This window comes from Aeromonas popoffii, assembly GCF_000820025.1.
In the GTDB taxonomy this organism is placed as follows: domain Bacteria; phylum Pseudomonadota; class Gammaproteobacteria; order Enterobacterales; family Aeromonadaceae; genus Aeromonas; species Aeromonas popoffii.
On the sequence record NZ_CDBI01000020.1, the window covers coordinates 1 to 57,671 of the forward strand.

Sequence of the window (57,671 nt, forward strand, 5' to 3'; positions counted from 1 at the left end):
ACCGCGCACTACCGAGCAGAAGTAGTTCGCTGTCTTTACGTTCACCGCTTGGCATCAGCCTCGCCATGAGCACAAATAGTTGGTTGCGGGGGCCAGATTTGAACTGACGACCTTCGGGTTATGAGCCCGACGAGCTACCGAGCTGCTCCACCCCGCGTCCGAATTTTTCCGACCTGGCTGAGCAGTAGCCAGTTCGAATTCTCTTTATCTTCAATGCGTTAATCGGCGTTGTTGACTCAGATATTCAGATGGTTGCGGGGGCCGGATTTGAACCGACGACCTTCGGGTTATGAGCCCGACGAGCTACCGAGCTGCTCCACCCCGCGTCTGAGGTCGCCAATAATAGGCGCCAGCGCTCAGATTGCAAGTAAATATCCTAAAAAAACTTCATTCGTAGGTTAAAGCAGCACAAATTGAAGGATTTTGCAACAGAGCGCTGTTATTTCAGACAAGCAGGTTTGGGGCCAGCATGGCGTACTACACTGCATTGGATTGTGACTCCTCCTTTTGGGCAGGTTTATCATGCGTATATCCGCCGGTCATTGCCGTCAATTGGGGGCCACGCCCGAGCACGACGGCGTCAATTTTGCTATCTGGGCCCGCCTGGCCAGTCGGGTCGAACTGCTGCTGTTCGCCAGTGCCGACGATACCACCCCAGAGGTGATCCCCTTGTCACCCCGTCTCAACCGTACCGCTTACTACTGGCACATCCATATAGAAGGCATACCACTGGGTCAACGTTACGCCTATCGCATTCAGGGTCCGTGGCGTCCCTACTACGGCACCCGCTTCGATGCGGACAAGGTGCTGCTGGACCCCTATGGTCGCAGCATTGAGCTGGGGCCGACTTACGACCGCAGGGCTGCGGCCCGCCCCGGCAGCAACCTGGCGGAATGTGCCAAGAACCGGGTGGTGGATACCCGTGACTACGACTGGGAGGGTGACAAGCTACCCGCTCACTCCCTCTCCCGTTCGGTGATCTACGAACTGCATCTGGGGGGATTTACCAAGTCGCCGAGCTCCGGCGTGGCCCCTGCGCTGCGCGGCACCTATCTTGGCCTCATCGACAAGATCCCCTACCTGCAATCCCTCGGCATCACCGCCGTCGAGCTGCTGCCGGTGTTCCAGTTCGATCCCCAGGATGCCCCCAAGGGGCTCTCCAACTACTGGGGTTACAGCCCGATGTCGTTTTTTGCCCCCCACGCCCAATATGCCAGCGGCCCTGATCCGCTCACCGAGTTTCGTGACATGGTCAAGGCGCTGCACAGGGCCAATATCGAGGTGATCCTGGACGTGGTTTACAACCACACGGCCGAGGGTGGGGGCGATGGCCCCACCTTCTCGTTTCGCGGCATAGACAACGAGGTCTACTACATCCTCGACAGCAATCAGCAGGACACCAACTATTCGGGCTGCGGCAACACGTTCAACGGCGCCCATCCTGTGGTGCTGCGTATGATCATGGACAGCCTCCACTTCTGGCGTCAGGAGATGCACGTGGACGGCTTTCGATTCGATCTGGCCGCCATCTTGTCGCGAGATGAGTCCGGCATGCCCCAAGCCAATGCGCCGACCCTGCGCACCATAGACACGGATCCCCGCATCGCCGATATCAAGCTCATCGCCGAGGCCTGGGATGCTGGGGGACTCTATCAGGTGGGCAGCCTGGCTGGCGCCCGCTGGCGTGAGTGGAACGGCCAGTTCAGGGACGATGTGCGCCACTTCCTGCGCGGGGATGACAACGCCATCGCCACCTTCGTGGATCGACTGTGCGGCAGCCCGGACATCTACCACTATCACCACGCCGATCCGGAGAAGAGCATCAACTTCGTCACCTGCCATGACGGCTTCACCCTGTGGGACTGGGCCAGCCATGACCACAAGCACAACGAGGCCAACGGTGAAGAGAACCGGGACGGCTGCGATCACAACTTCAGCTGGAACCATGGCCAGGAGGGGCCGACCGAGGATCCCCAGATCAATGCCCTGCGGGTGCGTCAGGCCAAGAACATGATGGTGGCGACCCTGCTGTCGGTAGGCTCCCCCATGCTGCTGATGGGAGACGAGGTGCTGCGTACCCAGCACGGCAACAACAACGGCTACTGCCAGGACAACGAAACCTGCTGGATGAACTGGCAGCCCAGCGTCATGGGACAGGAGATGTTCCGCTTCATGAAGGAGCTGATCCAGTATCGCAAGCACCTGTTCCAACGACCCGAGCAGGAGAGCATGCCACTGTCGCTGACCGAGATCCTGCGGCACAGTGAGATCTGCTGGCACGGGGTCAATGCCGCCCAGCCAGACTTCAGCCCCCACTCCCACGCCATCGCCATGTCGGCGCTCTCCAGCGAAGCCAAGCTGGCGCTCTATGTGCTGTTTAACGCCTACTGGGAGCCACTCACCTTTAACCTGCCAAGCCCACCCAAGGGGGTGGGTGGCTACTGGCGCCGGATCCTGGATACCGCCCTGCCCTCACCCCATGACATCTGTACTTTCGGTATGCCGCTGGAGGGGCTGACCCGGGAATACCTGGCCCAACCGCGCAGCAGCTGCCTCTTTATCTGCGGGGCCGACGACTTCTACTAGGCCCGGGTTACAGCCAACAAAAAGCCCCCCTGACAGACTCAGCGGGGCTTTTTTCATTCATGCGGCGACGGCTCAGGCCAGCTGGTGCAGCACGCTGGTCGCCGCTATCTGGGCTATGATGAGGCCGCACAGGGCGGTGGAGACCACCACGGGCGCCGTCTCCCGCTGTAGATAGATGGGGCTGAACCAGAGCAGCAGGGCCGCAATCAGCAAGATGGTCTGGGTCAGCACACCGGGGATCAAGGCATCCAGCTCAGCACCACTGCCCTGCCATCCCACCAACACCGCCAGCCAGAGCAGGCTCAGAATGGCAGCCACCAGCCCGGCCAAGGGCAGCAGCAAGTTGAAGGCCTGCAAGCGGTGACGCGCCCGCAGCAGCATCAGGTGCGCAAAGGCCGCCCCCAGCACAGTCATCTGCAGCAGGCCGCTCAGCCAGCCCTGTATTTGCAGCAAGCCAACGCCATAGACCAGCAGCGGCATGGCAGGCAACCAGAGCAGGGTGGACGGGATGGCACGCTTGCCCTCCAGCCGGGATTGGGCAAGCGACAGCACTATCCCCAGGATCAGGGCAGCACCACCACTCCAGATCAACCAGCTCGCCATCCGGGCCTCCACCGCCAGCATCAGGGAGAGGCCGGTGATCACCCAGATGGAGAAGAGCTGAGCCGTGATCCGCGAGCGCTGGCCCGGGCAGAGGTCACCGCGCCACAGCACTATGCCAAGGGCGATGAGTGCCCCCAGCGCCATCAGACCGGTCAGGGGAAAGAGCCAAAAAGGGAGTTGGACGAACATGACGCCTCCAGCAACAAGGATTCAGGATGCGCCTGTGGGGCGCCCGGGAAGGGGGCGAGTATACCCAAACCCACGCCCATCCCCAATCCCTGCAACAGAGCTGGCCAGGGATTTTGTGGCGGCGCCTTGTCAGACTGCCGGGGCAACAGGGCCATTCCCCTGTTCTGCGGCTTCATACTCCCGGGGGCAGACGAGCGGATCAGCCCTGACCGCGCGCCAGCGCCACCACCTTGGCAAACATCTGGCGGATCACCGGCGGGATGTGCTCGCCACCGAGTCGCTCCGCCTCCTCCACCACCGCCAACGCCATGCCCGGTTTGCTGCGGTGGTGAATGGCCTTGTTGATGATGCGCCCGGCATTGAGGGTCGAGCGGCCGCCGACGCCGGCCTCGCGCCTGAACACCGCCTCGAAACCGTTGTGATAGAGGTAATGTTCTATGTCCGCCGCCGGCAGCTGGGTCAACCGATCCCGCTCCCGCTCTCCCTTGAGCAGTGCCCTGGCCGAGGTGGCGTATTTGAGCCCCGCTTCGTCGCCATCGGTGAGCAGGTGCCACTCTATGCCAAAGTCGCGCGCCACCTTGATGAGCGGCGACTGGCCGCATTGGGCGAACTCTATGATGCGCACCCCTTCCGCCCGCAGACTGTAACCGCAGATCTGGGCCAGCTCGGAGAGCAGCCAGATCTCTGTCTCCCCCTCCACCAGCAGCCAGCAGCGGGCAAACATCGACATGGGTCGGTTGATGCGCACGTGAAAGGCAATCTTGCGCAGATCATCGCTGCTGTAATGTTCGCCACCGAGCTGATGGCAGACGATATCCTGCTGGCGACGCACCAGCCGGCGCACCTGATTCAGGGGCAGGGAGGAGAGCAAGTCGCCCGAGTTGGTGGTGAGCAATTTCTGACCAGGCAGCTGCTCCAGCAGGCCCCAGGCCAGGGCCAGCATGGTGGGGTGCAGGCGACTTTCGGGATCTTCCAGGATCATGATGGGGCGCGCGCCCTGTTCCAGCTCGCGGTTGCCACGGGCGTTGAGCAGGGTGGCCGCCATGCCCGCCATCGCCAGCTGCAGCGCCCGATTGTCGGCATTGCGCAGCAACGCCTGCAGATTGCCGGGGTTGCGCAACGTCATGGGGCGGTTGACGATGTCCCGCTGACTGCGGGGCTTGTTCTTGATGGGGGCAAGGGCATTGAAGTAGTGATCCATCAGCTGGCGCACCGCCTGCAACGCTTCTTTGAGCTCGGGCTCGCCGATGCGCTGAGGCTCGTCGATCAGCTTGTTGGCCAACTGACTCAGCCGGTTCTGCGACAGGTCGTTCCACTTCAGCACTTCCACCCCACTGCGGGCAGTGCGGGCATCCCGCAGCCGGAACACCGGGTTCATGGTGATCAGCAGGCAGACCAGTTCATGGGCATTGTCGATGGGCAGGCTCTTGCCGATGCCGTCGAGAAAGTCATGGGTGGTGGTCACGGATCCGTCAGCCTCCAGCTCGGCGCTGGCGCGATAGTGGATACGATGGAATTTGTCTTTGTGCTTGACCCAGGAGGCACCCAGTCGGGCCAGACGATGGGAGTGCAGGCACATCTGGGGTCTGTGCTCACTGAAGGTAAGCACCAGTTGCAGATTGCGGGCGGGGGCGAGTTCGGGATCTTCCGGTTGGTGAAAATCGTCGGCCTCGAACTGATAGGGTTCGGCATCCTGCCCCAGCAAGCACCAGAGGGCGCGCAGCAGGCTGGACTTGCCCCAAGCGTTCTCACCGATGAGAACCGTGGTGTTATCCAGCCCGAGCGAGAGGCGATTTATCCCGCGAAAACCTTTGACTTCAATGCGTTCCAGAAACATGCGGCCATATCCAGTCCATCCTGATGGCGCAATAGTGGCAAAGTTGCCGGAAAAATCCTATCGGGTCGTGTCGATTTTCAGCGGGAACTGTGAGGCACTACGGGTTCGGGAGGGGTGGGAACACAGGTGCGATCTTGGGGGGCATTCCAGTGGCTGAACCAAAGGTGGCGGGTACGGATCTGACGTTTGCGATAATTCAATGGGCATTCCTTTCAATGGGTAAGCGGTCAATAGTACACCTGTTTTACCCAGAGTCTCAGCGTTATCTGTGACGATAAGATGACAATTGTGCGCGCCACTGACCCGGCGTGAGGCCAAATGCCTCGCGAAAACGGTTGCCAAAGTGGGCCTGGGAGGAGAATCCGCACAGGATGACGATGCTGGCCAGGGGCTTGGGCCCATTCCCATCGAGTATCGCTGCCTGCTGCCCTGCTCACCGTCAGCGGCGTGTTCCGCGCCTGCCCTGGGCGGGTCAGCGCTACGCAGCCCTGCTCGGCGCCTTGCCCTTTTCCACCAACTTCCTCTGTTTCTATCACGTCACCCTCTATATCCCGAGTGGCATGTCGGCAGTGATTTTCGCCAGCGCCACTATCTTCAACGGCCTCAATCTCTGGCTGTACGAGGGATTTGTCTGGCAGACGGTCTCTGTGGTGGGAGTGGTGTTCAGTTTGCTCGGCAATCTGGTGATCTTCGCCCCGCCCGTGCGGGAGTGGCGCTGGCGGCCAGCCAAGGCGGTGAACGACACTTGCTCCTGAGACCATCAGCCTCTAAGGTAGCGCCATTCGATCTGCGTGATGGCACCACTAGGGGGCAAGATGTTACTGGAAGGGCTGGAGACGCTCAGCCTGCTGGCAAGCGAGGGCACCATGGCCAAGGTGGCCAGCCGCCTCTACATCAGTCAGTCGGCGGTGAGCAAGCGCATTGCCCAGCTGGAACAGCGCCTTGGCAAGAAGCTGATCGAGCCGGATGGCCGCCAGATCCGGCTCACCCCGCAGGCGCGGGAGCTGCTCGACCGGGTGGCCCCGAGTCTCGCCGAGATGAAGGGAGTGCTGGCCGACAGCCAGACGCTCACCGATCTGACTCCCCTGCCCGTCGCCTGCTCCGAAACCCTGCTGGCGGGCTACCTCGCCCGCTTCATGCACGACTACCTTGGCCGCGATCCTCACATTGCCCTCTCCACCCATCACACCCCCGTGATCCTGGCGCGGGTGCGCAGTGGCGACGCCCTGCTCGGCATCTGTGCCGGACGCCTGCCGCCCGGCCATGGCCTGGGAGCCGAGCTATTGCTGGAGGAGCCCTTCTATCTGGTGGGCAACGATCAGGCTGAGGGGATAGCGACAGATCAGCGGCCATTCGTGCAGGGTCAGGGGCACAGACGCAAGATCCTGACCATGGATCTGGATAACCCCTCCAACCGCTACCTGCGTGAACCCTTGGCACAATTGGGCTTGGTGCCGGCCATGGAGCTGGACTCCTATCTGGCCTTGATCGAGCTGGCCAAGGCGGGTATAGGGCCTGTGCTCTTGCCGGCCGGCTTGCTGGCACTGGTGGGGGAGCCGGGAGAGAAGGCGCGCCCCTTGCCCGGTCTGGGGCGCCCACTGCACCTGGTCTACCGCCAGAGCAGCCTGAAGCGGGAGCGCATTGCCCGGCTGGTGAGTGCGCTGCGCGCGCAGTTTCGCCACCTCGGCGACGCGGCGCAATAACCCCACACCCGCGCGTGGGGGCTGGCGGTCAATCTGCCGCCTCACGGGATCCAGACAAACAGCTCGGGATACTGGCTCCACACCAGCTTGGCAGACATCAGCAAGGAGACGGTCACCAGTAGCGGCTTGATCAGCTTCACACCTTTTTTCAGCACCATCTTGGAGCCGAAACGGGCGCCGATAAACTGCCCCAGTGCCATGCAGAAACCGACACTCCACACCACCTTGCCCCCGAGGGTGAAAAACAGCAGGGAGGCGATGTTGGAGGTGAAGTTGAGCAACTTGGTGTGAGCCGTGGCCCGCGCCATGCCAAACCCCGCCAGCGCCACGAAGCCGATGGCAAAAAACGACCCCGTGCCCGGCCCGAAGAAGCCGTCATAAAAGCCCACCCCGCCCCCCACCAGCAGCGCAAACAGCATGGGGGTGAGACGGCGGGAGCTCTCGGCATCGCTCACCCTGGGGGAGAAGAAGAAGTAACAGGCAAATGCCATCAGCAGAAAGGGCAGCAAGCGCTCCAAAATGGCGGCATCTATGGTCTGCACCGCCAGGGTGCCGATGGCGGCGCCGATGAAGGTGCAGATCACCGCAGGCCAGATCATGGTCCACTCCAGCAGCCCCTTGCGGGCAAAAAACCAGGTGGCAGAGAAGGAGCCAAAACTGCTCTGCAGCTTGTTGGTGCCCAGTACCAGCGCCGGCGGCATGCCGGTGGCCAGCAGGGCCGGTACGGTCAAGAGGCCACCACCGCCGGCGATGGCATCGATAAAGCCGGCGATAAGGGCCACCCCGAACAGGGCAAGCAGGGTTAACAGTTCCAATTCCATCCATAGGCCTCGCGAGATTGGGGTGCCCGACACGGGGGCAACCCGGGTTTAACTGACTGAGTGAACGCGCCGGACAAGCAGGCGTGAACGCTATCCTAAAGGGCACGCGTCCATGAGGCTAACGAAACAGTGGCAGCCAATTGATTCCTGATTTTCATCATTCTTGTTGGCCTCACCTTGTTTGTCCCTTCGCCGCCATCAGGCGACACTATCTACCAGCACCTCAGTGAGAACGCCGCCCCTTATCGCGGCCAACGCCTGTTGCAGCTGCACTTCATCCTCACCCGGTGCCCGGCTTACGCGACCGGCCATGTAGCGGCGGCTGAACAGATTGAACCAGAGCTGCAACGCCTGCCCTGCCTGCAGCTGACCGGCCACCTCCAGCACGCAGGCCGCCACTTCGGCGGTGCAGAGGTGCTCGTCGCAGTTGGCGACCCGCATGCCATAGGTGGAGAGCGCATCCGGCCTGACCGCCAACACCGGGAAGCCATCCAGATAAGGGCTCATGTTGAACATCTTGCGTGCCTCGGGCCAGGTACCATCCAACAGGATGAAGAGCGGCTTCTTGCCAGGGGCGAGCGTGACCTGTTCGGTCACTCGCGCCGGGTTTTTCTCACACGCGGGGAACACCACATAGGGCTGCCAGGCGGGATCGGCCAGCAGGGCCAACAGATCGGGATGGGGCTTGGTACGCGACCAGAGGAAGGCCCAGGTGGTATCCGGCAACACATCGGCGATGAGGCGGCCCGTGTTGGAGGGTTTCATGGGCTCGCTGTCATACATCAGCAGGCAGAAGCCGGCCTCGGCCTTGAGCTCGGGGCGCCATTCGCAGGCGCACCAGTCGCGACGCAGCTGACAGGCATCGCAGCGTGGCACTGTGCCGCCACGGGCGAGAAAAGGGCGGGTGGAGATGCTCTTGCGCCATGCGCGCAGGCGATTGACGGCGTGATCTGGGATTGGCTTCATGGGGCGCGGCTCGGGCGGTGCACTTTTGCGGAAAAAAAGGGGGCAGATTGTAACGAGCCGCCCGCCGCGCAGCAAGGCCCCCCATCCGGGACAAGCCGGGGTGTCGGCACATGGCCCTGCTCACTGATCTCACAAGGGGTACATATCTGGTTGTTCACCCTGCAAGCCATGTGATATCGCCAACCGCGATAACGACAGAGGGGCCCGTGGGCCCCTCTGTCGTTATCGGCAAGCCTGTCAGGCGGCCTTGCGCAGGATCTGCTCAAGGTAGTGGGCGAAGTTGTGACCGTGATGCTCCAGCAGTTTCGGGAACATGGAGATGGAGGTCATGCCCGGGAAGGTGTTGATTTCATTGAGCAGGATCTCCCCTTCGTCGGTCAGGAAGAAGTCGATGCGCGACAGATGGGTCAGTTTCAGCTGACGAAACGCCTTGAGGGCATACTCGTGGATCGCATCGGCCTGCGCCTGGGTCAGGCCTTCAGCCGTGAGGCTGGTCGCCGTGTGGCTGGCGCTGCTGTACTTCTCTTCATAGGTGTAGAACTTGTCCTGCGGGACACAGATCTCGCCAGGATAGGTGGCAATGAGCTCGTCACCGAACTGGTAGACAGCCACTTCCAGCTCCCGTGGCTTGACCGCTTTTTCGATCAACACCTGCTCGGAGTAACCGAAGGCATCCTTGATGCCCTGCACAAGGTCAGCTTCGTTGCTGGCGGAGTAGCAGCCCACGGAAGAACCCTGGGAGGCGGCCTTGATAAAGACCTTGCCCCACTTGGCCAGCGCAGCTTTCGCCTCGGCAAGCGCCGCTTCATTTTGCTCGGTCAGGAACAGGTACGGGGTGTTGGGGATGCCGATGGCGGAGAGCCACAGCTTGGTGCTGATCTTGTTGAAGCAGATCTTGCTCGCCTCGGCATCGCAACCGAGATAAGGCAGGCCCGCCAGTTCGAGGAAAGATTGCAGATCGCCGGTCTCACCCGGGTAGCCGTGGATGCAGGGCACCACGTAGTCCACCGGACGGGCCACGCTGTCAAACGAGAGCAGCTTGTCCAGCCCCAGCTTGCACTCGCGGCCGTCGGCACAGAGCCAGCGGTCAGCGAACATCTCGACCCGGGTCACCTCGACGCCGGGCAGGAAACCGAGTTGTTGCTCGAGGAAATTGGCGCTGCGCAGAGAGACTTCGTGCTCTGAACCACCGCCGCCGCACAGCAGCAAGACATGCATGTTCTTCATTAGATGTGATCCCTTGGGAAAAGCGGCCTCGTCATGACCATTTGATAATCCAACCGTACTGAAAAACCGGACGAAGCCAAGTGCGGGCCAGTGTAGCAAGGGAAATAAAGCCTTGTCAGCTGATGGGCCCCCCATCCCTCGGCTCTTGGCCGTAAAAATTCCCCCGTGTGTCAAAAATTGGACGAAAAGGCGTCAGCGGGGCGGATCCAGGCGTCCCACGCCGTTGCCATTGACCCGAAACCAGCCGGCGATGCTGTAACGCTCCCGATTGGCGGGCAACACCTCGTGGGGAAACTCCTCCGACAGGAACAATACCAGCCGCCCACCCTTGGGAGAGACATCCATCAGCAACTGCTCGTCGTTGTCGTAGACCCTGAGGACACCACCCGCCTCCGGTTGCCAGTCGTTGTTGAGATAGAAGACCGACGTAAGGCGGCGGTTGGAGCGACCGGCGAAGGCATCGCGGTGGGTGGCATAGAAATCCCCGCTGCGATAGCGGGCGAAGTGGGCTTCGTAATCGAACAGCCCCAGCATCAGCTGGCGGTTGGCGGCGAGGCGCAGGGATTCCATGCGCGCAAGATAGGCCGCCACCGGCGCACCAAGGTCGGGATCCAGCCAGTGGATCTGATCACGGCGAATGTCGGGGTTACCCTGATGCAGCGCGGCGCGGCCAATCCCGGCCGGTTGCCACTCGCACGGCAAACAGGCTTTGAGGGCATCCACGTCAGCGGCGGTTAAAAAATCATCCACTATCACCCATCCCCGGGTGTAAATGGCATCCATGACGGCTTGATCGTCCAAGGGTGACTCACAATAAGTGGAGAGAGGGCGCTTTTTAGCGACTTCCCGGTCAAGACACAAACCAGATTGCTTCTCCTGAGAAGTCCCACCATCAATACGCTATCCCACCACAGAAGGCGCTCTTTATCGTACCGGCCTGGTAGCCCTGTGATCCGGATCCACAAAAAGATGAAGACATGCCGCGCGAGAGCCATGGCGCAAACGGGGCACATGCCCCTTGCCCCCGCCGCCCTGGCCAGTTAACGTGCATGACAACCGCCCTGAATGGGCCCTATTCCCCCAGGAGTGCACCATGTCTTTGCCCGACTTCACCCTGCAACACCTCGACGGCTCCGAGCTCTCACTTACCGCCCTGCAAGGCCAGGTCATCCTGGTGGTCAACGTGGCCAGCCGCTGCGGGTTTACCCCCCAATACACAGGGTTGGAGGCGCTCTACCAGCAGCTGGGACCCAAAGGGCTGGTGATCTTGGGCTTCCCCTGCGATCAGTTCGGCCATCAGGAACCGGGGGATGCGGACGACATCGCCCGCTTCTGCTCGCTGGATTACCCGGTGAGCTTCCCCATCATGGCCAAGTGCGAGGTCAACGGCGAGCACGCCCACCCCTTTTACCGCTGGCTGAAACAGCAAAAACCCGGGCTACTGGGGCTGGAAAACGTCAAATGGAACTTCACCAAGTTCCTCATCAACCGCGAGGGCAAGGTGGTCGCGCGCTTCGCCCCCCAGACCAAACCAGAGAGCCTGCTGGACGAGATAAGCGAACTGCTCTGAGACTCGTCACGGAACCAGACTCACACTGCGGCCCGGGCAAGTAATACGGCTACTGCGTGCAGGCCGCATATCTGCTATATTGCGCCCCCATTATCTTTTCTATGTTGTGGCTGGCTGCCAAGGTGGCCGCTGCATCTTATGTTGTGGCAGACCAGGCGTTAGCGCATGTCTGTCACGCGTTGAGCCCAAGGCTCACCTCAGGAGTCTCTCTCGAACATGTCATTTAACGAACTGGGTCTGTCACCGCACATTCTGCGGGCCGTCAAGGAATTGGGTTACGAACAGCCAACCCCCATCCAGCAGCAAGCCATTCCGGCTGTGCTGGCAGGTCAGGATGTGCTGGGCGGCGCCCAGACAGGCACAGGCAAAACGGCCGGTTTCACCCTGCCCATGTTGCACCGTCTGCTGGCCAACCATGGCCGCGGTGGCCGTCGTCAGGTACGTGCCCTGGTGCTGACCCCGACCCGTGAACTGGCCGCCCAGGTGGGCGAAAGCATCATCAAGTACGCCCATCACCTGCCGTTTCGCACCCTGATCGCCTACGGTGGCGTCAGCATCAAGCCCAACCTGGAGGCCATCAAGCTTGGCGTCGACATCCTGGTCGCGACCCCGGGTCGCCTGCTGGATCTGCTGACCCAGCGCGCCCTCACCCTGACCGAGCTGGAAGTGCTGGTGCTCGATGAGGCGGATCGCATGCTCGACATGGGCTTCATCACCGACATTCGCCGCATCATGAAGGCGCTGCCGGAAGAGCGGCAGACGCTGCTGTTCTCCGCCACCTTCTCAAACGAGATCAAGGAGCTGGCCGACGATCTGCTAAAGAGCCCAACCCTGATCGAGGTGAGCCCGAGCAACACCACAGCCGAGCAGGTCAACCAGCGCATCATCAAGGTCGACCGCGAGCGCAAGCGCGAGCTGCTCTCCCACATGATCGGCCGCAATAACTGGCAACGGGTACTGGTGTTCGTGCGCACCAAACAGATCGCCGACCGCCTCGCCCACCAGATGGAAAAAGACGGCCTCAATACCGTCGCCATCCACGGTGACAAGAGCCAGGGTGCCCGCAACCGGGCGCTGGCAGATTTTCGGGAAGGCAAGGTGCGGGTGCTGGTCGCCACCGACATCGCCGCCCGCGGTCTCGATATCGATCAGCTGCCCCATGTGATCAACTTCGAGCTGCCTCAGGTGGCCGAGGATTATATCCACCGCATCGGTCGTACCGGCCGTGCCGGTCGGGGCGGCGAAGCCATCTCCCTGGTCAGCCAGGATGAACAGGATCAGCTCAAGGCCATCGAGTCCCTGATCGGCCTCACCATACCGAGCGAGATCCAGGCAGGTTATGAGCCGAGCGGCAAACCGACTCGCCAGACCCTGCCAGGCAGCAAGCCGGTACAAAACCCGCCGCGGGATCGCGGTCATGCCAACGCCAAGCACAATGCCAAGGCGTCCACCAAGGGCAAAGGCAAGCCGGGAGCCGGCAAACCCAAAGCCGATGGCAGCAAGCAACCGGCACCGGCGCGCCAGAAGGATCGCGGTGGCGTAGACGCAGGGCACACCCCGATGCGCCGCCTTCCCCGGGCCCAGCGCGACAGCTATCAGGACAACTCCAACGAGGAGTAATGCCAGCCGTGAGCGGTCCGCACTGAAAAACAAAAAAACCGCCTTTCGGCGGTTTTTTTGTTGGCGGGATAGTGCATGCGGAAAGACCCTTTCGAAGCGCTCTAACATCCCCTCTTTGACTCGATGACTGTCCAACAAACAACTGAGTGAGACGATAACTGATATAGCAAACATCTGTTTCTATAGAACTTTATTATATTTTTCATCTAAAAAAGCTATGGTACTGCTTGTATACAAACCAATATTTATGTTGACAACATGAATAAATCGTATACTGTGCTTTTTCAAATGAAAAATGAAAATTTTGGCTAATGGTTGATCGACAGCGGATTGCGAAATGGTTTTTATATCTAACTTGCTTAGTTGTGCTAACTTGCATGACACAGCGGGTCGCAGTGTATCATCAGTCAGAAATTGCTATAGAGTTGCCTAATGCAAGCGTAAATCAATCTTCGATTAGCAGTGATGAAGATCCGATTTCCTCTGTTCCATGTAAGCCAAAATTGCTGACGACCTCCTCCCTGGTGATGTTTGAGACAGTATTACTTTCCATGGGAATGCTGTTCCTGATTCAGTCCCTGTTCATTGTTCCTTGCCGACGTCTCCCCCCTTCAAGAGTTATATCTCCAACTACCCTCCGACTACATCTTCAACTATGCGTGTTCCGAGAATAAGTTAATCGTCTCGCTATACAAGACGCTTTGTTTTTTTAAAAAAGCATTGACTTTACTTGAAACCATATCAATCACCTATACATAAGGTGTAAAAATATCGGTTCGAGTGAGGCGCATATTTTATATTTTAAATATATGCCAATGACTTTAAAAAATAATAAATGTGCTTGCATTACATCTCACATTAAAGATAGCCTCGTATAGCTTGGTAAACATAAAGCTCACCAAGTGTTGTGTTAAATATATACTCAACTTCATTCAAGATGCAGGTGGGCGATAATATAAATAAACACCTTAAGCATAGCGTTCGATGTGACTGAGTAGATAAGGCTCCGCCAACTATCTGGCACCTTGAATAACGACAGACATCATCTAACCAATGAACTTAAGATGGATTTACACTCTCAACCTTTGTTGGGCTAAATGAGATGCCTTCGTGAATTAAGACAATAAGTTCAACGTTCTGTCATGATGGTAAGGTGGGCGTTAGCTGCTGATAAGCCACCCCTCTTTCTGCGAAAAAATATGGGAGGGTCGTCATGAACTACCGGCAGCAAACAGAGGGGAAACGATACCAGATTACTCTACTGTATGAAGATAATGTTACCCCGACAGAGTTAAGAAAACACCTTGGTGTTTACAAGTCTACTGTATCGCGCAATTGAGCGCCTGAGGGCTATGAGCCCAATCCTTGGTGACTGGGAGGCTGACCGCCATCGTGCCACTCGCAGAGTATAAGAGCCATATTTATCTGACGAAAAAGTTTTTATAAAGCAGATAACGAGGTCAGTAATGCCATTATCTCGCTACTGAATGATAACTCAGACGTCTGCCATAGCATCACGTTAGATAATAGTGGTAATAGCCAAAGCATTGGACGCTGAGATGTACTCCGCTCATTCCTGCGCCTCCTATGAGCGAGGGCGGAATGAGAACACAAACAGGCTTCTTCACCAGCTTATCCCGAAGGGGGCTGACCTGAGACCCTGTCAGAAGAAGATTTACAACGCTATCAGGGGATGCTGAGCAGCCAGCCACGCAAGTGGTTTGGGTTCAGACAACCTTCGGTGGTGTTTGCAGAGCTAAGAAAGGCGGCTTGGCGTTGCACTTAGGACTTAAATCCGCCGTTACCTCAAAAAAGGTTAATTTTATGTTTTTAAAAAAACTTACAAGCTTGAGATTTACTCTGCTTACTATTATTACAACTGTCATGTTACTTAATGCGCCTTCTGTCTTTGCAGAAAGCAAACCTTCTATAAAAGTCACGTTGCTTGGTACAGGAAATCCAGAACCATCTATTCAACGCTTTGGCCCTAGTGTACTAGTAGAGGCAGGGTCGGAAAAAATGGTTTTCGATGCTGGGGCTGGTACGGCAAAACGGTTATGGCAGCTAGGTATTCCTCTCGGTAACGCCGGTCCCTTTTTCCTGACACATCTTCATTCCGACCATACAGTTGATATCCCTGATATTTGGTTGAATGGTTATGTTGCAACTCCCTACGGCGGTCGTAAAACTCCGTTGGAAATTTATGGGCCTGAAGGGACTAAAAATATGATGATGTACTTAAGGAAAGCGTTTGATTGGGATATCCATGGTAGGGAACGTGGCCCAGGAAAGCCTGTTGTTGCTTTTGCCGCAACAGAAATTAAAGAAGGTGTTGTTTTTAATAGAAATGGAGTAGTGGTGACTGCATTTCTTGTCGACCATGGACATCCTGATCTTACCCCTGCATTCGGTTATCGAGTAGACTATGCTGGGAAATCTGTTGTTATCTCTGGCGATACTCGCTTTAACAAAAACCTGATAAAATTCGCAAAGGATACGGATGTTATTATTCATGAAGTAATCGCAGCAAATCCAAAATTATTAGCCCAATCAGAAGCGGTTAGAGGTATCGTGGGATTGCATACCCCCCCTGATGATGCCGGAAGAGTATTTAATGCTGTCAAGCCAAAGCTTGCTGTTTATACTCATATTGTTCTGTTAGGTAATAGTTCTTTTCCGGCACCTAGCGTCGATGAACTGGTCCCTCTTACCAGAGAGACATATATGGGGCCGGTAGTAGTTGGCGAGGACTTAATGAGAATTAACATTGGTGATGCAGTTAGCATTGAAAAACTGACACTTCCAGCCCATTAACATGATTCTTTTTCATTAAAATGTCGTCGGGTAACAGGGTTTTGTCGCATTAATTCGTTGTCAGGTAACATACTGTCGTGATGCTACTCACAGATGTCTCTGATCCGCAAAGCGTTCAAACCTCGGTATTATCCCGTAGATATGATGGCTCAGTGTATATGCGGATACCTCGCCTATTCACTGAGCCAGCGAAACGTCGAAGAGATGACAGGCCAACCGCATCAATGATTAACATTCATTTTGCTGTCCAAATCCTTCGCTCAGTATCTGGGGCAAGAGCATGAGTGGGTTATTGTTAATCAACCCACGAATTCAGATAATAAGAGCCGCGAATAAAACCGAATTGATTCTAATGATGCCAATCCCCACATAGGCGGGATGACTGCTGGCGTCGCCTGCCTGATTGGCAGGCTCAAGGTATCTGGCAACGACGTCACGTAGCTATGCTGACCCAGCGACACCAAGATGGCGCATAGTGTTGGAACGTCAGGGCATCGCACTCGCAGTGCTTGTCTCAAGTGCCCATCGCCATGACTCAATGATGTTCGAGCCACTGCTAGATGTTCTCCCCGTGTTAGCAGGCAAGAGAGGACGGCCAAGGCGCCGCCCAGACAAGTTGCACGCAGACAAGGGATATGACTTTCGCCGTGACTGTGATTATCTGAGGCAACGGGGAGTCAATGCTCGCATTGCTCGGCGGGGCATCGTCGATAGCAATGAGCGATTGGATCGTCATCGCTGGGCCGTAGAGCGAACTCATGGGTGGTTAGCCGGCTTTGGCGAGCTGCGTATTGGTTTCGAACGACGGCTGGATATCCCTTTTGCATTGCTAATGCTGGCGTGTGCAGTGATCTGTTTGCGCTTTGTGGAGAGGTTTTGTTAGCAGGATGCCAGCACCATATGCAACAGCGGATAGGGTTTGCCCTGACCATCCAGTGGCGAGCGTCACGTCATGACGAAGCCCATACGTTGGTAGAAGCCGAGTGCCTGCCCATTCTGTTCGTTGACGTCCACCCGGGTCGCCCCTTGGCAGCTGATGGCATGGGCCAGCAGCTGGCGCCCGATACCACAGCCTCTTGCCTCGGGTGCGATAAACAGCATCTCGATATTGCCATCGAGCACACCGCAAAAGCCGACGATACCAGCGGCCTCATCCCAGGCACAGACCAGATCGACGGCGGCGAAATAGTGCTCCAGGAGCAGCGGCTTGAGGGCATCAATCTCAGCCTCTGGCAGAAAATGGTGAGTGGCACGCACCGAGGCTTCCCAGAGGGCGATCAGGGTCAGGTGATCCCGCGTATTTGCTTGTTCAATCTGCATGATATGACTCTTGTTATGTGGGGTGGACAACCTTACCAAGAAGTCTCGACTGTATCACCACCATCTGCTTGCTGGATGACAAATCCCTGCTCGATAACGACCAGGAAAACCAGCTGTTCATACCGTCGGTGGACCGCCTCCCGCCCTTCCCCCGACAGCCGCATCACCTGATAGCAATCCTGTTGTCAGACGATAGCCACCGTGGGGAGCGGGATGGCAGGAGGGCGAGTCTTCCCCCGCAGACACGGGGGAAGGGGGTGGCATCAGCGGGTCTTGACCGCCTGCAGCAGGACTGACACGTCAGGCCCGAACTGGCGGCTGCGAATGGCGTCGCGGATGTCACTTTCGCCGTAGCGGCTGGCCGGATAGACCAGCACGCAGGCGGTGTCGCCCGGTTTGAGGAAGTGGGTCTCGCCAAAGGGGGTATAACGGGTGGCCCCTATGCTGATGAGCGCATGGGACGGGTAGCCAGCCTGAGCCAGCAGCCCCTGGATATGCTCCGCCGGGCCCTCATCCTGCTGATGGTTGAACTTGTCGATGGCCCAGTCCAGCAGCTGTTGATGAAAATAGCTGTAATCGACGGCAGCGCTGTCTACCCCATAAGCGTGCAGCTCGCCGTCACGCTCAAGGTAACAGGCGATGCGATAGTCATCGAGCTCGCAACCGGCTGAGAAATGGGAAAGTGGCAGCAGATTGGCCGCCAGCCCCTTGCTCTCTTCCCCCCAGTTCTTCTTCTCGCTGATTTTTTTGGCATTGGGACGACGGATGGAGCAGTCGTTGTAGGCACCAAAGGCACGGGGATGGATGGCCGCCACCTGAGTACCCGCATATTCCAGCTCGCACCAGAGCACCACTTCCGGCTCGATCTGCACCTTCTCGTCACCGCTGACCGCCGCCTCTGGCAAGAAGATCGCCTTCTCGCTCAGGGGAAAGACACCGAGCTGGCCCGGATGACCCGGCACATAAAAGGGGAACAGCGCCTTGGGTGCGCTGGTGTCACGTACCACCACAGCCACGAAATCCGAGGCTTCTCCTGCCTGCTCCAGATGACCGGCGAAATTACCCGCCACCCCGAGTCCGATAAACTTGCTCTCTGTTGTCACTTGCATCTGATCACCTGCATCTTGCCAAAGGACCCACCCAACGGGATCCGCTACCACGAAAGTGGCAAGGATTAAACCACAGTGGCTGGCCCTCGCCCAGCCCGGACGCCCCATCCTGTGCGCCAGCCCGAACTTTTCGGCATCCGCTGGCGCGTCGCTGAGCAGAGGCATGCAGCCAGTTGACAGCAGTCATGGATCAAGCGTGCAGACTCCCGGCAGATCAACCTTCAACCCTGCAAGCGTTCGCAGGGAAACGCGTGCGACAAGAAACAGATCGTTTCCACAGACGGCATGGCTGCCCCTTGGGCCTGCCGAACAATTTTGCTAGGCTGGCCGCCATCCATACCCTGCAACAGAAAGGATGAGCGTCCATGTCACCCGGGATCATCACGAGGGGATCGGCGATGTTGCCGAACTGGCCATCATGACCGACGACAAGGCCTTGTTGCCCGACTATCGCCAACCGTTGTTGATACTGGCCACACGGCTCGACCTCTGCTCCGGGCAACGCGAAACCCGCTCCTATCGCACCCTGTGCGAGCAGAGCCTCACCCTTGACTCAAAGAGACTGCCCTTATGATCGACAAACTCGCTTGGCTGACCTTCCAGGATCAGCAACTGCTCTGCGCCCGCTCCCATGGCAAGGCCATCTACTACATTCCCGGCGGCAAACGCGAGACGGGAGAGAGCGATGAAACTGCGCTGGTGCGGGAAATAGAGGAAGAGCTGAGCGTGACCCTGCAAGCCGACAGCCTGCGCCTTGTCTGCGAGTTCCGAGCCCAGGCCGATGGCAAGCCTGAAGGCGTACAAGTCCGATTACGCTGTTACACCGGCGAGGCCAGTGGTATGCCTGTTGCATCGGCCGAGATCGCCGAGCTGCGCTGGCTCGACAGCCGCCATCTGGCCGAGATCTCCCCCGTCTCACGCCTGCTGTTTGCCTGGCTGGCAGAGCAGGGGCTCATTCGCTGAGGCATAGCGCAGGCAGGCAAGCGTGATCCGGCGCAACCAACTGGGGCCTTCGGCTTGAAATCGGCGTCAGAAACGGTGAGGCTAACCAGTCATGCGGTAAAACACGGATACCTTATCTCTGTTTGCCGCACAGCGGCGCATGCCCGCTGTCGTGACCACGTTTGACAAGGACTCCCGATGGACATAGTTGAGGTTGATTCCACCCTGGGCATCAAGCCTGCGCTCATCACCCTGCTGCAAGACAGCGTGGCAAGCGGCGCCTCTGTGGGATTTTTACCGCCGCTGACGGAAGAGCAGGGGCTGGGATACTGGCAAGGGATCGAAACGGAGCTGGCGGCAGGCCGCCGTCGACTCTGGGTCGCCTTCGAGCAGCATCAGCTGGTCGGCGCCGTGCAACTGGCGCTCTGTACCAAGGCCAACGGCCGCCACCGGGCAGAGGTGGAGAAACTGATGGTACACAGTCACGCCCGTGGCAAGGGGTTCGGCCGCGCCCTGATGGCAGCCCTGGAGCAAGGGGCTCGTGACACCGGGCGTACCCTGCTGGTGCTCGATACCCGGGTCGGCGATGTGGCTTCCCGCCTCTATCGCCAGCTGGGCTATCAGGAGGCTGGCCAGATCCCGGACTTTGCCCGCAGTGCCGACGGCACCTTGGCGGCCACCCTCTTCTTCTACAAGCCGCTCTGAGTTTCCCCTGCAAAGATGGCCTTGCGCCCTGCTCCCAGAGAGGGTGCATGCTTGCCATCGGCATCTCGTTGGCCCAAGCAAACCATCAAACAGGCGCCTTGATTAATTTAATCGAGAGATGAGTCCCACTCTCCCTTCACCTGATGGCGGACGAGGCGTATGGTGTGCAAGAAAGACCCGTTTGCATACCAATCGGGTACCACTCACAGCCTTGAGGAATCCTGCATGCCTATTCTGCCTCGTACCGTCACCTCCCCAAAAAAATTCATCATCGGTCATGACCTTCTGCCCCAACTCCATGATCATGTGAAAGATTTTGGCGACAACGCCCTGCTCGTCAGCGACGAGTTCATCCTGGAACGGGTGCGTGAAGAGGCGCTGGCCGGCCTGCTGCAAGCAGGCTTGACGGGTGCGGTCGAGAAGTTCAACTACGAATGTACCGACATCGAAATCCGCCGCCTCTGCGATCTCGCCGAACAGCAGGGCGCTAACGTGATCGTCGGGATCGGCGGCGGCAAGACCCTGGACGTGGCCAAGGCCGTCGCCTTTTATCTGCGCCGTCCCGTGGTGCTGTTCCCCACCATTGCCTCCACCGATGCCCCCTGTACCGCGCTGGCGGTCATTTACAATCAGGCGGGCGAGTTCGAGCGCTATCTGTTCCTGCCCCAGAACCCGGACGTGGTGATCGCCGACACCGCCATCATAGCGGCGGCCCCTGTCCGCTTCTTCGCCGCCGGCGTGGGGGATGCGCTGGCCACCTATTTCGAAGCCCGCGCCTGTTATCGGGCCGATGGTATCAACCTGGTGGGCAAGCGCCCCTCCCGTACCGGGCTTGGTCTGGCCCGACTCTGCTATGAACTGCTGGGGGAAAATATCGAGATGGCGATGGACGCGGTGCGCCATCATGCCACCACACCGGCGCTGGAGCAGATCATCGAGGCCACCATCTACCTGAGCGGGGTCGGCGCCGAGGCCGGTGGTCTGGCGGCGGCCCATGCGGTCAACAACGGCATGTCGGTGGTGCCCGAGCTGCACCGTGCCCAGCACGGAGAGAAGGTGGTCTTCGGTCTGCTGACCCAGCTGGTGCTGGAGCGCGCCCCCCAGACCGAACTCGACGAGGTGATGCGCATCATCCATGTCGCCGGTCTGCCCATGACACTGCAGGAGATGGGGCTGACCCGCTTTGTCGAGAGCGAGTGGCGCAAGGTGGCAGCGCTTGCCTGCGATCCCCTCGACACCATGGGCAACATGCCCATGGCCGTGAACGAGCAGGATGTCTACGGCGCCATGATCGCGGCCAACGCCATGGCAGAGCGCTATCGGGCCCGCCATCCCAACCATTGATCAATGGATAAAACGCATCCCTGATCAACAATGACAAGGCCAGCCGTGCGGCTGGCCTTGTCTATTGCGTTCGGACCTGCTGGGATGCCCTTCCCCACGGTGGAGCACTATCAGGTAGTGGCACAGTGCCAGCGGACCGGACCAGGCCAGAGCACCGGGAGCTCATAGCAAACAGTCAGGGCCCGCTGGTCACGCATCCATCCCCCGCAGGGCCTGGCACTGACATAGCCATCTAACCCATGCGGAATCACCAGCTGGACTATCCGGATGATCACGCCACCCGGTTCGTACAGGGAACCCGTATCAGGCCAGCCGCTCGGCCCGTGACGTGATCACGGGCTCGGCAAATGCCGCCTGCGCCGTGATCAGCTGCAACTCATAAGCCTGTGCCTGCCAGGTGTGCAACAGCACAGTGTCCACAGCCGCATTGGTGCGTTCAAACGCCGTCACGGCATCAAAGCCCGCCTGCAGATTGGCCAGCATCAGGGCACTGATGAGATCCCCCACCCCCACCGGCTGACGGGCAAATTCATAGAGCGGACGGGCGATCAGGTAATCCCCATCCGGGGTAGCCAAGAGCATCTCGAAGCGACCCGGCTCGCGAGCGGCGCGACCCAGATGCTTGACCAGCACCATCTTCACCCCGCGGGCCAGCAGCTGATGCGCCGCCGCGCGCGTCTGGACCAGATCCGCCAGGTGCGTGTCACACAGTGTCTCCAGCTCCAGCAAGTTGGGGGCCATGATGTCGGCCACCGGCAGCGCCTGCTCGGTGAGAAAACGGGTGACGCCGGGGGCGACTATGCACCCTTTCTCCGGGTGTCCCATGACGGGATCGCAGAAATAGATGGCATCAGGATTGGCGGCCTTGACCGCAGCCACCACAGTCAGGATCTCGTCCCCCTGCTCGGCAGAGCCCAGATAGCCGCTCAGCACGGCGTCGCACTGGCCCAGCACCTCGATATCCCCCAGCCCCTTGCACAGGGCACTGATGTGACCGGCAGGCATCGCCATCCCCTGCCAGCCTGCCGCGTATTGGGTGTGGTTGGAGAACTGCACCGTGTTGACGGGCCACACCTCCATGCCGAGACGGCGCATGGGAAACACGGCGGCGCTGTTACCGGCACAGCCAAACACCACGTGGGACTGGATTGAGAGAATGCGTTTCATCGACATCACCGCAGAGAAGAGTCAGGGGAAAGGCGCAATATATCGGATGAAGATATTGAACTTCCACTTTTGTGCAGCACAAAGCCGTATTTGGCCTTAAAAACTGCCCACGGAAGGTTCATTTGCCCAACCAGCCTCTCCAGCCACAGTCGCCGCGGCTTTCTGCCTTGCCAGATGTGAATCGGATAAGGGGTCACGGTTTATGCTTTGTGAGGTGGTTTCAGCCTCTTGTTTGATGGCATATGAGCATGATAAAGCAGCGCAGCACGTGGCCAGTGCTGAAGGGGAAGAGAATAAGATCCCGGTGGGCAATCAGCTGATATCAGCACCTGCCTGCCAGCCAGGCGCGGCGGGCGCAGAGTGGGAAGAGGGAAAAATCCGCTGTCACCATCAGGCCCACCTTCTGCTCAAGGGCGCGCGAAGTGATAAACCCAGCCTTCATCCAGTGCCATGTCAGCGGGGGGCTGTATCAGGGTCGGCAACAGAGACACGCTCCCCTTGGCGGCATATTGCAGCGCCATCAGGGCGCAGATCGCAGCATCGTAGCGATCCGTACCCGTCACCAACTCTGCAGGCAGATGGGGTTGCAGCTCGGCCCTGACCGCAGACGCCTTGCCACCCACTTTAGCCAGGGCGGGATAGACCTCCAGCACGGCGCGATCGGCCTCTGGTTGCTGCCTGGGAACCAGTTGCAAGTCCGCCAGCCTGGGCAGTATGGCGAGCGCCAGGGTGGCGTTGTTACCAAGCCGGTCGAAGGTGGCAGAAAGGGGCTTCTTGCCATATTGCTGGTGCAACCAGCGCTCACAGTCGCGATAGGCATAAGGGTTGTCTATCTCCCGCTGCGGCACGGCGCACCCGGTCGCCCTCCCTGCCAGCAGATCGCCCAGAGCGCGTGGAAACGCAAGCGGCGCATCGATCCCCAACGCCAGCTGCGGGCAAGCCAACACCTGCATCAGGTTCATCTCATCTTGCAGCGCCGGGCGCAGCAAGGCATCCAGATCCGGCGCCACCCGCGAGCTAAGCCGGAACAGGGGCGACACCCCAAACCAGTGCAGGCGTTGCTCGCGCGCCTGCCAGCCCACCACAGCCACCGCCTGGGCATTGCCCTGCCAGCCTCTCACATCCCAGCCGATACCGATGGCGTCCATGTGTTCCATTGTCATGCCCGTGTCACCTCTGCGCACTATCAATGGAGCACAGGGTAATGGCTGCGTCCCTTAAAGCAAGGCCGGGCGCACGCCTTAGAAGGATTTCTTGAAATTGATCAGCGGCAGTATCGGGAAAATGCCGTTCTCGGCGTAGTTGGCCAGGCCTATCTGCAACCCGTCCAGATGCTTGGTGGCGTTGATGAACCCCAGCTGGAAGGTGGTGCGCTCGGCATAGTTGACGAAGCCCACGTTGGCCAGGGCATTGCCCTTGGCGATGTTGACGGCGCCCCAGTTCAGGCCCTGTACATTGTTGGTCAGGTTGACGAAGCCAAGGTTGACCCCCCTGTCCTGTCCCTCGTGCCAGTTGACGGCGTTGATGGCCACCCCGTTGAACTGGTGGCGCACCCGTCCGGCACCGAGGAAAACGCCAAGCTGCAGGCCGCTGAACTGATCCACGTCGGAGAGGGCCAAGATGGGCAGGTCTATCCCCTTCACCTGACCAGTGCGGCCATAGAGAAAGGAGGCTCTGACACCTTCGACCTGATGGGAGGCGGGCAGATTGACACCGGGCAGCGAGACCTGGATGGGTGTGCTGGCATGGGCAACTCCACCCAGAGCAAGGGAGCCACAGGCAAGCAGCAAATAGGCAGGTTTCATCGGGGCTTTCCTTCACAATCAGAGAGAGGCCAGCCTATCAGCACTCGCGTGCGGGAACGAGGCCGGGCCAGCGCTGCTGCGTCACTCCCCGTCTGAATTCATTCGCACAAACTGGAAAAACCAGAGTCAAGTTTTAAGCAAAAATTAACATTTATATTATTTACACCAAGCCTCATTTGGTAACACAATACCTAAACGTACGTTTGAACAGAGCAAACGACACGTAACGACTTAAGGATGTAGTCGAACGGATGTAACCGAAGAATGGGCCTGTCGGCCTGTTGCCATACCCTTCTGTCAACCACGGAGACACGCGATGAATATGGACGTAATCAAGACCTTTACCGAGCAGATGCAAGACTTTGCTGCCCCCCTCACCCGTTATAACCAGCTGCTGGCCAGCAACATCGAACAGCTGACCCGGCTGCAGCTGGCCTCCGCCAATGCCTATGCCGAACTGGGATTGAGCCAATTGCAAGCCGCTGGCAAGGTGCAGGATGCCCAAAGCCTGGCGGCTCTCGGCACAGTGCAGCTGGAAACCGCCAGCCAGCTCTCCCGCCAGATGCTGGATGACATCCAGAAGCTCAATACGCTGGGTCTGCAGTTCAAGGAAGAGTTGGATACCCTGGCGGCCGACGGCATCAAAAAGAGCACGGGCAAGGCCTGATATCCCCCGGCTGCCCGGTGCGGGCAGCCACATCTCCCCATGACCCGACACGACAGGCTCGCCCTGCCACGGGCGTGGGTGAAGGAGAGAACATGAGCCAATCATCTTACGGCCCGCTGTTCGAGGCCCTGGCCCACTATAACGACAAGCTGCTAGACATGGCCAAGGCACAGACAGAGCGTACCGCGCAGGCGCTATTGCAGACCAATCTGGACGATCTCGGCCAGGTACTGGAGCAGGGCAGCCAGCAACCCTGGCAACTGATCAACGCCCAGATGAACTGGTGGCAGGATCAGCTCAAGCTGATGCAGCACACCCTGCTGAAAAGTGCAGGCCAGGAGAGCGAGCCGGTGATCACGCCGGAGCGCAGCGATCGCCGCTTCAAGGACGACGCCTGGCATGATCAGCCCCTTTATGACTACCTCAAGCAATCCTATCTGCTGACTGCCAGGCACCTGCTGGCGTCGATAGATGCGCTGGAAGGGTTGCCCCAGAAGACCCGGGAACGGCTGCGATTTTTTACCCGCCAATACCTCAATGCCATGGCACCCAGCAATTTTCTGGCCACCAACCCCGAGCTGATCAGACTCACGCTGGCATCCAACGGCCAGAATCTGGTGCGCGGACTGGCCCTGCTGACCGAAGATCTGGAGCGCAGCGCCGATCAGCTCAACATCCGCCTCACCGACGAGTCCGCCTTCGAACTGGGGCGGGATCTGGCGTTGACGCCGGGCCGGGTGGTGCAGCGCACCGAACTCTACGAGCTTATCCAGTACAGCCCAACCACAGAGACGGTGGCCAGGACGCCGGTGCTGATAGTGCCGCCCTTCATCAACAAGTACTACATCATGGACATGCGTCCCCAGAATTCTCTGGTCGCCTGGCTGGTCGCCCAGGGCCAGACGGTATTCATGATCTCCTGGCGCAACCCGGGAACAGAGCAGGCCAATATCGATCTCGACGACTACGTGGTCGATGGAGTGATCGCCGCCCTGGACGGCGTGGAAGCAGCCACAGGTGAACGTGAGGTGCACGGTATCGGTTACTGCATCGGCGGCACGGCCCTGTCGCTCGCCATGGGCTGGCTGGCGGCGCGACGCCAAAAGCAGCGGGTGCGCTCTGCCACCCTGTTCACCACCCTGCTCGATTTCTCCCAGCCGGGGGAGATCGGCATCTTCATCCACGAACCCATCATAGCGGCACTGGAGGCGCAAAATGAGGCCAAGGGCATCATGGATGGACGCCAGCTGGCGGTCTCCTTCAGCCTGCTGCGAGAGAACAGCCTCTACTGGAATTACTACATCGACAGCTACCTCAAGGGGCAAAGCCCGGTGGCATTCGATCTGCTGCACTGGAACAGCGACAGCACCAACGTGGCGGGCAAGACCCACAGCAGCCTGCTACGCCGTCTCTATCTGGAAAATCAGCTGGTGAAGGGGGAGCTCAAGATCCGCCACACCCGCATCGATCTCGCCAAGGTGAAGAGCCCTGTACTGCTGGTCTCGGCCATGGACGATCACATCGCCCCCTGGCAGAGCACTTGGCAGGGCATGACGCTGTTTGGCGGCGAGCAGCGCTTCATCCTGGCCGAATCGGGTCACATCGCCGGCATCATCAACCCGCCAGCGGCCAACAAGTACGGTTTCTGGCACAGCGATGCGAGCAGTGACACACCCGCCGCCTGGCTCGCGCAGGCCACCCATCAGAGCGGCTCCTGGTGGCCACAGATGGCCGCCTTCATCCAGGCGCGAGAGGAAGAGGCCACGCCTGTGCCCGCCCGCATCCCGAGCGAGGGACTGGAAGCGGCCCCTGGCGGCTACGTCAAGGTGCGGCTCAACCCCGTTTTTTCCAAGCGTCCAGAGGCGGAGCCGGCATGAGCCCACTCCCCTTTGAAATTGGGCAAAAAGCCAGCCTGACCAAGCGCTTCGGCGCGGCAGAAGTCGGGGCCTTCGCCGGCTTGTCGGAGGATTTCAATCCCCTGCATCTGGACTCGACCTTTGCCGCCACCACGCCGTTCGAGCGACCCATTGTGCACGGCATGCTGCTGGCCAGCCTCTTCTCGGGGCTGCTGGGCCAGCAGTTGCCGGGCAAGGGCACCGTCTACCTGGGGCAGAACCTCTCCTTCAAGCAACCGGTGTTTGTGGGGGATGAGGTGACGGCCGAGGTGGAGATCATCGCTCTGCGGGCCGACAAGCCCATCATCACCCTGGCCACCCGCATTGTGACGGCGGTCGGGGCCCTCGCCGTGACTGGCGAGGCGGTGGTGAAGTTTGGCTAAGTGCTGATCACAGCCCCCTCCTTCAGCCCGGCCCCGCCGGGCTGAATTTTATAGATCCCGCCCTGATGACGGCGGCTCTCCTCAGCCATTCTTTCCTCGCCTGCTCGCCCTGACTCGGCCCCCCCTCTCATTGGCCGCCAGCATTGCCTGAAGATAGACGCCCTGCCCCTTTCATTGACGGCCCGAACTGCCTAGAATAACCGCCCTGCTGTTTCAGCCATTCATCCATCTAGAGGATTTCCCATGGAGACGTTTCTGCTCGAAGGCCACCCCTTCGTTGCCTTGTGTGACCTTATCAAGCATCAGGGCTGGGCCGATTGTGGCGGCGCGGCCAAGGCCCTTGTCGCCGATGGTCTGGTGGAAGTGGACGGCCAGATTGAAACCCGCAAGCGCTGCAAGATAGTGGCCGAGCAAGTGGTCAACTTCAATGGCATGAAAGTCGTGGTGAAAGCGGGTGTGAGCCCGGAGATCCTCTGATACCGGCTTGAATAAGGGCGCCGACGCGCCCTTTAGCATTCAGCTGGCCTTGATCGACAGGGTCAGCACGAAGCGCGCCATCGCCTCATCTCCGTTCAATGACGGACAGGTGGCCACCACCTGGATGGGGCGATTGATGCGCTGACCGCTCGCCAGCGACTCGTCGATCATGGCGTCAATCTCCTCCCCCGCCGCGCAGTCAAACTGCACGTCCCCTTCGGGCCGCTTCAGAAACTCCCCCTGCACATCCTTGAAGGCGAAGTGTACCTTCTTGCCCCTCGACCGGCCCTTCTCCATCACCAGCAGGCCGCCCACCAGATCGGCGCCGGTCGCCAGGGCACCAAAATACATGCTGCCCAGGTGATTGCGGGTACGCCAGCCAAGGGGAATGCGAATGCACAGCGCCTTGGCGTCCATCCGTTCGATAACGGGGGCACAAAAGCCGATGACGGGAATATAACGCCAGGCAAACAGCCGTAGCGCCATATTGGCTTTGAAACGTTGCAAGTCCATATGCGAACTGATCCGATGAGTTAATGTAAACAGCATGTTGCCACGCAACCCCCTGCTCTACAAGGTTGCCGAGCACGCTTCTGCGGCTTGTCGGCGAACACAAAAAAGAGAGGTGACCCTGGGGCACCTCTCTTTTATACGACTGCCTCACCATCAGGCCCGCTTCTCTTCCAGCCAGGCCCCCTGGCTCTGCATCTCGAACAGCTGGGCGTAGTGCCCTCCCTGCGCCATCAGCTCACCATGAGTACCCCGCTCGTTTACCTGGCCACGGGAGAGCAGCAGGATCTCGTCGGCATCGACTATGGTCGAGAGCCGGTGGGCGATGGCAATGGTGGTGCGGCCACGGCGGGCCGCCGAGAGCGCCAGGGAGAGCGCCAGCTCGGTCTGGGAGTCCACACTGGCGGTGGCCTCATCCAGAATGAGGACGCGCGGATCGCCGACCAGAGCACGCGCAAACGAGAGCAGTTGGCGCTGACCGGCGGAGAGGTTCTTCCCCCCCTCCTCCATCAGGGTGTCCAGCCCATCTGGCAGACTCAGCACGAAATCGGCCAGCTGTACCTCGGTCAGCGCCTGCCAGAGCCGCGCCTCATCGAGGCCGTCACGGCCCAGACGCAGGTTTTCCGCCAAAGTCCCAACGAAGATAAAGGGATCCTGCTGCACCAGACCTATGCTGCGCCGCACCGCCGCCAGCGACAAGGTGTCCATGGGGCGATCATCGAAACGAATGGTGCCCTGATCCAGCGGGTAGAAACCCATCAGCAGGCTGATGATGGTGGACTTGCCACTGCCGGTGTGGCCCACCAGCGCCAGCATCTGCCCGGGGTGCACGGCAAAGCTGACCTCGCGCAGCACCTGTTGCTGACCATCGTAGGAGAAGCTCACCTTGTCAAAGCTGACCCGCCCCTGCAGGGACTGGGTCTCGCCCTCAGTGCTCTCGCGGGGCTCGTCAAGCAGGGCAAATACCCGCTCCCCGGCCACCATGGCCTGCTGCAACTGGTTGAGCTGGTTGGTCATCTCGATCAGCGGCTCAATCATGCGACCCAAATAGCTGATGAAGGCGTAGAGCACCCCCACCTGGATAGCGCCGCCCGCGTTCAATCCTTCGTGAGCAAACAAGGCGAGCAAGCCTATCAGCACCATCATGTAGAACAAGTCGATGAGGGGGCGCAGCAAAATACCGTTGATCTTGAGGCCCTTGAGCCGCGCCGACCAGTGCTGCTGGTTCACCTCGGCAAAGGCGTTGGCGAAGTGGCGCTCCTGCACCATTGCCTGGATAACCGGCATCCCCTGCAGCGACTCGTTGAGGCGACTGTTGATCTCGGACAGCAAGCTGCGGGTCGTTCGCACCACGGGCACACTCAGTTTCTGGTAGAGCCACATCACAGCGGCCACTGCCGGTAACAGGAAGGCGCACACCAGCATCAGCCGCATATCCAGCAGGGCCATGGAGATGAGGATGCCGCACAGCAGCACCACCTTTTGCACCAGCAGGCCAATCACCTGCACATAGAGGTTCATGATCGCCTCGGTGTCGTTGGTGATACGGGAGATGAGCGAGCCCGAGCGATGTTTGTCAAAATAGCGGGCCGGCAGCCGGATGGCAGTGGCAAACACCTGCTCGCGCAAGGTTTGCACCACTGCCTGGGCGATGCGGTTAAAGCGCAGGGATTGCAGGTAGAAACCCGCCGCCGAGAGCACCTGCAGGCCGAGATACCCGGCCGCAATGGCGGCAATGGCAGGCCACACCAGCTGACGCGGCGCCAGGTAGTCATCGATGAAGAGCTTGATGAGCAGAGGGCCCGCCACTTCGGCACCGGTGGCCAGCAGCAGGCAGATCCCGGCCTGAATCAACCAGCGGGGATAACGGGCACAGTAAGCCAGCAGGCGTTTAATCGTTGGATTCACAGGCGCCCCCCACATCTTGTCCCAGACGTAAATAACGGGAACAGCAAGGCCACCAGCCGCCGTTTCATGGTCAGGTTCACAGGCTCTCCTCCACGTCTTGTTCCAGCCGCTGATAGCGAACCATGTCTGCGTACCAGCCGTTGTGAGCCATCAGGACGCCGTGACGGCCCCGCTCGCTGACGCGCCCCTGCTCCAGCACCAGGATCTCGTCAGCCTGCTCCACCGCCGTCATACGGTGACTGACCAGGATCAAGGTGCGTCTGTGAGCCTTGAGCGCTTGCAAGATCTGCAGCTCAGTATGGGCATCTACCGCCGACAGGGCATCGTCCAGCACCAGGATCGGCCCCTCCAGCAGCAGGGCGCGGGCAATGGCGAGCCGCTGCTTCTGGCCGCCGGAGAGGGTCACCCCCTTCTCTCCCACGTCGGTCTCATAGCCCCTGGGGAAGCGGCGGATGTCATCGTGCACGCAGGCGATGCGCGCCACCCGCTCTATCTCCTCAGCGCTGGCATCGGGCCTGCCGAGGGCGATGTTGGCGGCTATGGTGGTGGAGAACAAAAACGGCTCCTGCGGCACATAGGCAAACTGGTCACGCAGCTCGCCAAGGGCCAGCTGCGCGATGGGCACGGCGCCCATGGTGAGCTCGCCGGCAGTGGGGTTGGCAAGGCGCATCAGCAACTTAAGCAAAGCGCTCTTGCCCGCCCCCGTGCGACCAACCACCCCCAGCATGCCGCCGCGGTGCAGGGTGAAATCGATATCCTGCAGCAAGGTGCGCTGCTCCAGCTGGTAGCTCACCCCCTTGGCCTTGAGCGGCAAAGCAGAGGTAAACGTGGCCGGCTGGGCAGGCTCTTCAATATCGCTGCGCTCGGCCAGCAGGCTCTCGATGCGGGAGTAAGCAGCACTGCCCCGCTCTATGATGTTGAACAACCAGGCGATGGCAAACATGGGCCAGATGAGCTGACCCAGATACATGGTGAAACTGGTGAGCTCCCCCAGAGTCAGCTCGTCACGCACCACCAGCACGCTGCCACCGGCAACGGCGAGAAAATAGGAGCAACCGATACAGAGATAGATGACGGGGTCGAACTTGGCATCGATGCGGGCCACCGCCATGTTGCACGCCCCCGCTTGCCGGGTCAGCTCGGCAAAACCCTTGTCCTCCAGAGATTCAACCGCATAGGACTTGAGTACACGCACGCCAGAGAGCGCCTCTTGGGTCTTATTGTTGAGGCGGGAGAAGGCCCCCTGCGCCGCCTTGAACTCCTTGTAGATCTGGGTGCCAAAGCGGTTCATGAAAAACGCCATCACGGGCAGGGGCAGCAGGGAGAGCAGCGTCAACTGCCAAGAGTACTGGCTGCACATGATGGATAGCACCAGCGCCCCGACTATGATGGAGTCCACCAGAGTCAACACCCCTTCCCCGGCCGTCATCTCCACCGCCTGGATATCGTTGGTGGCGTGAGCCATCAGATCGCCGGTGCGGTGACGCTGGTAAAAATCGGGGCTCATACGGGTGAAATGGCTAAACAGGCGGTTGCGCAGCACATAGGCCAGCCGGTAAGAGGCGCCAAACAACATGACCCGCCACACGTAGCGCAGCAGATAGATGAGCAGACCCAGTACAAACAGCCCCGCCAGGTAGCGTATCAGGGTGTCGTTGTCGAGAGAGCCCTTGGCGATGCCATCCACTACCCAGCCCACCACCCTCGGGGGGATCACGGTCAACACGGCCACCATCATCAACAAGGAAATGGCGACCAGATAACGCCGCCACTGCTCCTTGAAGAACCAGCCCAGCCTTGAGAATACGCTCACGTAGATATCCTTTGTCGCGATCAGCCAGAGGCTGCCGCCCGTCACGGGAACACGCAATGCAATCGCCCCCAGAAGGGGGCGATACGAGAGGGCCATGATAGCCTGAAGTGGCTGGCTTGAGAATAATTGCTATTTATCCCGTTACGATAAGCGATCATCTCGCTGTTCAAAGGGACTGTATGGCGTTTCCTGCTGCTCACCGGTCAGCAAGAAATGAGACACCTCATCCCGGGTCAAGCTGAATACACGCTGCAATTGCTCCAGATCCGGCTCGGTCAGCTCCTCCTGCTGACGCAGGCGCCACTCCAGCTCCCCCGCCATGATCTGCAAGCGGGAGGCCGAAATATTGGCCGACACCCCCTTCAGGGTATGCAGCAACCGGCAGGCGATATCTGGCTGCTGACGGCGCAGGGCGGAACGGATCTCCCACAGATCATCCTTGTGCTCGGACATGAACAGCTTGAACAGGATTTGCAGTGCCTCCTTATCCTGCTCCAGCCGTTTGAGGGCATCCTCCAGATCCAGCACCCCCATCAGATCCGGCGGCTTCACCTCCAGCGGGACCCGGCATTCGCCGCTGGCACTCTTCACCCACTGCAGCAGGTTGTTGTAGAGATCCAGCTTGCTAACCGGTTTGGTGACATAGCCGTTCATGCCGACCCCAAGACAACGCTCCCGATCACCGGGCATGGCGCTGGCGGTGAGCGCTATGATGGGGACATCGTGCTTGTCCACCATCTTGCGGATCTGGCGGGTCGCATCCAGGCCATCGAGCACCGGCATCTGCAAGTCCATCAGGATCACGTCAAATAGCTGCTCGGAGACCCGCTCGACCGCCTCACGGCCGTTGCTGACCACAGTCACCACGGCATCCACCCGGCGCAGGTATTCGATGATGAGCTGCTGATTGACCCTGTTGTCCTCCGCCAGCAAGACCCTGACGCCTTGCAGCAGCTCACGGAAGTGTTGCTGATCGCCCTGGGCTTCGGCCTGGCGGATCTGCTGATCGTGGGAGCTGCCATTGAGCAGCTCATCCACCTTGGCCAGCAGGGCATTCTCTGTCATGGGTTTGGACAGGAAGTGGGTCAGCCCCATGCTCTCCATACGCCCGTGCAGTCCCTCTTTGGCCCAGGCGCTGGTCATCAGGATGGGCAAGCGCCTCCACTGACTGTGCTGGTACATCTCGAGGGCCAGATCCAGGCCATCCTCCTGCCCCATACGCCAGTCCAGGATGGCCAGCCGTATGTTCTGGCCCTCCTCGCGCAGCACCTGACGAGCCCGGGAGAGGCTGTTGACCGCCTCCACCCGGACACCGGCACGACCGAGAATGTCCTTGGCAAGATCCAGCACCAGTTCATTGTCATCCATCACCAGAATGAGCGGTTGATGCTCGAAGAAGACCCGACGACCAGACACCCCATAGACGGCCTTGGTCATGGGGATCTCGAACTGGAACACAGAGCCTGTGCCCGGCTTGCTCTGTACTGTGATCCGCCCCCCCATCAGCTCGACCAGCCGCTGGGAGATGTTGAGACCAAGGCCGGATCCCCCATATTTGCGGGTGTTCCCCGCCTCCAGCTGGGTGAAAGGCTGGAACAGCTGGGCCTGCTTCTCCTCGGCGATGCCGATCCCGGTATCCCGCACGCTAAAACGCACCCGCATGGGATGCTGGTTGACCAGGGTGATGGCCACTTCCACCTCCCCCCGCTCGGTAAACTTGATGGCATTGTTGACCAGATTGACCAGCACCTGACCAAGTCGCAGCGGATCGCCGCGCAAGAAATCGGGCACGGCCTGTGACTTGTTGATGATGACCTCGATCTGCTTGCGCTCGGCCAGATCGGCAAACATGCCGGCGAGCGAATCTATCTGCTCGCTGAGATCAAAGTCGATCTCTTCCAGAGTCAGCTTGCCGGACTCGACCTTGGTCAGATCCAGAATGTCATTGATAAGCAGCAGCAAGGTATCTGACGAAGATTTTATCTTGCTGAGATAATCCCGCTGCTGCTGATCCAGCTCGGTCTGCAGCGCCAGCGAACTGAAGCCTATGATGGCGTTCATGGGGGTGCGGATCTCGTGGCTCATGTTGGCCAGAAAATCACTTTTCGCCTGGGCCAGCAAGCCGGTCTGACGCGACAGATCGCTCAGCTTCTGGTTGCGACGCCACAGGGTGACTGCCACCAGTGCGAAACAGAGCATGGCGCCCCCCAGCACGATCAGATAGAAACGGCTCTTGAGGGAGGAGGCCTGATCCATCTTGCTCTGCTTCCAGACCGACAACCCATCAAGCTCATGCATGTCGATAACCTGGTTGCGCAGCACGTGGTAGTCCACCACCTGGTGGCTGACGTCTTCGCTCAACTGGGCAAGACCTGCCACCTCGGGAAGGGAAGGATAGGCCGTCTTGAGCCGTTGTTGCAGCTTTTCCAGCTGCTCCTGCTCGCCCTTGTCCCAGCTGCGCTTGAGGTAGCGGCTGAGTTGTGCCAGCTCGGTCAGATCTATGGCCAAAGGAGCATCTGCTGGCAGGGTCGCCAGCAAGGCGTTGAGCTGTTTTTGAAACGGCTGCTCTATGTACTCGATGGCCATCTCCATGGAGTAGAGTTTGGCCAGATCCAGCAGGTAGCTGTCGATGTCGTGCAGCAGGGATTGGGAGTGAGGATTATCAGCAGCGTCGGGGTCATTACGCACCTCGCGCACGAAGTTGTCGAGATTGCTCGACAGCTGGTTGAGACGCTGCTGCACATTGCTATCATTGGCCTTCTCTCGTCCCAGCAGATAAACGGTATCCGTGTTGACCCGGTTGAGGATCAACTCCGCTGCCACGCTGAGTTCGGAGGCCTTCTGCTGCTGACTGAGCAGTTGCCAGCAATAACCGGAGAATGCCAGCAGCGCTACGATGATCAGGCTCAGGACAACACGATTGACCCGTGTCACATTATTCATCCCGTCTAGATTCTCATGTCATGGCCGTGTATCCGCCGACAGAATGCCGAAACCGGATCACTGGCAGTGAAAGATAACTGACTGCTATGTTACCGTTACTCGGCCCTGTCAGTGCAAGAAAGATGTTGCAGGGCTTATGCATACAGGAATCAATTATGTCATTTATCACTACCTATTGTAGTCATTGCTTCACCAAGAACCGCCTGCCTGACGAAAAACTGGATTCAAACGCTAAATGTGGCCGTTGCAAGGCACCGCTGTTTGGTATCACTCCCGTCATGAGCCGTGAGGAACAGTTCGATACCCTGATCCAATCCGACCTTCCGGTCGTGGTCGACTTCTGGGCCAGCTGGTGCGGGCCATGCATACAATTTTCACCAATTTTTCAACAAGTTGCCAGTGAACTTGAACCTAACATTCGCTTTGCCAAGGTCGATACCGAGCAGCAGCAAGCCATCGCGGCCCGCTACGCCATCCGCAGCATCCCCACCCTGATAGTATTCAAGCAGGGCAAGATAATGGCGCAGCGCAGTGGTTCCCTGCCCAAAAGCCTGTTCAAGGAGTGGCTGGCCTCCTTCATTCCTTCCGCCAAATGATAATTAAATGTTTAATTTTTGTTTGTTTAATGTTTTCACCCACCTTGACTCTGTGAGTCTCGGCATGATTTGACGACTTCCCCCTGTTTCACACAGCGGGATAAATGTAATCTCGGCAACACAACAACAACCATAAATTAACCGAGAGAACGCTATGCACACATCTGCTGTCCCCCCCGCTACCCCATCTCGCTGGCTAGACATCAAATCCGGGATTGTCATCCTGGATACGCTGCTGCTCTGTGCCATGCTGGCCTGGCTACCGTTTGATCCCATGGTCAACAAGGGGCTGGGTATTCTGGTCTTCATCGCCATTCTCTGGCTGACTGAAGCCCTGCACGTGACCATCACGGCCCTGCTGGTGCCACTGCTGGCGACCGTGCTCGGGGTGTTTGACATGAGCAAGTCCCTCACCGACTTTGCCAACCCCATCCTGTTCCTGTTCTTCGGGGGGTTCGCCCTTGCGGCCGCCCTCTCCAAACAGGGGCTGGACACCCTGATGGCGGGCAAGGTGATGCACCTGGCCAACGGCCATCTGGGTTGGGGCGTCATACTGCTGTTTACCATCACTGCCGCCATGTCCATGTGGATCAGTAACACGGCCACCACCGCCATGATGCTGCCACTGGCCATCGGCATGCTGGCACGGCTCGACAGCAAGCAAGATCGCGCCACCTTCGTGTTCGTGCTGCTGGGGATCGCCTACAGCGCCAGCATTGGTGGCATCGGCACCCTGGTCGGCAGTCCGCCCAACGCCATCGCCGCCGCCCAGATGGGGATTGGCTTCACCGACTGGATGAAATTCGGCATCCCTGTGGTGCTGATCCTGATGCCCTGCGGCATTGCCCTCCTCTATCTGGTCACCCGTCCACAACTCAACCACAGGGTTGAAATCCAGGATGTCACCATCAACTGGACTCGTGAACGCAAGGTCACGCTGGCCATCTTCCTGACCACAGTGGTGCTCTGGATTGGCTCGCAGCCCATCTCCAACGCTTTCGGCGGCGTTCCTCAACTCGATACCCTGATCGCCATGGGCGCCATCGTGGCCATCGTCGTTAGCCGCGTCGCCAGCTGGGATGACGTCAACCAGAACACCGACTGGGGCGTGCTGATGCTGTTTGGCGGCGGCCTGACCCTGAGCGCCATCCTCAAGGCCACCGGTACCAGTGCCTTCCTGGCCAGCCACCTGTCGGCCGTGCTCTCCCATGCCAACATCTTCATCGTGTTGCTGATGCTGGCGGCCTTCGTGGTGTTTCTGACCGAACTGGTCTCCAATACCGCCACCGCCGCCCTGCTGATCCCGCTGTTTGCCGGGGTGGCCGAGGCGCTGGGCGTATCCCCCATCGTCATGGCGGTACTGATCGCCATCGGTGCCTCCTGCGCCTTCATGCTACCGGTGGCCACCCCACCCAATGCCATCGTCTTCGCCAGCGGCCATATCCGCCAAAAAGAGATGATGAAGGCGGGGATGGCACTGAATATCGTGTTCACCGTGCTGCTGGCAGTACTTGCCTACTTTGTCGGAGACATTCTCTGATCCGCTGACTCGCACCCAGCAAAAAGCCCTCGCAATGCGAGGGCTTTTTCATATCAAGACGGGGATCAACCCGTAATGTTGCAGCGCTTGAGGTTCCAGATCCGATCCACGTAGTCCTGGATGGAACGATCCGAATTGAACTTGCCCATGGTGGCGGAGTTGATGATGGCCTTCTTCGCCCACAGTGCCGGATCCCGATACCAGGTATCGATCAGCTTGTGAGCTTCGGAGTAGGAGGCAAAATCGGCCAGGGTCAGGTAAGGATCGCCCCCTTCCAGCAAGGAGCGCTTGATGGAGGAGAGTTCACCCGGACGACCCGGCGTGAAGTAGTCGGTATCGAACCAGTCCAGCACAGCCTTGAGCTCGGAGTTGGCATAGTAGAAGTCATACGGGTTGTAACCGCGTCCCTTCAATGCCTTCACCTCGTCCACATTCAGACCGAAGATGGCGCAGTTTTCGGCACCCGCCTCTTCCGCGATCTCGATGTTGGCCCCATCCAGCGTCCCTATGGTGATGGCGCCGTTCAATGCCATCTTCATGTTGCCGGTACCGGAGGCCTCGTAACCGGCGGTGGAGATCTGCTCGGAGACATCGGCAGCCGGGATCAGCTTCTCGGCCAGGCTGACGCGGTAATTCGGCATGAACACCACCTTCAGCTTGCCCTGAATGCGAGCATCGTTATTGACCCGCTCAGCCAGCTTGTTGATGGCATAGATGATGTCTTTGGCCAGCTTGTAACCGGGCGCAGCCTTGGAGCCGAAGATGAACACACGCGGGTGCATGTCATAGTCCGGGTTGGCCAACAGGCGACGGTAGAGTGCCATGATGTGGATAAGGTTAAGCTGTTGGCGCTTGTACTCGTGCAGACGCTTGATCTGGACGTCAAAGATCGCCTCGGCGCTCACATCAATGCCGGTTTCGTCCTTGATGACCTTGACCAGCTTCTCCTTGTTATGACGCTTGATGGTCATGAATTGCTGCTGGAACGCCTTGTCGTCGGCAAATTTCACTACGCCACGCAGTTTGTCCAGTTGCAGCGGCCACTCCTTGCCCACCACTTCGTTGTAGAGGCCAGCCAGTTCCGGGTTGCACGCCAGCAGCCAACGACGCGGGGTCACACCATTGGTAACGTTGCACAGCTTCTCTGGCCACAGCTCGGCATACTCAGGGAAGAGATCCTCTTTCACCAGCTTGGAGTGGATCTCGGCCACGCCGTTCACCTTGGAGGAGCCGATCACCCCCAGGTTGCCCATGCGCACCTTGCGCACATCTCCCTCTTCGATGATGGAGAGCTTGGCCTTGATGGCATCGTTGCCCGGCCACTTGGGCTCGACCAGCTCGCTCAGGAAGCGGGCGTTGATCTCGTAAATCACTTCCAGATGGCGAGGCAGTACTTTCTCGAACAGACTGACCGACCACTTCTCCAGCGCTTCCGGCAGCAGGGTGTGGTTGGTGTAGGAGAAAACCTGATAGCAGATGGCCCAGGCAGCATCCCAGTTCAGATCTTCCTCATCCACCAGCATCCGCATCAGCTCGGGGATGGCCACGGTCGGGTGGGTATCATTGAGCTGAATGGCGATCTGAGCGGCAAAGTTGCTGAAATCCGAGCCATGCACCCGCTTGTAGCGGCGCATGATGTCCTTGATGGAACAGGCACAGAAGAAATACTGCTGGATCAGGCGCAGCTCCTTACCCGCGTCTGTCTCATCGTTCGGATAGAGTACCTTGGAGATGGTTTCAGCCTGGGCTTTCTCGGCCTGGGAGTCGATGTAACCACCGGCGTTGAACACGTCCCAGTCAAAAAACTCGGAGGCGCGGGATTCCCACAAACGCAGTATGTTGACGGTATGTCCACCAAAGCCCACCACAGGGATATCCCAAGGCACCCCTTTGATCTTGCGACCAGCGTGCCACACCTTCTTCAGACCGCCGTTGTCACCAAACACGGTCTCGACATAACCGTAGAGTGGCACGTCTTGCACGGACTCGGGACGGCAGATCTCCCAGGGGTTGCCATATTCACGCCAGGAATCCGGACGCTCTATCTGACGACCATCCTGGATCTCCTGACGGAACAGGCCGTGCTCATAATGGATGCCGTAACCGACTGCCGGGTAATTCAGGGTCGCCAGCGAATCGATGAAGCAGGCGGCCAGGCGGCCAAGGCCACCGTTGCCGAGCGCCATGTCCGGCTCTTGTTCACACAGGTCGGTCAGTTCCAGACCGAGTTCACCCAACGCCTCTTCACACACTTTGTACAGGGAGAGGTTGTGCAGGTTGTTGGAGGTCAAACGCCCCATCAGGAATTCAGCAGAGAGATAGTGAATGGCACGAGTATCTTTCTTGAAGTGAGTCTGCTGAGTGCGGGTCAGGCGCTCGTACACCTGTTCGTTGACGGCGGCTGCGGTCGCTTTCCACCACGCTTCTGGCGAGGCTTTCTGTTCGCTTGTACCCAAGGTAGAACGCAGGTGACGCACGATACTCGCCTTGAGCTGATCTTTATCCAGTTGGAGATCCTGGTCTGTCTTCTTCTTGGTAGCCATAAACCATTTCCTTCGTTACAGAATAATAAAATTGTTATCCCATTAGGGACCGGTGCTGTTGTTCTCTCAGAATATGTTCCGGCGTGGGCATACTAGCTAAAGCTGATGGTTGAAAAGTTAACGCAAGTCACACTTTAACGCATAAAAATGACAGTTCAAGCTTGAAAACCCTTTCCTGAAACTGATTAACCACGGCCACTCATTTCATTTAAAATCAGTAACTTAATAAATAAATGAAAATATAAACCCGTGAATAGGTTTTCAATCATTGCCAAGTACTGAAAATCCATGAAAATAACTTAAAATACAGTGCGCATTGAAATCGTTTTCAATGCGCACTGTTCATAGGACCAGACTGACGACAATCTATGATGGCGATCTCCCCCCCTTTAACCATGTGCCTTGAACTGATTGCTCATGGGGTCGTAGTGATAGCCTATCTGCAATAAACGGGTCGCGAGCTGATCCTCCGTCATGTCGTAATAGGCCAATAACTCCTCCAGACCATCGCACTCCAGCCGCAGCTTCTCATTGATGATCCCGAGCAGAATATTGGCATCTATTCGTTGCAAGGTGCTAACGTCCATCCTCATCTCTCCTCTTCACAAAGCGACTGTATAACCATGGGCGCCGGCTCCCACTTTGTCCATAGCCTAAAAAACACCCACATTAAGAGAGAAATAAATATCTTTTAAAATCAATGTCATGAACATAATTCCTGCCAGCTTGATCACATTATTGACCATAAATGGCTTGTCACTGGTGTGAGTTGCAACTACTGTATGCGCATACAGCATGGTTATTCATACAGGAAAAGCATATGAGCCAGCCCATGAGTCATCCCCTTTTTGCCGCCTCTGTCAGCATGAGCAATCCCTGGCCCACTCGGCATCAAGGCAAGATCGAAGATGAACCTCTCACGGCATCTGCCAGCCAGGAACCACCGCTGCTCGATGAGCTGGTGAGACTGAGCCACGGCGACACGGGCTGGATCCTGCTCATTGCGCCGCCGGGCCTGCCGGTGGCCAAACAGCTGCAGGCACAGGGGATCAATCCTGATCGCGTGCTGGTGGTACACAGCCCCAAGATCAAAAACTGGCAACGCATGCTGGAGCAGAGTCTGGGTAATGGCCACTGCGCGGCCGTCCTGACCTGGCTGCCTGAGCAGGTCTCGCTGGATCGCGCCAAGCTAAGCAAGCTGGGACAACGCTTCGGGGTGCTGACTCGCTTCTTCGAACCGGCAAGGACCGCCCTCCCCGTTCACAACGGCGCACTGGCCTATGGCGGACAGGATATCTATCTCAACCATTGATACCGGGCCGATCGAGCGAAAGGATAAAACCGTGCAAAGGCAGAGTGGGATGAACAGTCGTAGGCACAGACAAGGTCATCAACAAAGATTACAGGGGGGCAAAATATCCCAGTAAGCAACGTTCAAGCAGGATAACCCCGCCCATGAGCAGGCCGCCAATCTGGCCTGCCACGCATAGAAAAATGCGCCCCTGGGGTCTAATGCAAGTCAGTTAAGAGAGTGTGAGTCCCAACCCGCGAGGGATAAGGGCCAAAGAGTGAGGGAGGCATGATGCCTCCCTCTTTTTATTGGATGCCAGTCAGGGCAAAGGTGTCAGCCAGATTGACGTGTTAACCCTGGCACAGCTCCTGTTATTCAACATTTCGAATACTCAGTCACAAAAATGCTTAACTGACTGGCATCAGACCCTGGGGTCACCTTTTTTACGCAGTGCCTATTGTTGAATAGGACCTGCGAGTTGGCCGCTTCACCTGATGGCCGTGAAGCCGCTACCGGCAAGTTGGCGACTCAGGAGAGCTTGGTATCGAGCTCGGCAATCTTGGCTGACCAGTAGGCCGGGCCTGTTTCATGTATGTTGTTGCCCCGAGAGTCCACCGCCACTGTTACCGGCATGTCTTCCACCTCGAATTCATAGATGGCTTCCATCCCCAGGTCGGCAAAGGCCACCACACGCGCCTTCTTGATCGCCTTGGCCACCAGATAGGCGGCGCCACCGACGGCCATCAGATAAACGGCCTGGTGCTGCTTGATGCTCTCGACCGTCTTGGGGCCACGCTCGGATTTGCCGATCATGCCGATGAGGCCGGTTTCACCCAGCATCATGTCGGTGAACTTGTCCATCCGGGTGGAGGTGGTGGGACCCGCGGGGCCAACCACTTCGTCACGTACTGCATCGACCGGGCCGACGTAATAGATGAAACGGTTGGTAAAATCTACCCCTTCCGGCAGACCTTCCCCCTTCTTGAGCATGTCGGCGATGCGCTTGTGGGCGGCATCACGACCGGTGAGGATCTTGCCAGAAAGCAGCACGGTATCACCGCTCTTCCAGCTGGCAAGCTCCGCCTTGGTGATGCCGTCGACGTTGACGCGACGCACGTTGCCACCCGCTTCACGGGTGATTTCCGGCCAGTCGCTCAGTTTCGGCGGGGTCAGTTCGGCGGGGCCTGAACCATCCAGTTCGAAGTGAACGTGGCGGGTGGCGGCGCAGTTGGGGATCATCACTACCGGCTTGGAGGCCGCGTGAGTCGGGGCGCTCTTGACCTTCACGTCCAGCACTGTGGTGAGGCCGCCCAGACCCTGGGCACCAATCCCCAGCTTGTTGACCTTGTCGTAGAGCTCGACCCGCAGCTGCTCTTCGGTGGTCTCGGGACCACGGGCGATCAGCTCCTGAATGTCGATGTGCTCCATCAGGGCCTCTTTGGCCAGTACCGCGGCTTTTTCAGCGGTACCGCCGATACCGATGCCCAGCATGCCGGGCGGACACCAGCCGGCGCCCATGGTCGGCACGGTTTTCAGCACCCACTCAACCACATCATCAGAGGGGTTGAGCATCACCATCTTGGATTTATTCTCGGAGCCGCCACCTTTGGCCGCGATGCTCACTTCCACCTTGTTGCCGGGGATCATATCGATATGCACGACAGCAGGGGCGTTATCCTTGGTGTTCTTGCGGCTGCCGGCCGGATCGGCCAGTACCGAGGCGCGCAGCGGGTTGTCAGGATTGGTGTAAGCGCGGCGGGTGCCCTCGTCCACCATCTCCTGCACCGTCATGTCGCTGTCCCACTGCACTTGCATGCCGATCTTGACGAAACAGGTCACGATGCCGGTGTCCTGGCAGAGCGGACGATGCCCTTCGGCAGACATGCGGGAGTTGATCAGGATCTGGGCCAGGGCATCCTTGGCGGCCGGGTTGATCTCGCGGTCATAGGCAGCCTTGGCAGCATGGACGAAATCGAGGGGGTGATAGTAGGAGATGTACTGCAGGGCGTCGGCGACGGAATCGATAAAATCCTGTTTTTTAATGATGCTCATATCATCCTCACTGGTCCTTGTCTTCACCATGACGGCAGAGCAAGGGCTTCCATATAAGCCGTGCTTCGGTGTGGTGGTGCCAGGCGAGGTGCCTGCCGATCCGAGAGACAACGGCGTGTTTTTTCTAAAAATTCCGGCGCCTATGATACGCTTGCCCCCCCGTACCGGCTAGGGAGCAGGGTGCAAACTGTTGCCTGTGTAACAAAAAATGAAACCAACTCTTCATATCCACCATTTTGATCACCAGACGGCGCTGCATGCGCTGTTTACTCGTCTGCATCATCAGCCCTGGGCCATGTTGCTGGAGTCGGCCGGCCCTCAAGGGGCGGACAACCGTTTTGACATCATCACAGCCGACCCGCTGGCGACCCTGCAGACCGAGGGACCCTTGACCTGGATAGCCCAGGGTGAACAGCGCCGGTCGTTTGATGCCGATCCCCTGACCCTGCTGGCACAACGGCAGCGCGAACTGCTGGGTGAAATGGCGCCACACAGCGACACGCTGCCTTTTATTGGCGGCGCTCTCGGGCTGTTTGGCTATGATCTGGGCCGCCGCTTCGAACGGCTGCCGGAGCAGGCGCAACGGGATCTGTCCGTGCCAGACATGGCGGTGGGCATTTACGACTGGGCGCTGCTACGAAATGTGGCGAGCGGCGCCTGGCAGCTGGTGCACTGGGGTGACAAGGCTGGCCTCAATCGCCGGCTGCAGTGGCTGGCCGCGCAGTACGAGATACCAACACCGCCATTTGCCCTGCAGGGGGAGTGGCGCAGCAACATGAGCCGCGCCGAATATGGCGAGAAATTTGCGCGGGTACAGGCTTACCTGAGTGCCGGGGACTGTTACCAGATCAACCTGACCCAGCGCTTCAGCGCTGCCTATCGCGGTGATGAATGGCAGGCTTATCAGGCGTTGTCACGCGCCAACCGGGCCCCCTTCTCGGCCTTTATCCGACTGCCCCAGAGCGCCATCCTGAGCCTCTCCCCCGAGCGGTTCCTGCTGCTCGATGATCGCCATATCGAAACCAAGCCCATCAAGGGCACTCGCCCACGGCTTGCCGATCCACGGCAAGATCAGGCCAGCGCCCTCGAACTGGCTGGCGCCGACAAGGACAGATCGGAAAATCTGATGATAGTGGACCTGCTGCGCAACGATATCGGCAGGGTGAGCCGCCCCGGCTCAGTCCACGTGCCGAGCCTGTTCGCGGTGGAGTCATTCCCGGCGGTGCATCATCTGGTCTCCACCATCCACGGTGAGCTGGACAGCCGCTGGCAGGCGGTGGATCTGCTGCGTGCCTGCTTCCCGGGCGGTTCCATCACGGGAGCCCCCAAGATCAGGGCGATGGAGATCATAGAGGAGCTGGAGCCCCAACGACGCAACGCCTACTGCGGCAGCATCGGCTACCTGAGTCAGCATGGCCGGATGGATACCAGCATCTGCATCCGCACCCTGATAGCGGCAGATGGTCAGCTGCACTGCTGGGCCGGTGGCGGCGTGATCGCCGACTCCGAGGTAGACAGCGAGTATCAGGAGACCTATGACAAGGTGGCTCGCATACTACCGCTGCTGAATGCGCTGCGCTAAGCACCTGACGCATGGACAGAAAGGGCGCCACGCGAGAGACTCAAGGACAGAACCAGGCAAAGAGTTGAGATACATAGCCGAGATGGATCGCACCGAACTGTTGACCCGCTTCTTGCTGCAATGCCCCGCCCCGGCCCATCGGCTGACGGAGGCAGGACTCAAGCCCGCCGCCGTCTTGCTGCCGCTGGTAGCCCGGGCCGACGGCCTGCAGCTACTGCTGACCCGTCGCAGCCCGAACCTGCGCCATCATGCGGGGCAAATCAGTTTCCCCGGTGGCAGGCAGGATCCCGACGACCGGGATCTGATCCACACGGCATTGCGGGAAACCCAGGAAGAGCTCGGCATCGCGCCCGCCCAGATCGAGATCATCGGCACCCTCAGCTCCCTCAATACTGTCTCCCAATACGAGGTGCTGCCGGTGCTGGGACTGGTTGCAGCCGATTATCAGCTCACCTTGAGCCAGGATGAAGTCGAGCACGCATTTGAAGTACCGCTGACCCATCTGCTGGATCGGCGTCACCATATCGCCCTCACCATCCCAAGAGGTGGCAAGCAGCACACCATCTACTGGATCCCCTGGCAGCAGCACTTTATCTGGGGGGCCACCGCCAGCATGATTAACCAACTTGCCCAACACCTTGCGAGATAACAATTTACTTACATTTGACCGAGCAAGATTTAATCATTAACACTAAAATAACGTGCCAATTGATAAACAAAAATTGAACTTTTCTTGTTTTGATCACATTTCCATAAGAAAGTGCGGTTTTCTGTGCCGTAAAGATGAATTTGATCAACATTTTTGATTAAAAAAATCGTATCCTTGCGCCGACTTAATAAGAACCACACATTCGGGGTGAGATAGATGTCAAACACAGTCAATGGCACGCAGGAAGTTGCGTCGTCAACAGAGCAAGGGACCCGCTCTACTCAAGCTACTCGTTGGGAAAAACGCGACTCTACCTGGGTCATCAGCCTGTTTGGCACCGCCGTTGGCGCCGGGATCCTGTTCCTGCCGATCAACGCCGGTATGGGTGGCTTCTGGCCACTGGTAGTGATGGCGCTGCTGGTTGGCCCAATGACCTACCTGGCTCACCGTGGTCTGGCTCGCTTCGTCCTCTCCTCCAAAAAGCCCAATGCCGATATCACTGAAGTGGTAGAAGAGCATTTCGGCGTCGGTGCAGGCAAGTTGATCACCCTGCTCTACTTCTTCGCCATCTACCCCATAGTGCTGATCTACGGCGTGGGTATCACCAACACCGTCGAGAGCTTCATGGTCAACCAGCTGCAGATGGTGGCCCCACCACGCTGGCTGCTCTCCATCGTGCTGATCATGGGCATGATGTCGGTAATGCTGGCGGGCGAGAAGCTGATGCTGAAAGTGACCGAGGTCCTGGTCTACCCGCTTATCGTCATTCTGGCCGGTATCTCTTTGTACCTCATTCCTGACTGGACCGGCGCTGCACTCGAGCAAGTGCCCTCTGCCAAGGATTTCGCCACTACCCTGTGGCTGACCATCCCGGTACTGGTTTTCTCCTTCAACCACAGCCCGGCCATCTCCAGTTTCTCCCTGGCCCAGCGCCGCGACCACGGTGACCAGGCTGTCGAGAAAGCCGATGCCATCCTCAAGCGTACCTCCATGGTGCTGCTGGGCTTCGTGATGTTCTTCGTCTTCTCCTGCGTCATGAGCCTGACACCGGCTCAACTGGCTGAAGCCAAGGCCCAAAACATCGCCGTGCTCTCCTATCTGGCCAACCAACATGCCAGCCCCCTCATCTCCTACTTCGGTCCGCTGGTTGCCTTCGTGGCCATCGTTTCCTCCTTCTTCGGCCACTATCTGGGCGCCCGAGAAGGTCTGAAAGGGATGATAGTGCAGAACATGCGCAAGTCAGGCAAAGAGCCGAATGCCAAGAAAGTCGAGATGTTCATCATCGCCTTCTTCATCCTGACCCTATGGGGCACCGCGGTGGCCAACCCCTCCATCCTGGGTATGATTGAATCCTTGGGCGGCCCCATCATCGCCACCATCCTCTTCATCATGCCGATGTACGCCATCAAGCGCGTGCCAGCTATGGCAAAATACCAGGGTCACATCAGCAACGCGTTCGTCGCCCTGATGGGCACGATCGCCATCTCCGCCATCCTCTATCAGCTGGTCGGCTAATCCCCCTACCTGCCTCTGATAGCAAAAAGCCAGCCGAACATTCGGCTGGCTTTTTTATTGCGCTTGTCCCGCCCTGAATATGCTTAACGCCTCATCACGCAGTTACTGCGGTGACGTAACATCCCAACTCACACAACGATCTGGGGCACAGCCCGCATCATGATGTTGTCAGCGCCCCGCGGCGCACCTCAGCCAACAAAAATGCCAGTCGGGTGAGCGACTGGCCTCTCTTGAAAAACACCTACTCTCTCTTGCTGACTAGAGTGGTTGTGCTTCCAAAACGAACGGCGTGATGCCGGTGATCTCAGGGATGCCGAGTAGCAGCGTGTCTTTCTGACCATGGCTACCGGGCTTCATGGTCAGATATGCGGTGACACTGGCGTCGCGATTGGCAAATTCGCGCATCTTTTTCTCCCACATCCCCTCATATATTTTTCCATCCTTGATATCAGCAGACCCTGTTAGGGTATTGAAGCTGCACGACCGGTTACTCCAACCAGTCAATGTCAGCTTGTTCAGACCTTGAGTGTTGGCCTCTGTCTCACCGCTGACAGAACATCCCTCTTTAAACAAGATGGTCAGCTTGATCCCCGATCCCTTGTTGCTGCGCTCGGTTTTAACATCCTGAAACAGCGCACTCTCCCCAAGGTTGTACCAGGAGTCTGCGTTGATAGGCGCAGTGACCATCGGCTGCAATGCAATCTGACCGCCCCAATTCTGAATAGTGAGCGCTGAATCGATGTTGGCTTTGACGGGTCGATAATCCAGAACCCAGAGTGACTGACTGCTTCCCGCCGCATCTGGCACAGACGCCACCTTGACCAATCCATCGACATTGATATTGGACTTTTGCTCCGCTGAATCGAAGAGGCTGGGCTGGCTTTTGCTCACCAAAAGCGACAACGTCAATGGGAAGCCCTCCCCTTTGTTCAAAGAAGAAAAGCCATGAGGGAAGGTATAAGTGCTCGATGTGGGACTTGTTTTTTCAGCTATGTTCAGCGTCCAACCCGTACCCTCTGCGGACGCCGGATAGACAAAGCCCAGCGCACGATAGCTGTCGTTGACCGGGCGGTTGATTAACTGCCCCTGAGCGTCCATCAAGACGGGGACATAGACCCCAGCATCCGGCAACGCCCTCGGCGCTGGCTCAGGTGGGGTTGTACCGCCACCACTGTCCTCACCACCGCCGCCACAACCAGCCAAACCCAATGCACCAACGATTGCCCACGAAAGTGTTGTTTTGTTCATTATTAGATCTCGTTGTTAAACCTGAACTTTATTATTCAGCCGCTATGTTAGGGGGCAGATCCCGCGCTGTCTGTCGGCTATGTGTAACCAAGCATTTCATCCAAAGGATGTTTTCTTGTGAGCACCTCCCCCCAATCAATCTCGGCGAGTGGATGTAAAAAACCCCTCGAAAAGAGGGGCTGAATCAAACACTTAATCTATCGGATCACGCCTCGCCGCTGGGCAGTGCTGCGGGTTCCAGCAGCGATTCATCCTCGGCCATACAGGCAGCAGCGGTGAACAGCACGTCGGTGGAGCTGTTAAGCGCTGTCTCGGCAGAATCCTGCAGCACGCCGATGATAAAGCCCACGGCCACTACCTGCATGGCGATGTCGTTGCCGATGCCAAACAGGCTGCACGCCAGCGGGATCAGCAGCAGTGAGCCACCGGCCACGCCGGAGGCGCCGCAGGCACTGACCGTCGCGACCATGGAGAGCAGCACGGCAGTGGCCAGATCCACTTCCATGCCTAAGGTGTGTACCGCAGCCATAGAGAGCACGGTAATGGTGATAGCGGCACCAGCCATGTTGATGGTGGCGCCCAGCGGGATAGAGACCGCGTAGGTATCTTCCGGCAGGCGCAATTTTGCACACAGCGCCATGTTGACCGGGATATTTGCGGCAGAGCTGCGGGTGAAGAAGGCGGTCATGCCACTCTCTTTGAGGCAGGTCAGCACCAGCGGATAGGGGTTGCGCTTGATCTTCCAGAACACGATCAGCGGGTTGACCACGAAAGCGATAAACAGCATGCAGCCAATCAGTACCATCAGCAGTTGGGCATAACCAAACAGCGCATCGAAGCCGGTTTCGGCCAGGGTCGAGGCAACCAGACCCAGAATACCCAGCGGCGCACAGCGGATCACCGCTTTCACTATGGTGGAGACACCCTGGGAAAGATCGGTGATCAACGCCTTGGTGCTCTCGTTGGCATGGCGCATCGCAATACCCAGGCCGATGGCCCACGCCAGGATCCCGATATAGTTAGCATCCATCAGCGCCTTGACCGGGTTGGTCACCACATTGAACAGCAGCGTCTGCAACACCTCTGTGATGCCACCCGGCGGGGTGATCTCGGCAGTATTGGCCACCAGATGCAGGTTGGTGGGGAACAGGAAGCTGGCGATCACCGCCACCATGGCGGCAGCAAAGGTGCCAAACAGGTAGAGTGCGAGCAGCGGGCGAATGCGGGTCTTCTGACCTTGCTTGTGACCGATGATCGCTGCCATTACCAATACAAAGACCAGCAGTGGAGCAACCGCCTTCAACGCGCCAACAAACAGGCTGCCAAGCAGACCCGCTGCCTTGGCCCATTCCGGCATGAACATGGCAAGGAGGATACCGAGTACCAGACCGACCAGGATCTGGCTAACCAGACTGGTGCTGTTGACCAGTCGCATGAGGGGGGGGTGTTGTGTCATCAAATAGTCCCTGAGCACCGAAGTGCGTGAATCATTAGTCCTGTTGGCAATCGCTACGCCAGGCGACACCCATGTCACAGGCTGGCGTCATCTGCCCCGGCAAACCTTCTCTTGAGCATGTCCGGAAACACATGGGATTGCGGACAAGGAATATCCCATCTGCAATCGCTTTTTTCCACATAATCACTGAAAAATATCCGGTCAACCTCACAAAAAACCGACAACAATACGACAACACAATATCAACAGCACCCAATTGGGTGCCGTTTTCCCCTGGTTAGCCGTCCAGATACTCCCCGGCGGTGGTATCATGGGGGTTTTACACTGGAGTCCTGCCATGATCTCGTCCCTGTTGACCCGCCACTTCGGCTTCGACCAGTTAAGGCCCGGTCAGGAAGCGGTGATCAGCCGGTTGCTGGCAGGTCAGAGCGCAGCCGCCATCTTTCCCACCGGCTCCGGCAAGTCTCTCTGTTACCAGCTACCCGCCCTTGCCTTGCCCCACCTGACCCTGGTGATCTCCCCGTTGATCGCGCTGATGCACGACCAGCTCGCCTTCTTGCGCAGCAAGGGGATAGCCGCCGCGACCCTGGATTCGAGCCAGACGCCGGAGGAGAGCCGCCATGTGATGCAACAGGCCAGCGACGGTCAGCTCAAGATCCTGATGATCTCGGTAGAGCGGCTCAAGAACGAGCGCTTTCGCCGCTTCATCCAGCAGGTGCCGCTATCCAGCAGGTGCCGCTGTCGATGCTGGTGGTAGATGAGGCGCACTGCATCTCGGAGTGGGGTCACAACTTTCGACCCGACTACCTCAAGCTGCCGACTTACCGCCGCGAGCTGAAGATCCCCCTGGTGTTGCTGCTGACCGCAACGGCAACGCCGGCGGTCATGGCAGACATGCAGGCCAAGTTCGATATCGAGGATGAAGGGCTCATCGTCACCGGTTTCTATCGCGCCAACCTGGATCTGGCCGTCGTCCCCCTGCCCGCCGAGGCACGCGATGGCTGGCTGCAAGCGGAAGTGCGGCGCGAACCCGGCGCCCCCACCATCGTCTACGTCACCTTGCAGCACACGGCGCAGCAATGTGCCGCGCTGCTGCAACGGGCGGGGATCCGGGCGTGTGCCTATCATGCCGGGCTCGACTCGGCCCTGCGCAGCCAGATCCAGCATGACTTCATGGCAGGCAAGGTGGATTGCATCGTGGCCACCATCGCCTTTGGCATGGGTATCGACAAGGCGGATATTCGCCGGGTCATTCACTACGATCTGCCCAAATCCATCGAGAACTACAGTCAGGAGATCGGCCGTGCCGGGCGGGATGGGCTCCCTTCCCGCTGCATAGTGCTGGCCAATCGCGCCCAACTTCCCGTGCTGGAGAATTTCGTGTACGGGGATACGCCCGATCGCGCCGCCATAGTAACGCTGCTCGAGATCTTGCAACAAAGCGGCAGCGAGTGGGAGTTTGGTCTGCTGCGCCTCTCCAACGACACCAACATCCGTCAGTTGCCGCTCAAGACACTGCTGGTCTATCTGGAAATGGCAGGCATCATAGCGCCAGCCTACAGCTATTTCGCCGAGTATCGCTTCAAGTTCGTGCTGGATAAGGCCGAGATCCTGGCCCGTTTCAATCCGGATCGCCGCCAGTTTCTGGAGCAGCTGTTTACCTGCGCCCCGCAGGCGCGCAGCTGGTGTACCATGGACTTCGATGCACTCTGGCAAGGTTACCAGGGAGAGCGGCAGCGAGCCGCTGCGGCTCTGGATTATCTGCAACAGCAGGGCTGGATAGAGCTGGAAAGCAAGCAGATGACAGATGTCTATCGGATCCCGCCCCAGGCAGTGGACACCGACGTTCTGGCCGATGAGCTGTATGCCCTGTTCGAGAAGAAGGAGTTGAGTGAACTGGCCCGGTTGCAGGCCTTGCTCGCGTTCTTTACATCGACTCGCTGCCTGAGCCATGAACTGGCCCGCTACTTTGCCGATGAGCAGGCGCCAAGCCAATGCGGGCACTGCTCCGTCTGCCGTGGCGAGGTCGCCATCCTGCCACCACTACCACCCCTCACCCTGCCCAACGAAAACGGGTTGCTCGCCTGGTGCGATCCTCTGATAGCCTTGTGCCACACTCGCCATCCTCGCATTCTGACCCGTTTTCTGTGCGGCATAGCCACGCCACTGACCACCCGGGTAAAGGCAAAAAGCCTGGCGGGCTTTGGCCAGCTGGCCGCACATCCGTTTGCCGACGTGCTGGCAGCGGTGTCACGGATCTACCCCGCCCATCACGACTGAGCATCTCTGTGCTCGTGCGCACTGCGTTGAAAAAATAAGACCCTCGCTGTTGCGAGGGTCAAGCCAACGGAAACGTGCTTAAACAGAGCTTTGTATCCGCAGCCAACACTCTCTTGCTAAAGCGCTGACTGCCTGACACAGGGCCAATCTAGAGCAGCCCTAATGTAGCGTCAATGTAAAAATTAGAGCTAAGACACCAAGTTATCAGCATTACGCTAACGTAAACGTAATAAATTTCCTTCTTGCTATTTTCCCTCCACCTTGCCCCGTCTAGGCTGCAGCCAGATGACCCGATAAATTCGATCTTCTTTCCATTTTCTGGCAAAAAATTATTTTTTATGTCTTTGACATTTACCTCACTATCGTGGCAAAAATAATTTAACAGTCAGTAACATAGGTGTGTCACTGATTGCGCCTTCCCGCATCAGGATCGGGAAGTACCCTTGCAAATTTATACCAATAGATGGTGATGGATTACTGAGGGCTGTTGACTAGGCTTAATGAGGTAAACAGAACAAAAGTAGTGATCCACTCTTTTCAGGGTAAGCGACTATAACGAGGGCAAAGTTATGGGCATCTTCGAGCATTATCAACAGCGATACGAGAAAGCCAGGGAAGAGGAGTACAGCATCCAGGAGTTTCTGGACATGTGTAAGCAGGACAAAGCCTGCTATGCCTCCGCTGCCGAGCGCTTGCTGGTCGCCATCGGCGAGCCGGAAATGATCGACACCTCGGTCAATCCCAGACTCAGTCGTCTTTTTTCCAACCGCGTCGTCGCACGCTATCCCGCCTTCAAAGATTTCTACGGTATGGAAGAGGCCATCGAACAGATCGTCTCCTACCTCAAGCACTCGGCTCAAGGACTGGAAGAGAAGAAGCAGATCCTCTATCTGCTGGGGCCGGTTGGCGGCGGCAAATCCTCTCTGGCTGAAAAGCTCAAGTCTCTGATGCAGAAAGTGCCTGTTTATCGTATCAAGGGCTCACCGGTCAACGATCACCCCTTCTGTCTGTTCGACATCGAAGAGGATGGCGAGCTGCTGGAAAAAGAGTATGGCATTCCGCGCCGATACCTGCGCCCCATCATGTCGCCCTGGGTGGCCAAGCGACTGCACGAGTTCGGTGGCGACATCTCCAAGTTCAAGGTAGAGAAGGTCAACCCTTCCATCCTCGATCAGATTGCCATCGCCAAGACGGAACCGGGTGATGACAATAATCAGGATATCTCCTCTCTGGTCGGCAAGGTCGACATCCGCATGCTGGAGCATTTTGCCCAGGATGATGCCGATGCTTACTCCTACTCGGGGGCGCTGTGCAAGGCGAACCAGGGGATCATGGAGTTCGTGGAGATGTTCAAGGCACCGATAAAGGTACTGCATCCACTGCTGACCGCCACCCAGGAGGGGAACTACAACGGCACAGAGGGACTTTCCGCCCTCCCCTTCGACGGTATTCTGCTGGCTCACTCCAACGAGTCCGAGTGGCAGCAGTTCCGCAACAACAAGAACAACGAGGCCTTCCTCGACCGTGTCTACATCGTCAAGGTGCCCTACTGCCTGCGTGTTTCGGAAGAGGTGAAGATCTACGAAAAACTGCTTATAAACAGCGAGTTGACTGACGCCAAGTGCGCACCTGGCACCTTGGAACTGTTGGGTCAGTTCTCCGTCCTCTCCCGACTGAAAGAGCCGGAAAACTCCAGCCTCTACTCCAAGATGCGGGTCTATGATGGCGAGAGCCTGAAAGACACGGATCCCAAGGCGAAGAGCTATCAGGAGTACCGTGACTACGCCGGTGTGGACGAGGGTATGAATGGCTTGTCAACCCGCTTTGCGTTCAAGATCCTCTCTCGCGTCTTCAACTTCGACCACGCGGAAGTGGCAGCCAACCCGGTGCATCTCTTCTACGTGCTGGAACAACAGATAGAGCGTGAGCAGTTCCCACAGGAGCTGCACGATCGCTACCTCGAATTCATCAAGGGCTATCTGACGCCGCGCTATGTGGAGTTCATTGGCAAGGAGATCCAGACCGCCTATCTCGAGTCCTACTCCGAGTACGGCCAGAACATCTTCGATCGCTACGTCACCTACGCCGACTTCTGGATCCAGGATCAGGAGTACCGTGACCCGGAAACCGGTCAGCTGTTTGATCGCTCGTCGCTCAACAGCGAGCTGGAGAAGATTGAGAAACCCGCCGGGATCAGCAATCCGAAGGATTTCCGTAACGAAATCGTCAACTTCGTGCTGCGTGCCCGGGCCAACAATGCAGGCCGTAACCCCAACTGGACCAGTTACGAGAAGCTGCGCACCGTGATCGAGAAGAAGATGTTCTCCAACACGGAAGAGCTGCTGCCGGTTATCTCCTTCAACAGCAAAACCTCGGCCGAGGAGCAGAAGAAGCACGATAACTTTGTCGAACGGATGATGGAGAAAGGCTACACCCGCAAACAGGTGCGACTGCTCTCCGAATGGTATCTCAGGGTACGCAAGTCATCCTGACCCTGCCGTGGTTCAAGGGGGAGTTATGGCGCATTTTATCGACCGCAGGCTCAACGGCAAAAACAAAAGCGCTGTCAATCGGCAGCGCTTCATCCGCCGCTACAAGAAGCAGATAAAACAAGCGGTCTCGGATGCTGTCTCCAAGCGCAGCATTCAGGACGTAGACAAGGGCGAAAGTATCAGCATCCCGACCAAGGATATCGGCGAGCCCCATTTTCATCAGGGGCACGGCGGTAAACGAGAGATGGTGCATCCCGGCAATGACCAGTTTGTCTCAGGTGACAAGATTGACCGCCCCAAGGGAGGGGGCGCAGGCCAGGGATCGGGAGAAGGCCAGGCATCCAATCAGGGGGAAGGCGCTGACGATTTTGTATTCCAGATCTCCAAGGATGAGTATCTCGATCTGCTGTTTGAAGATCTGGAGCTGCCGCGGCTGCAGAAAACCCAGCTCAACCAGCTCATGGAAGTCAAAACCTACCGGGCGGGCTACACCTCCAACGGGGTGCCTGCCAACATCAACGTGGTGCGTTCGCTGCAAAACTCGCTTGCTCGGCGTATGGCGTTGCAAGCGGGCAAAAAACGCCAGCTGCATGAACTGGAAGAGCGGCTGGTACTGCTGGCGGCCGATCCCAACGAACATTTCGCCGAAATCACCTTGCTTGAGAAGGAGATCAGGGAGCTGAAACGGCGGATCGCAGCGGTGCCTTTTATCGACACCTTCGATCTCAAATTCAACAACTTCGTCAAACGGCCCGTGCCTTCCAGCCAGGCGGTGATGTTCTGCCTGATGGACGTGTCGGGTTCCATGGATCAGGCTACCAAGGAGATGGCCAAGCGCTTCTATATCCTGCTCTATCTGTTCCTGAGCCGGACCTACAAGAACGTGGAAGTGGTCTATATACGCCACCATACCCAGGCCAAGGAAGTGGATGAGCACGAGTTTTTCTACTCCCAGGAGACCGGCGGCACCATTGTCTCCAGCGCGCTCAAGATGATGAACGACATCATCAACGAGCGTTACCCCGCCCATCAATGGAACATCTATGCCGCGCAAGCATCCGATGGTGACAACTGGGCCGATGATTCACCGCAATGCCGGGAGATCCTGATGCGGGACATAATGCCGCAGGTGCGGTACTACTCCTATATCGAGATCACCACCCGCGCCCACCAGACTCTGTGGCACGAATATGAGTCGGTGGCCAGCCAGTTCCCCCATTTCGCGATGGAGCACATTCGCAAGGTCGAGGATATTTATCCGGTATTCCGGGAGCTGTTCAAGAAGCAAGCGGCGTGAGGGAGGTCATATGGTAGAAACCGCAAGAAAAATAGCGCCATTGGACGATGGCCCTGACTGGAACTTCGATCTGCTGGAAACCTATCATCAGGAGATCGCCCGGGTCGCCAAGTTCTATCGACTGGATACCTACCCCAACCAGATCGAGGTGATCACGGCAGAGCAGATGATGGATGCCTACTCCAGCGTCGGCATGCCCATTGGCTACCAGCACTGGTCATTTGGCAAGCGCTTCATCCACACCGATCGCAACTACAAGCGCGGCCAGATGGGGCTGGCCTATGAGATCGTCATCAACTCGGATCCCTGTATCGCCTACCTGATGGAGGAGAACACAATGCCGATGCAGGCGCTGGTGATGGCGCACGCCTGCTATGGCCACAACTCCTTCTTCAAGAACAACTATCTGTTCAAGACTTGGACCGATGCCTCTTCCATCATCGACTACCTGTTGTTCGCCAAGAACTACATCACCGAATGCGAAGAGAAACACGGTATCGATGCGGTGGAGAAACTGCTCGACTCCTGCCATGCGCTGATGAACTTCGGCGTTGACCGTTACAAGCGACCGCAAAAGATCTCGCTGGCAGAAGAGAAGCGTCGCCAGAAAGCGCGGGAAGACTATCTGCAAACCCAGGTCAACGAACTGTGGCGCACCCTGCCCAAGCAGCATAAGGCCCTGGGAGTCGAAGACAGACGCTACCCCGCCGAACCACAGGAGAATATCCTCTACTTCATCGAAAAAAATGCCCCCCTGCTTGAGCCCTGGCAGCGCGAGATAGTGCGCATAGTGCGCAAGATCAGTCAGTACTTCTACCCGCAAAAACAGACTCAGGTCATGAATGAAGGGTGGGCCACCTTCTGGCACTATACCATCCTCAACCACCTGTATGACGAGGGCAAGATCAGTGATCGATTCATGATAGAGGTGTTGCACAGCCACACCAACGTGGTGTACCAGCCCCCCTACAACAGTCGCTACTACTCGGGGATCAACCCCTACGCCCTCGGTTTTGCCATGTTTACCGATCTGCGCCGCATCTGCGAGAACCCGACGGAGGAGGACAGATACTGGTTCCCCGATTACGCCGGCACCAATTGGGTGGATACACTGCATTTCGCCATGCAGAACTTCAAGGACGAGAGCTTCATCAGTCAGTTCCTGAGCCCCAAGGTGATGCGGGAGATGAAGCTGTTCGCCATCGACGATGACGATCTGAAGAACTACCTCAAGGTCTCCGCCATCCACAACGAGGAGGGTTATAGACTGGTGCGCAATACCCTGTCAGCCCAGTACAACTTGAGCAATCTGGAGCCCAACATTCAGGTCTACAACGTTGCAGTAAAAGGAGATCGGTCGCTGACTCTGCGCTATGTGCCACACAATCGGATCCCGCTGGGGGATTCCCGCCACGAGGTACTCAGGCATCTGCATCAGCTCTGGGGATTCGATGTGGTACTGGAGCAGGATAACGGCGACTTGCCCGCTGACATCATAGGTCGCTGTCCGGAGAAAAAACCGGTCTAAGGCCACTTTCAGCCATAAAAAAACGCGCCAGAAGGCGTAATGCCAGTCAGCTAAGCATTTTTATGACTAAATATTCGAGATATTGAATATCAAAAGCTGTTCCATGGTTAAAGAGTCAATTTGGCTCCAACCCTTGCCCTGACTGGCATGCAATAAAAAGAGGGAGGCATCATGCCTCCCTCACTCTTTAGCCCTTATCCCCTGCGGGTTGGGACTCAAATTCTCTTAACTGACTTGCATTACGCCAGAAGGCGCGTTTCTCTTTGCATCAACAATCAGTTATCGCACAGATTGCTCGGCATGTCCTGGCGCAAGCGGGTCCACAGCTTGCCGGACTCTATCCCGTACTGGCGTACCGTCATGAACACGGCTTCATGATTCTTGGTCTCGGCCAAATCCAACAAAGTCTTGTAATAGGCATCCGCCGTTTCACGAGCCTGCTTGTCAGAGAAGTAGTAACGTCCAACCCGACTATAGAGTCCCTTGAAGCCATTGAGGATCAAGGCGTAGATGGGGTTGCCGGAAGCAAAGGAGAGCTGATGGTGCAGACGATAATCAAACTCTGCATACGCCTCCGGAGTGCTATCCACAGCCTTGGCACCACGCAGTATCTCGGCAGCTTGCTCAGGATTATTGCGAATCGCACCACGGATGAAAATGGTGCAGATATTGGTACGC

General features: G+C 58.1%; 42 protein-coding genes, 2 tRNA genes and 7 pseudogenes (1 of these 51 running past the window's edge). 27 read left to right on the forward strand and 24 right to left on the reverse strand.

Annotation, left to right across the window (positions count from 1 at the left end):
• Positions 1–80 precede the first annotated feature (80 nt).
• Together BN1129_RS04795 and BN1129_RS04800 are read right to left on the reverse strand one after the other, a co-directional pair.
• A tRNA-Met gene (locus BN1129_RS04795) sits at positions 81–157 on the reverse strand.
• 92 nt (positions 158–249) lie between these two features.
• A tRNA-Met gene (locus tag BN1129_RS04800) sits at positions 250–326 on the reverse strand.
• 196 nt (positions 327–522) lie between these two features.
• On the opposite strand from BN1129_RS04800, the gene glgX reads away from it, so the two are divergent.
• On the forward strand, positions 523–2,586 hold the full coding sequence (gene glgX, locus BN1129_RS04805; RefSeq protein ID WP_042034829.1) for a glycogen debranching protein GlgX: 2,064 nt from the start codon (positions 523–525) through the stop codon (positions 2,584–2,586).
• 72 nt (positions 2,587–2,658) lie between these two features.
• Here the strand turns inward: glgX and BN1129_RS04810 are convergent, their stop codons facing one another.
• The 3 genes and pseudogenes from BN1129_RS04810 to BN1129_RS22210 form a co-directional block, all read right to left on the reverse strand.
• Entirely contained in the window at positions 2,659–3,378 is a 720-nt protein-coding gene (locus tag BN1129_RS04810) for a hypothetical protein (protein WP_042034830.1), read from the reverse strand.
• Between the two features lie 199 nt (positions 3,379–3,577).
• The gene (locus BN1129_RS04815; protein WP_042034831.1) at positions 3,578–5,215 is read right to left on the reverse strand and encodes an ATP-dependent endonuclease; all 1,638 of its coding nucleotides are present in this window, start codon (positions 5,213–5,215) and stop codon (positions 3,578–3,580) included.
• Between the two features lie 262 nt (positions 5,216–5,477).
• Positions 5,478–5,615, reverse strand: a pseudogene (locus tag BN1129_RS22210) (helix-turn-helix domain-containing protein); the annotation flags it as partial.
• Here BN1129_RS22210 and BN1129_RS04820 point away from each other — a divergent pair.
• Together BN1129_RS04820 and BN1129_RS04825 are read left to right on the forward strand one after the other, a co-directional pair.
• Positions 5,587–5,970, forward strand: coding sequence for a hypothetical protein (locus BN1129_RS04820; protein ID WP_244463017.1), 384 nt, complete (start codon positions 5,587–5,589; stop codon positions 5,968–5,970). The pseudogene BN1129_RS22210 and the gene BN1129_RS04820 sit on opposite strands and share 29 nt — an antisense overlap.
• Before the next feature lie 60 nt (positions 5,971–6,030).
• On the forward strand, positions 6,031–6,918 hold the full coding sequence (locus BN1129_RS04825; protein WP_042034833.1) for a LysR family transcriptional regulator: 888 nt from the start codon (positions 6,031–6,033) through the stop codon (positions 6,916–6,918).
• 41 nt (positions 6,919–6,959) lie between these two features.
• On the opposite strand, the gene BN1129_RS04830 is transcribed toward BN1129_RS04825, so the two are convergent.
• The 4 genes from BN1129_RS04830 to BN1129_RS04845 form a co-directional block, all read right to left on the reverse strand.
• Positions 6,960–7,739, reverse strand: a complete 780-nt coding sequence (locus tag BN1129_RS04830) for a TSUP family transporter (RefSeq protein WP_042034834.1) — start codon at positions 7,737–7,739, stop codon at positions 6,960–6,962.
• Between the two features lie 198 nt (positions 7,740–7,937).
• On the reverse strand, positions 7,938–8,705 hold the full coding sequence (locus BN1129_RS04835) for a tRNA-uridine aminocarboxypropyltransferase (protein WP_042034835.1): 768 nt from the start codon (positions 8,703–8,705) through the stop codon (positions 7,938–7,940).
• 237 nt (positions 8,706–8,942) lie between these two features.
• A complete protein-coding gene (locus tag BN1129_RS04840; RefSeq protein ID WP_042034836.1) occupies positions 8,943–9,932 on the reverse strand; it encodes a D-alanine--D-alanine ligase in 990 nt (329 codons plus the stop codon).
• Between the two features lie 192 nt (positions 9,933–10,124).
• The gene (locus tag BN1129_RS04845; protein WP_042034837.1) at positions 10,125–10,733 is read right to left on the reverse strand and encodes a 2OG-Fe(II) oxygenase; all 609 of its coding nucleotides are present in this window, start codon (positions 10,731–10,733) and stop codon (positions 10,125–10,127) included.
• Positions 10,734–11,025: 292 nt separating this feature from the next.
• Between BN1129_RS04845 and BN1129_RS04850 the strand changes: the two genes are divergently transcribed.
• From BN1129_RS04850 to BN1129_RS22235, 6 genes and pseudogenes are all read left to right on the forward strand, one after another.
• Positions 11,026–11,502 carry a glutathione peroxidase gene (locus tag BN1129_RS04850; protein WP_042034838.1) on the forward strand — a complete coding sequence of 159 codons (477 nt, stop codon included), beginning with the start codon at positions 11,026–11,028 and terminating at the stop codon, positions 11,500–11,502.
• Positions 11,503–11,718: 216 nt separating this feature from the next.
• Positions 11,719–13,122: a DEAD/DEAH box helicase gene (locus tag BN1129_RS04855; protein ID WP_042034839.1), complete on the forward strand. Its 1,404-nt coding sequence runs from the start codon at positions 11,719–11,721 to the stop codon at positions 13,120–13,122.
• Positions 13,123–14,508: 1,386 nt separating this feature from the next.
• Positions 14,509–14,908, forward strand: a pseudogene (locus BN1129_RS22220) (IS30 family transposase); the annotation flags it as partial.
• A gap of 38 nt (positions 14,909–14,946) precedes the next feature.
• The gene (locus BN1129_RS22225) at positions 14,947–15,936 is read left to right on the forward strand and encodes an MBL fold metallo-hydrolase (protein ID WP_084204574.1); all 990 of its coding nucleotides are present in this window, start codon (positions 14,947–14,949) and stop codon (positions 15,934–15,936) included.
• Positions 15,937–16,029: 93 nt separating this feature from the next.
• Positions 16,030–16,143, forward strand: a pseudogene (locus BN1129_RS22230) (IS6 family transposase); the annotation flags it as partial.
• 176 nt (positions 16,144–16,319) lie between these two features.
• A pseudogene (locus tag BN1129_RS22235) lies at positions 16,320–16,819 on the forward strand (transposase); the annotation flags it as partial.
• Between the two features lie 65 nt (positions 16,820–16,884).
• On the opposite strand, the pseudogene BN1129_RS04860 reads toward BN1129_RS22235, so the two are convergent.
• Together BN1129_RS04860 and BN1129_RS04870 are read right to left on the reverse strand one after the other, a co-directional pair.
• Positions 16,885–17,256 (reverse strand): annotated as a pseudogene (locus BN1129_RS04860) (GNAT family N-acetyltransferase); the annotation flags it as partial.
• A gap of 263 nt (positions 17,257–17,519) precedes the next feature.
• On the reverse strand, positions 17,520–18,365 hold the full coding sequence (locus BN1129_RS04870; RefSeq protein ID WP_042034841.1) for a DUF5718 family protein: 846 nt from the start codon (positions 18,363–18,365) through the stop codon (positions 17,520–17,522).
• Between the two features lie 364 nt (positions 18,366–18,729).
• Here BN1129_RS04870 and BN1129_RS04875 point away from each other — a divergent pair.
• The 4 genes and pseudogenes from BN1129_RS04875 to BN1129_RS04890 all read left to right on the forward strand — a co-directional run.
• Positions 18,730–18,939: pseudogene (locus tag BN1129_RS04875) on the forward strand (class IV adenylate cyclase); the annotation flags it as partial.
• On the forward strand, positions 18,936–19,328 hold the full coding sequence (locus tag BN1129_RS04880; protein ID WP_042034845.1) for an NUDIX hydrolase: 393 nt from the start codon (positions 18,936–18,938) through the stop codon (positions 19,326–19,328). The pseudogene BN1129_RS04875 and the gene BN1129_RS04880, both read left to right, overlap by 4 nt.
• Positions 19,329–19,505: 177 nt before the next feature.
• Positions 19,506–20,012 carry a GNAT family N-acetyltransferase gene (locus BN1129_RS04885; RefSeq protein WP_042034846.1) on the forward strand — a complete coding sequence of 169 codons (507 nt, stop codon included), beginning with the start codon at positions 19,506–19,508 and terminating at the stop codon, positions 20,010–20,012.
• Positions 20,013–20,237: 225 nt separating this feature from the next.
• Complete coding sequence (locus tag BN1129_RS04890; RefSeq protein ID WP_042034848.1) at positions 20,238–21,356, forward strand: glycerol dehydrogenase; 1,119 nt, start codon at positions 20,238–20,240, stop codon at positions 21,354–21,356.
• 303 nt (positions 21,357–21,659) lie between these two features.
• On the opposite strand, the gene pdxY is transcribed toward BN1129_RS04890, so the two are convergent.
• From pdxY to BN1129_RS04905, 3 genes are all read right to left on the reverse strand, one after another.
• Positions 21,660–22,523 (reverse strand): pyridoxal kinase PdxY, encoded by an 864-nt coding sequence (pdxY, locus tag BN1129_RS04895; RefSeq protein WP_042034850.1) that lies wholly within the window; start codon positions 22,521–22,523, stop codon positions 21,660–21,662.
• 407 nt (positions 22,524–22,930) lie between these two features.
• Complete coding sequence (locus BN1129_RS04900) at positions 22,931–23,686, reverse strand: DUF429 domain-containing protein (RefSeq protein WP_042034852.1); 756 nt, start codon at positions 23,684–23,686, stop codon at positions 22,931–22,933.
• A 78-nt stretch (positions 23,687–23,764) separates the two neighbouring features.
• Positions 23,765–24,328 (reverse strand): VC2662 family protein, encoded by a 564-nt coding sequence (locus BN1129_RS04905; protein ID WP_042034854.1) that lies wholly within the window; start codon positions 24,326–24,328, stop codon positions 23,765–23,767.
• Between the two features lie 316 nt (positions 24,329–24,644).
• Between BN1129_RS04905 and BN1129_RS04910 the strand changes: the two genes are divergently transcribed.
• The 4 genes from BN1129_RS04910 (at position 24,645) to ybcJ (ending at position 27,750) form a co-directional block, all read left to right on the forward strand.
• Positions 24,645–24,995, forward strand: a complete 351-nt coding sequence (locus tag BN1129_RS04910) for a phasin family protein (RefSeq protein WP_042034856.1) — start codon at positions 24,645–24,647, stop codon at positions 24,993–24,995.
• Positions 24,996–25,087: 92 nt separating this feature from the next.
• Entirely contained in the window at positions 25,088–26,872 is a 1,785-nt protein-coding gene (locus BN1129_RS04915) for a class I poly(R)-hydroxyalkanoic acid synthase (protein WP_042034857.1), read from the forward strand.
• A complete protein-coding gene (locus tag BN1129_RS04920) occupies positions 26,869–27,273 on the forward strand; it encodes a MaoC family dehydratase (protein ID WP_042034858.1) in 405 nt (134 codons plus the stop codon). Before BN1129_RS04915 ends, BN1129_RS04920 begins: the two co-directional genes overlap by 4 nt.
• A gap of 243 nt (positions 27,274–27,516) precedes the next feature.
• Positions 27,517–27,750 carry a ribosome-associated protein YbcJ gene (gene ybcJ / locus BN1129_RS04925; RefSeq protein WP_042034860.1) on the forward strand — a complete coding sequence of 78 codons (234 nt, stop codon included), beginning with the start codon at positions 27,517–27,519 and terminating at the stop codon, positions 27,748–27,750.
• 39 nt (positions 27,751–27,789) lie between these two features.
• Here the strand turns inward: ybcJ and BN1129_RS04930 are convergent, their stop codons facing one another.
• From BN1129_RS04930 to BN1129_RS04945, 4 genes are all read right to left on the reverse strand, one after another.
• Complete coding sequence (locus BN1129_RS04930) at positions 27,790–28,263, reverse strand: DUF4442 domain-containing protein (RefSeq protein ID WP_042034862.1); 474 nt, start codon at positions 28,261–28,263, stop codon at positions 27,790–27,792.
• A 153-nt stretch (positions 28,264–28,416) separates the two neighbouring features.
• Positions 28,417–30,168 carry an ABC transporter transmembrane domain-containing protein gene (locus BN1129_RS04935; RefSeq protein ID WP_042034863.1) on the reverse strand — a complete coding sequence of 584 codons (1,752 nt, stop codon included), beginning with the start codon at positions 30,166–30,168 and terminating at the stop codon, positions 28,417–28,419.
• A 76-nt stretch (positions 30,169–30,244) separates the two neighbouring features.
• Positions 30,245–31,981: an ABC transporter transmembrane domain-containing protein gene (locus BN1129_RS04940; RefSeq protein ID WP_042034864.1), complete on the reverse strand. Its 1,737-nt coding sequence runs from the start codon at positions 31,979–31,981 to the stop codon at positions 30,245–30,247.
• A gap of 141 nt (positions 31,982–32,122) precedes the next feature.
• Positions 32,123–34,924, reverse strand: coding sequence for a response regulator (locus BN1129_RS04945; protein WP_042034865.1), 2,802 nt, complete (start codon positions 34,922–34,924; stop codon positions 32,123–32,125).
• Between the two features lie 155 nt (positions 34,925–35,079).
• Here BN1129_RS04945 and trxC point away from each other — a divergent pair, with 155 nt between their 5' ends.
• Together trxC and BN1129_RS04955 are read left to right on the forward strand one after the other, a co-directional pair.
• The gene (gene trxC / locus BN1129_RS04950) at positions 35,080–35,520 is read left to right on the forward strand and encodes a thioredoxin TrxC (protein WP_042034866.1); all 441 of its coding nucleotides are present in this window, start codon (positions 35,080–35,082) and stop codon (positions 35,518–35,520) included.
• Positions 35,521–35,674: 154 nt separating this feature from the next.
• A complete protein-coding gene (locus BN1129_RS04955) occupies positions 35,675–37,060 on the forward strand; it encodes an SLC13 family permease (protein ID WP_042034867.1) in 1,386 nt (461 codons plus the stop codon).
• 65 nt (positions 37,061–37,125) lie between these two features.
• On the opposite strand, the gene BN1129_RS04960 is transcribed toward BN1129_RS04955, so the two are convergent.
• Positions 37,126–39,603 (reverse strand): glycogen/starch/alpha-glucan phosphorylase, encoded by a 2,478-nt coding sequence (locus BN1129_RS04960; RefSeq protein ID WP_042034868.1) that lies wholly within the window; start codon positions 39,601–39,603, stop codon positions 37,126–37,128.
• 389 nt (positions 39,604–39,992) lie between these two features.
• Positions 39,993–40,190, reverse strand: coding sequence for a DUF4250 domain-containing protein (locus tag BN1129_RS04965; protein WP_042034869.1), 198 nt, complete (start codon positions 40,188–40,190; stop codon positions 39,993–39,995).
• 233 nt (positions 40,191–40,423) lie between these two features.
• Between BN1129_RS04965 and BN1129_RS04975 the strand changes: the two genes are divergently transcribed.
• Positions 40,424–40,915: a cell division inhibitor SulA gene (locus BN1129_RS04975; RefSeq protein WP_042034871.1), complete on the forward strand. Its 492-nt coding sequence runs from the start codon at positions 40,424–40,426 to the stop codon at positions 40,913–40,915.
• A gap of 507 nt (positions 40,916–41,422) precedes the next feature.
• On the opposite strand, the gene BN1129_RS04980 is transcribed toward BN1129_RS04975, so the two are convergent.
• Complete coding sequence (locus BN1129_RS04980; protein ID WP_042034872.1) at positions 41,423–42,946, reverse strand: fumarate hydratase; 1,524 nt, start codon at positions 42,944–42,946, stop codon at positions 41,423–41,425.
• Positions 42,947–43,241: 295 nt separating this feature from the next.
• Here BN1129_RS04980 and pabB point away from each other — a divergent pair, with 295 nt between their 5' ends.
• The 3 genes from pabB to BN1129_RS04995 all read left to right on the forward strand — a co-directional run bounded on the left by pabB (position 43,242) and on the right by BN1129_RS04995 (position 46,692).
• Complete coding sequence (gene pabB, locus BN1129_RS04985; protein ID WP_042034905.1) at positions 43,242–44,528, forward strand: aminodeoxychorismate synthase component I; 1,287 nt, start codon at positions 43,242–43,244, stop codon at positions 44,526–44,528.
• 82 nt (positions 44,529–44,610) lie between these two features.
• Complete coding sequence (locus BN1129_RS04990) at positions 44,611–45,177, forward strand: CoA pyrophosphatase (RefSeq protein ID WP_042034874.1); 567 nt, start codon at positions 44,611–44,613, stop codon at positions 45,175–45,177.
• A gap of 216 nt (positions 45,178–45,393) precedes the next feature.
• The gene (locus BN1129_RS04995) at positions 45,394–46,692 is read left to right on the forward strand and encodes a serine/threonine transporter (RefSeq protein ID WP_042034876.1); all 1,299 of its coding nucleotides are present in this window, start codon (positions 45,394–45,396) and stop codon (positions 46,690–46,692) included.
• A 258-nt stretch (positions 46,693–46,950) separates the two neighbouring features.
• On the opposite strand, the gene BN1129_RS05000 is transcribed toward BN1129_RS04995, so the two are convergent.
• Positions 46,951–47,940 carry a hypothetical protein gene (locus BN1129_RS05000; RefSeq protein ID WP_042034877.1) on the reverse strand — a complete coding sequence of 330 codons (990 nt, stop codon included), beginning with the start codon at positions 47,938–47,940 and terminating at the stop codon, positions 46,951–46,953.
• Positions 47,941–48,145: 205 nt separating this feature from the next.
• Entirely contained in the window at positions 48,146–49,396 is a 1,251-nt protein-coding gene (sstT, locus tag BN1129_RS05005) for a serine/threonine transporter SstT (protein WP_042034878.1), read from the reverse strand.
• Positions 49,397–49,733: 337 nt separating this feature from the next.
• On the opposite strand from sstT, the pseudogene BN1129_RS05010 reads away from it, so the two are divergent.
• The 4 genes and pseudogenes from BN1129_RS05010 (at position 49,734) to BN1129_RS05025 (ending at position 56,993) form a co-directional block, all read left to right on the forward strand.
• A pseudogene (locus BN1129_RS05010) lies at positions 49,734–51,676 on the forward strand (RecQ family ATP-dependent DNA helicase).
• A gap of 569 nt (positions 51,677–52,245) precedes the next feature.
• Positions 52,246–54,168: a PrkA family serine protein kinase gene (locus tag BN1129_RS05015; protein WP_042034879.1), complete on the forward strand. Its 1,923-nt coding sequence runs from the start codon at positions 52,246–52,248 to the stop codon at positions 54,166–54,168.
• Positions 54,169–54,193: 25 nt separating this feature from the next.
• On the forward strand, positions 54,194–55,465 hold the full coding sequence (locus BN1129_RS05020) for a YeaH/YhbH family protein (RefSeq protein ID WP_042034880.1): 1,272 nt from the start codon (positions 54,194–54,196) through the stop codon (positions 55,463–55,465).
• Between the two features lie 10 nt (positions 55,466–55,475).
• Positions 55,476–56,993 carry a SpoVR family protein gene (locus BN1129_RS05025; RefSeq protein WP_042034881.1) on the forward strand — a complete coding sequence of 506 codons (1,518 nt, stop codon included), beginning with the start codon at positions 55,476–55,478 and terminating at the stop codon, positions 56,991–56,993.
• 275 nt (positions 56,994–57,268) lie between these two features.
• Here the strand turns inward: BN1129_RS05025 and fadR are convergent, their stop codons facing one another.
• Positions 57,269–57,671: the 3' portion of a fatty acid metabolism transcriptional regulator FadR gene (gene fadR, locus BN1129_RS05030; RefSeq protein ID WP_042034882.1), read on the reverse strand. 311 nt of this gene lie beyond the right edge of the window; the window shows 403 of its 714 coding nt (coding positions 312–714); the start codon falls outside the window, past its right edge — the gene reads right to left on this strand; it ends in the stop codon at positions 57,269–57,271.

Coding starts and splice junctions, on each gene's coding strand:
- glgX (WP_042034829.1), top strand. CDS start 523: ATGCGTATATCCGCCGGTCATTGCCGTCAATTGGGGGCCACGCCCGAG.
- BN1129_RS04810 (WP_042034830.1), bottom strand. CDS start 3,378: ATGTTCGTCCAACTCCCTTTTTGGCTCTTTCCCCTGACCGGTCTGATG.
- BN1129_RS04815 (WP_042034831.1), bottom strand. CDS start 5,215: ATGTTTCTGGAACGCATTGAAGTCAAAGGTTTTCGCGGGATAAATCGC.
- BN1129_RS04820 (WP_244463017.1), top strand. CDS start 5,587: ATGACGATGCTGGCCAGGGGCTTGGGCCCATTCCCATCGAGTATCGCT.
- BN1129_RS04825 (WP_042034833.1), top strand. CDS start 6,031: ATGTTACTGGAAGGGCTGGAGACGCTCAGCCTGCTGGCAAGCGAGGGC.
- BN1129_RS04830 (WP_042034834.1), bottom strand. CDS start 7,739: ATGGAATTGGAACTGTTAACCCTGCTTGCCCTGTTCGGGGTGGCCCTT.
- BN1129_RS04835 (WP_042034835.1), bottom strand. CDS start 8,705: ATGAAGCCAATCCCAGATCACGCCGTCAATCGCCTGCGCGCATGGCGC.
- BN1129_RS04840 (WP_042034836.1), bottom strand. CDS start 9,932: ATGAAGAACATGCATGTCTTGCTGCTGTGCGGCGGCGGTGGTTCAGAG.
- BN1129_RS04850 (WP_042034838.1), top strand. CDS start 11,026: ATGTCTTTGCCCGACTTCACCCTGCAACACCTCGACGGCTCCGAGCTC.
- BN1129_RS04855 (WP_042034839.1), top strand. CDS start 11,719: ATGTCATTTAACGAACTGGGTCTGTCACCGCACATTCTGCGGGCCGTC.
- BN1129_RS22225 (WP_084204574.1), top strand. CDS start 14,947: ATGTTTTTAAAAAAACTTACAAGCTTGAGATTTACTCTGCTTACTATT.
- BN1129_RS04870 (WP_042034841.1), bottom strand. CDS start 18,365: ATGCAAGTGACAACAGAGAGCAAGTTTATCGGACTCGGGGTGGCGGGT.
- BN1129_RS04880 (WP_042034845.1), top strand. CDS start 18,936: ATGATCGACAAACTCGCTTGGCTGACCTTCCAGGATCAGCAACTGCTC.
- BN1129_RS04885 (WP_042034846.1), top strand. CDS start 19,506: ATGGACATAGTTGAGGTTGATTCCACCCTGGGCATCAAGCCTGCGCTC.
- BN1129_RS04890 (WP_042034848.1), top strand. CDS start 20,238: ATGCCTATTCTGCCTCGTACCGTCACCTCCCCAAAAAAATTCATCATC.
- pdxY (WP_042034850.1), bottom strand. CDS start 22,523: ATGAAACGCATTCTCTCAATCCAGTCCCACGTGGTGTTTGGCTGTGCC.
- BN1129_RS04900 (WP_042034852.1), bottom strand. CDS start 23,686: ATGACAATGGAACACATGGACGCCATCGGTATCGGCTGGGATGTGAGA.
- BN1129_RS04905 (WP_042034854.1), bottom strand. CDS start 24,328: ATGAAACCTGCCTATTTGCTGCTTGCCTGTGGCTCCCTTGCTCTGGGT.
- BN1129_RS04910 (WP_042034856.1), top strand. CDS start 24,645: ATGAATATGGACGTAATCAAGACCTTTACCGAGCAGATGCAAGACTTT.
- BN1129_RS04915 (WP_042034857.1), top strand. CDS start 25,088: ATGAGCCAATCATCTTACGGCCCGCTGTTCGAGGCCCTGGCCCACTAT.
- BN1129_RS04920 (WP_042034858.1), top strand. CDS start 26,869: ATGAGCCCACTCCCCTTTGAAATTGGGCAAAAAGCCAGCCTGACCAAG.
- ybcJ (WP_042034860.1), top strand. CDS start 27,517: ATGGAGACGTTTCTGCTCGAAGGCCACCCCTTCGTTGCCTTGTGTGAC.
- BN1129_RS04930 (WP_042034862.1), bottom strand. CDS start 28,263: ATGGACTTGCAACGTTTCAAAGCCAATATGGCGCTACGGCTGTTTGCC.
- BN1129_RS04945 (WP_042034865.1), bottom strand. CDS start 34,924: ATGAATAATGTGACACGGGTCAATCGTGTTGTCCTGAGCCTGATCATC.
- trxC (WP_042034866.1), top strand. CDS start 35,080: ATGTCATTTATCACTACCTATTGTAGTCATTGCTTCACCAAGAACCGC.
- BN1129_RS04955 (WP_042034867.1), top strand. CDS start 35,675: ATGCACACATCTGCTGTCCCCCCCGCTACCCCATCTCGCTGGCTAGAC.
- BN1129_RS04960 (WP_042034868.1), bottom strand. CDS start 39,603: ATGGCTACCAAGAAGAAGACAGACCAGGATCTCCAACTGGATAAAGAT.
- BN1129_RS04965 (WP_042034869.1), bottom strand. CDS start 40,190: ATGGACGTTAGCACCTTGCAACGAATAGATGCCAATATTCTGCTCGGG.
- BN1129_RS04975 (WP_042034871.1), top strand. CDS start 40,424: ATGAGCCAGCCCATGAGTCATCCCCTTTTTGCCGCCTCTGTCAGCATG.
- BN1129_RS04980 (WP_042034872.1), bottom strand. CDS start 42,946: ATGAGCATCATTAAAAAACAGGATTTTATCGATTCCGTCGCCGACGCC.
- pabB (WP_042034905.1), top strand. CDS start 43,242: ATGTTGCTGGAGTCGGCCGGCCCTCAAGGGGCGGACAACCGTTTTGAC.
- BN1129_RS04990 (WP_042034874.1), top strand. CDS start 44,611: ATGGATCGCACCGAACTGTTGACCCGCTTCTTGCTGCAATGCCCCGCC.
- BN1129_RS04995 (WP_042034876.1), top strand. CDS start 45,394: ATGTCAAACACAGTCAATGGCACGCAGGAAGTTGCGTCGTCAACAGAG.
- BN1129_RS05000 (WP_042034877.1), bottom strand. CDS start 47,940: ATGAACAAAACAACACTTTCGTGGGCAATCGTTGGTGCATTGGGTTTG.
- sstT (WP_042034878.1), bottom strand. CDS start 49,396: ATGACACAACACCCCCCCCTCATGCGACTGGTCAACAGCACCAGTCTG.
- BN1129_RS05015 (WP_042034879.1), top strand. CDS start 52,246: ATGGGCATCTTCGAGCATTATCAACAGCGATACGAGAAAGCCAGGGAA.
- BN1129_RS05020 (WP_042034880.1), top strand. CDS start 54,194: ATGGCGCATTTTATCGACCGCAGGCTCAACGGCAAAAACAAAAGCGCT.
- BN1129_RS05025 (WP_042034881.1), top strand. CDS start 55,476: ATGGTAGAAACCGCAAGAAAAATAGCGCCATTGGACGATGGCCCTGAC.